This window comes from Nostoc sp. 'Peltigera membranacea cyanobiont' 232 (assembly GCF_002245985.1).
Taxonomy (GTDB): Bacteria; Cyanobacteriota; Cyanobacteriia; order Cyanobacteriales; family Nostocaceae; genus Nostoc.
Map to the genome: position 1 here is coordinate 1 of NZ_NOLK01000054.1, position 51111 is coordinate 51111.

General features: G+C 41.8%; 41 protein-coding genes and 2 pseudogenes. 30 read left to right on the plus strand and 13 right to left on the minus strand.

What is annotated here, in order from left to right; translation table 11 throughout:
* The first annotated feature begins 160 nt into the window (after window positions 1–160).
* Window positions 161–1381: a geranylgeranyl reductase gene (chlP, locus tag CDG79_RS18820; protein WP_094343488.1), complete on the plus strand. Its 1221-nt coding sequence runs from the start codon at window positions 161–163 to the stop codon at window positions 1379–1381.
* A 432-nt stretch (window positions 1382–1813) separates the two neighbouring features.
* Here chlP and CDG79_RS18825 read toward each other — a convergent pair whose 3' ends face one another.
* The 6 genes from CDG79_RS18825 to hemW all read right to left on the minus strand — a co-directional run bounded on the left by CDG79_RS18825 (window position 1814) and on the right by hemW (window position 7350).
* On the minus strand, window positions 1814–2422 hold the full coding sequence (locus CDG79_RS18825; protein WP_094343489.1) for a TetR/AcrR family transcriptional regulator: 609 nt from the start codon (window positions 2420–2422) through the stop codon (window positions 1814–1816).
* Between the two features lie 116 nt (window positions 2423–2538).
* Entirely contained in the window at window positions 2539–3063 is a 525-nt protein-coding gene (locus CDG79_RS18830; RefSeq protein WP_223278199.1) for a GNAT family N-acetyltransferase, read from the minus strand.
* A 346-nt stretch (window positions 3064–3409) separates the two neighbouring features.
* Window positions 3410–3676 carry a hypothetical protein gene (locus CDG79_RS18835; RefSeq protein WP_094343490.1) on the minus strand — a complete coding sequence of 89 codons (267 nt, stop codon included), beginning with the start codon at window positions 3674–3676 and terminating at the stop codon, window positions 3410–3412.
* A 317-nt stretch (window positions 3677–3993) separates the two neighbouring features.
* Window positions 3994–5205, minus strand: coding sequence for a THUMP domain-containing class I SAM-dependent RNA methyltransferase (locus tag CDG79_RS18840; RefSeq protein WP_223278200.1), 1212 nt, complete (start codon window positions 5203–5205; stop codon window positions 3994–3996).
* Window positions 5206–5234: 29 nt separating this feature from the next.
* Window positions 5235–6122, minus strand: coding sequence for a UTP--glucose-1-phosphate uridylyltransferase (locus tag CDG79_RS18845; RefSeq protein ID WP_094343491.1), 888 nt, complete (start codon window positions 6120–6122; stop codon window positions 5235–5237).
* 46 nt (window positions 6123–6168) lie between these two features.
* Window positions 6169–7350 (minus strand): radical SAM family heme chaperone HemW, encoded by a 1182-nt coding sequence (gene hemW / locus CDG79_RS18850; RefSeq protein ID WP_094343492.1) that lies wholly within the window; start codon window positions 7348–7350, stop codon window positions 6169–6171.
* A 251-nt stretch (window positions 7351–7601) separates the two neighbouring features.
* Between hemW and CDG79_RS18855 the strand changes: the two genes are divergently transcribed.
* Window positions 7602–8678 (plus strand): PIN/TRAM domain-containing protein, encoded by a 1077-nt coding sequence (locus tag CDG79_RS18855; protein ID WP_069072181.1) that lies wholly within the window; start codon window positions 7602–7604, stop codon window positions 8676–8678.
* A 141-nt stretch (window positions 8679–8819) separates the two neighbouring features.
* On the opposite strand, the gene CDG79_RS18860 is transcribed toward CDG79_RS18855, so the two are convergent.
* Window positions 8820–10121: a dihydrolipoamide acetyltransferase family protein gene (locus tag CDG79_RS18860; protein WP_094343493.1), complete on the minus strand. Its 1302-nt coding sequence runs from the start codon at window positions 10119–10121 to the stop codon at window positions 8820–8822.
* A gap of 413 nt (window positions 10122–10534) precedes the next feature.
* Here CDG79_RS18860 and CDG79_RS18865 point away from each other — a divergent pair, with 413 nt between their 5' ends.
* The gene (locus CDG79_RS18865) at window positions 10535–11056 is read left to right on the plus strand and encodes a hypothetical protein (RefSeq protein WP_094328906.1); all 522 of its coding nucleotides are present in this window, start codon (window positions 10535–10537) and stop codon (window positions 11054–11056) included.
* Window positions 11057–11111: 55 nt separating this feature from the next.
* Here the strand turns inward: CDG79_RS18865 and CDG79_RS18870 are convergent, their stop codons facing one another.
* Together CDG79_RS18870 and CDG79_RS18875 are read right to left on the minus strand one after the other, a co-directional pair.
* Window positions 11112–11561 carry a YlqD family protein gene (locus CDG79_RS18870; protein ID WP_012412623.1) on the minus strand — a complete coding sequence of 150 codons (450 nt, stop codon included), beginning with the start codon at window positions 11559–11561 and terminating at the stop codon, window positions 11112–11114.
* Between the two features lie 42 nt (window positions 11562–11603).
* Entirely contained in the window at window positions 11604–13553 is a 1950-nt protein-coding gene (locus tag CDG79_RS18875; protein WP_094343494.1) for an AMP-dependent synthetase/ligase, read from the minus strand.
* 260 nt (window positions 13554–13813) lie between these two features.
* Between CDG79_RS18875 and CDG79_RS18880 the strand changes: the two genes are divergently transcribed.
* From CDG79_RS18880 to CDG79_RS18915, 9 genes and pseudogenes are all read left to right on the plus strand, one after another.
* Window positions 13814–14059 carry a hypothetical protein gene (locus CDG79_RS18880; RefSeq protein WP_223278201.1) on the plus strand — a complete coding sequence of 82 codons (246 nt, stop codon included), beginning with the start codon at window positions 13814–13816 and terminating at the stop codon, window positions 14057–14059.
* Window positions 14060–15182: 1123 nt separating this feature from the next.
* Entirely contained in the window at window positions 15183–15524 is a 342-nt protein-coding gene (locus CDG79_RS18885) for a CU044_2847 family protein (RefSeq protein ID WP_094328908.1), read from the plus strand.
* A gap of 6 nt (window positions 15525–15530) precedes the next feature.
* A complete protein-coding gene (locus CDG79_RS18890) occupies window positions 15531–16463 on the plus strand; it encodes a trypsin-like peptidase domain-containing protein (RefSeq protein WP_094343495.1) in 933 nt (310 codons plus the stop codon).
* A 98-nt stretch (window positions 16464–16561) separates the two neighbouring features.
* Window positions 16562–16636, plus strand: a pseudogene (locus tag CDG79_RS45520) (hypothetical protein); the annotation flags it as partial.
* A 5-nt stretch (window positions 16637–16641) separates the two neighbouring features.
* Window positions 16642–18300 (plus strand): hypothetical protein, encoded by a 1659-nt coding sequence (locus CDG79_RS18895; protein ID WP_094343496.1) that lies wholly within the window; start codon window positions 16642–16644, stop codon window positions 18298–18300.
* A gap of 14 nt (window positions 18301–18314) precedes the next feature.
* Complete coding sequence (locus tag CDG79_RS18900) at window positions 18315–21107, plus strand: tetratricopeptide repeat protein (RefSeq protein ID WP_094343497.1); 2793 nt, start codon at window positions 18315–18317, stop codon at window positions 21105–21107.
* Window positions 21100–22593 carry a radical SAM/SPASM domain-containing protein gene (locus CDG79_RS18905; protein WP_094343498.1) on the plus strand — a complete coding sequence of 498 codons (1494 nt, stop codon included), beginning with the start codon at window positions 21100–21102 and terminating at the stop codon, window positions 22591–22593. Before CDG79_RS18900 ends, CDG79_RS18905 begins: the two co-directional genes overlap by 8 nt.
* A gap of 84 nt (window positions 22594–22677) precedes the next feature.
* Window positions 22678–24348: an alpha-amylase family glycosyl hydrolase gene (locus CDG79_RS18910; protein ID WP_094343519.1), complete on the plus strand. Its 1671-nt coding sequence runs from the start codon at window positions 22678–22680 to the stop codon at window positions 24346–24348.
* Window positions 24349–24734: 386 nt separating this feature from the next.
* The gene (locus tag CDG79_RS18915; protein WP_094343499.1) at window positions 24735–25016 is read left to right on the plus strand and encodes a hypothetical protein; all 282 of its coding nucleotides are present in this window, start codon (window positions 24735–24737) and stop codon (window positions 25014–25016) included.
* 169 nt (window positions 25017–25185) lie between these two features.
* Here the strand turns inward: CDG79_RS18915 and CDG79_RS42475 are convergent, their stop codons facing one another.
* Window positions 25186–25362 (minus strand): hypothetical protein, encoded by a 177-nt coding sequence (locus tag CDG79_RS42475; RefSeq protein WP_189525047.1) that lies wholly within the window; start codon window positions 25360–25362, stop codon window positions 25186–25188.
* Window positions 25363–25854: 492 nt separating this feature from the next.
* Between CDG79_RS42475 and CDG79_RS18920 the strand changes: the two genes are divergently transcribed.
* From CDG79_RS18920 to CDG79_RS18950, 7 genes are all read left to right on the plus strand, one after another.
* Window positions 25855–26178, plus strand: coding sequence for an RNA recognition motif domain-containing protein (locus CDG79_RS18920; protein WP_094343500.1), 324 nt, complete (start codon window positions 25855–25857; stop codon window positions 26176–26178).
* Window positions 26179–26298: 120 nt separating this feature from the next.
* On the plus strand, window positions 26299–26487 hold the full coding sequence (gene rpsU / locus CDG79_RS18925) for a 30S ribosomal protein S21 (RefSeq protein ID WP_012407716.1): 189 nt from the start codon (window positions 26299–26301) through the stop codon (window positions 26485–26487).
* 232 nt (window positions 26488–26719) lie between these two features.
* A complete protein-coding gene (locus CDG79_RS18930; protein WP_094343501.1) occupies window positions 26720–28480 on the plus strand; it encodes a serine/threonine protein kinase in 1761 nt (586 codons plus the stop codon).
* Between the two features lie 180 nt (window positions 28481–28660).
* Window positions 28661–29041: a hypothetical protein gene (locus CDG79_RS18935; RefSeq protein ID WP_094343502.1), complete on the plus strand. Its 381-nt coding sequence runs from the start codon at window positions 28661–28663 to the stop codon at window positions 29039–29041.
* A 19-nt stretch (window positions 29042–29060) separates the two neighbouring features.
* The gene (locus CDG79_RS18940) at window positions 29061–32723 is read left to right on the plus strand and encodes a WD40 repeat domain-containing protein (protein WP_094343503.1); all 3663 of its coding nucleotides are present in this window, start codon (window positions 29061–29063) and stop codon (window positions 32721–32723) included.
* A 473-nt stretch (window positions 32724–33196) separates the two neighbouring features.
* Window positions 33197–33760, plus strand: a complete 564-nt coding sequence (locus tag CDG79_RS18945) for a pentapeptide repeat-containing protein (RefSeq protein ID WP_094343504.1) — start codon at window positions 33197–33199, stop codon at window positions 33758–33760.
* A gap of 187 nt (window positions 33761–33947) precedes the next feature.
* Window positions 33948–35132, plus strand: a complete 1185-nt coding sequence (locus tag CDG79_RS18950) for a M20 family metallopeptidase (RefSeq protein WP_094343505.1) — start codon at window positions 33948–33950, stop codon at window positions 35130–35132.
* 175 nt (window positions 35133–35307) lie between these two features.
* Here the strand turns inward: CDG79_RS18950 and CDG79_RS18955 are convergent, their stop codons facing one another.
* Both CDG79_RS18955 and CDG79_RS18960 read right to left on the minus strand, forming a co-directional pair.
* On the minus strand, window positions 35308–36360 hold the full coding sequence (locus CDG79_RS18955) for a hemerythrin domain-containing protein (protein WP_094343506.1): 1053 nt from the start codon (window positions 36358–36360) through the stop codon (window positions 35308–35310).
* Between the two features lie 633 nt (window positions 36361–36993).
* On the minus strand, window positions 36994–37491 hold the full coding sequence (locus tag CDG79_RS18960; protein WP_094343507.1) for a pentapeptide repeat-containing protein: 498 nt from the start codon (window positions 37489–37491) through the stop codon (window positions 36994–36996).
* Between the two features lie 218 nt (window positions 37492–37709).
* On the opposite strand from CDG79_RS18960, the gene gcvT reads away from it, so the two are divergent.
* From gcvT to gcvP, 3 genes are all read left to right on the plus strand, one after another.
* Window positions 37710–38846 (plus strand): glycine cleavage system aminomethyltransferase GcvT, encoded by a 1137-nt coding sequence (gene gcvT, locus CDG79_RS18965; protein WP_094343520.1) that lies wholly within the window; start codon window positions 37710–37712, stop codon window positions 38844–38846.
* Between the two features lie 125 nt (window positions 38847–38971).
* Window positions 38972–39361: a glycine cleavage system protein GcvH gene (gene gcvH / locus CDG79_RS18970; RefSeq protein WP_069072677.1), complete on the plus strand. Its 390-nt coding sequence runs from the start codon at window positions 38972–38974 to the stop codon at window positions 39359–39361.
* Window positions 39362–39539: 178 nt separating this feature from the next.
* Window positions 39540–42476, plus strand: a complete 2937-nt coding sequence (gene gcvP, locus CDG79_RS18975; RefSeq protein WP_094343508.1) for an aminomethyl-transferring glycine dehydrogenase — start codon at window positions 39540–39542, stop codon at window positions 42474–42476.
* 164 nt (window positions 42477–42640) lie between these two features.
* On the opposite strand, the gene CDG79_RS18980 is transcribed toward gcvP, so the two are convergent.
* Window positions 42641–43129 (minus strand): helix-turn-helix transcriptional regulator, encoded by a 489-nt coding sequence (locus CDG79_RS18980; RefSeq protein WP_094343509.1) that lies wholly within the window; start codon window positions 43127–43129, stop codon window positions 42641–42643.
* Between the two features lie 135 nt (window positions 43130–43264).
* Between CDG79_RS18980 and CDG79_RS18985 the strand changes: the two genes are divergently transcribed.
* The 8 genes and pseudogenes from CDG79_RS18985 to CDG79_RS42480 all read left to right on the plus strand — a co-directional run bounded on the left by CDG79_RS18985 (window position 43265) and on the right by CDG79_RS42480 (window position 50965).
* Window positions 43265–44071 carry a peptidoglycan DD-metalloendopeptidase family protein gene (locus CDG79_RS18985; protein WP_094343510.1) on the plus strand — a complete coding sequence of 269 codons (807 nt, stop codon included), beginning with the start codon at window positions 43265–43267 and terminating at the stop codon, window positions 44069–44071.
* A gap of 223 nt (window positions 44072–44294) precedes the next feature.
* Window positions 44295–44447, plus strand: a complete 153-nt coding sequence (locus CDG79_RS18990) for a hypothetical protein (RefSeq protein WP_223278202.1) — start codon at window positions 44295–44297, stop codon at window positions 44445–44447.
* 390 nt (window positions 44448–44837) lie between these two features.
* A complete protein-coding gene (locus CDG79_RS18995) occupies window positions 44838–48824 on the plus strand; it encodes a magnesium chelatase subunit H (protein WP_094343512.1) in 3987 nt (1328 codons plus the stop codon).
* 63 nt (window positions 48825–48887) lie between these two features.
* On the plus strand, window positions 48888–49166 hold the full coding sequence (locus tag CDG79_RS19000; protein ID WP_094343513.1) for a type II toxin-antitoxin system RelE/ParE family toxin: 279 nt from the start codon (window positions 48888–48890) through the stop codon (window positions 49164–49166).
* 79 nt (window positions 49167–49245) lie between these two features.
* Window positions 49246–49557, plus strand: a complete 312-nt coding sequence (locus CDG79_RS19005; RefSeq protein WP_094343514.1) for a HigA family addiction module antitoxin — start codon at window positions 49246–49248, stop codon at window positions 49555–49557.
* Window positions 49558–49588: 31 nt separating this feature from the next.
* Window positions 49589–49654 (plus strand): annotated as a pseudogene (locus tag CDG79_RS43825) (Uma2 family endonuclease); the annotation flags it as partial.
* A 69-nt stretch (window positions 49655–49723) separates the two neighbouring features.
* A complete protein-coding gene (locus CDG79_RS19010; RefSeq protein WP_094343515.1) occupies window positions 49724–50728 on the plus strand; it encodes a HEPN domain-containing protein in 1005 nt (334 codons plus the stop codon).
* Window positions 50729–50821: 93 nt separating this feature from the next.
* Window positions 50822–50965, plus strand: coding sequence for a hypothetical protein (locus CDG79_RS42480; protein WP_189525048.1), 144 nt, complete (start codon window positions 50822–50824; stop codon window positions 50963–50965).
* Window positions 50966–51111 lie beyond the last annotated feature (146 nt).

Genomic DNA, 51111 nt, shown 5'->3' on the forward strand with positions numbered 1-51111 from the left:
AGGTAATATTCTTCATTTTTCCCAATTCCCAATGCCTCAATTCGTATCGAAACATTAAGGAATATTGCATTTAAGCAGAAACCTGAAGGTAAAGCGCCAAATCACTAGAAAGACCGTGGTAGTATGCTCTGGGTAAATGTGAAGATTGGGAGAAAGACCTTTGACACTACGGGTTGCTGTTATTGGGTCAGGCCCTGCTGGTTCATCTGCCGCAGAAACACTGGCAGCCTCTGGGATTGAAACCTACCTGTTTGAGCGGAAGCTAGACAATGCAAAGCCTTGTGGGGGTGCAATTCCCCTCTGTATGGTGAGTGAATTTGACTTACCACCAGAGATTATCGATCGCCGTGTCAGGAAGATGAAAATGATTTCGCCTTCTAATCGGGAGGTTGATATCAATCTGGTAAATGAAGATGAATATATAGGAATGTGCCGCCGGGAAGTGCTGGATGGCTTTTTGCGCGATCGGGCGGCAAAAGTAGGTGCAAATTTAATTAATGCTACTGTTCATAAACTTGATATACCAGGAAACAATACCGATCCCTATACCATCCATTACGTTGACCATACAGAAGGGATATCCCAGGGTATTGCCAAAACCCTGAAGGTGGATTTAATCATTGGGGCAGATGGGGCTAATTCCCGCGTTGCTAAAGAAATGGACGCTGGGGATTACAATTATGCGATCGCTTTCCAAGAGCGAATTCGCTTACCCGAAGACAAAATGGCCTACTACAACGACCTCGCCGAAATGTATGTCGGTGATGACGTTTCAACCGATTTCTACGCTTGGGTTTTCCCCAAATATGACCACGTAGCTGTCGGTACTGGCACGATGCACGTTAATAAAGCCAGCATCAAACAGTTACAAGCTGGTATCCGTGCCCGTGCTTCCGAAAAGCTAGCAGGCGGTAAAATCATCAAAGTCGAAGCGCACCCCATTCCCGAACATCCCCGTCCCCGTCGTGTTGTTGGTCGCATCGCTTTGGTGGGAGATGCTGCTGGTTATGTTACCAAATCTTCTGGAGAAGGTATTTATTTTGCCGCTAAATCTGGGCGGATGTGTGCCGAAACTATTGTAGAAGCATCTAATAGTGGTAGCCGTATTCCTACAGAAGGCGACCTCAAGGTTTACCTGAAGCGTTGGGATAAAAGATACGGACTCACTTACAAAGTGCTGGACATTCTGCAAAGCGTGTTCTATCGTTCCGACGCTACCCGCGAAGCGTTCGTGGAAATGTGCGATGACCTTGATGTACAACGGCTAACATTCGATAGCTATCTGTATAAAACGGTTGTCCCAGCTAATCCCATTACCCAATTGAAAATTACTGCCAAAACCATTGGTAGTCTAATTCGGGGTAATGCTCTTGCACCTTAATTGAGCGCAAAGCACTGGGAATTCCAACAAATAAATTACTCAATTTTGTGGGGTAGGCATCTTGCACGCTTATTAATCAGGGCGGGCGAGACGCTTACCCCAAAAAATACAGGTTTTGAGGTAAGAGGTAGAAACATCTTTATATCTGAATTTTGAGTCCGGCATTTTGTACCTAAGGGACTTCCAAAAAATAAAATATACAGTAGGGTGTGTTAGGCGAAAGCTGTAACGCACCGAGATATCTGGCGGTGCGTTACGCTGTCGCTAACGCACCCTACAAAATTGGATATTTTTTTAATTGGAAGTCCCTGACTTAGTTGCAAACTGGTGTATATCAATACTTATAATACTTTGCACAGAATTAAACGGCGATCGCACCGAGGAAAATAGTTATAGATAGTCGAGATGATTACAGCCGCATTGACAACTAACTCAGAGGGGAATTGCACTGATACCGCGCACAAAAATCTCTACACAGGTTTCTATATAGTCTTCACAGCTATAGCTGTCTTGATTGAATTTTGCACTACGGCATAGCATTCCAGCTAACAGCATTCCTGTAAACATATCGACTGCTGGAAATGGATCGAGGTCTGCTCTGACAATGCCTCGTTTCTGACCCGATTGCAGGTAAGCTACCAGCTTTTCTCTTAAAGGCTTGGCAGCTTCTTGAATAACTTGTTTGGCCGCCTCTGGATGACGTTTCGCTTCTCCAATAAAGGTACGAATTAAGTCTTCTTGTGCCTCTAGCATAGTATTGTAAAGATTGGCATACTGTCTTAAATCAATTTTTAAATCTTGCGTCCACGCTTCAGGGTGTGCAAGGGCTTCCGTCTGGAGTGCTAAGGCATTTTTGATGACTGCTCCCAAAAGTTGTTCTTTACTAGCAAAATGGCGAAACAAAGTGACCTCATTCACACCAGCAACACGTGCTATTTCACGGGTAGTTGCTCCTTGAACACCTAAACTAGCAAATACCTGCGAAGCGGCTTCTATCAAACGTGTACGGGTAAGAGTTGATGAACGGATAGTTTTATTCATTTATGCTGGCAAGTACTTACTTACATCATAAATTATGTAAAGAAAGCGATCGCAACTTGGGTAAAAATTAATCTTGATACCAGCATTTTTAAAGTTAGTGAAAATCTTGTATCGGCTTAAATTTCCTTTGGTACTTTAGCTAATGTTTTACTCATTTTAGTAACTGGGACAAATACCCCACTTCCTAAATAATGAGGTGCCCTTTGGATGGCAGTAAATCCCAGCCGTAAATAAAATCCTTCAGCATAAAGACTAGCAGTTGTAATTATCTTATCTATACCTTGCTCAATTGCTTCATCGCAAAAATGTTGAACTAAAGCACGTCCAACCCCTTTACCTTGATATTTAGGATGGACATACAGCCCGATAAGTTCATCAACTATAAAACTAGCAAAACCTATGACAGCATCTCCCTCAATAGCAACCCAGCAAGTCTCCACTTTGATACTTTTTAAGATATTTGAACCATCAGGTTTTTCGCGGTAATTACGCCAAACTAAAAGTTCTTTTTTGGTGTAGAAAGTTGCAGGTAGAGCTTTAATAGCAGCAATATGAATTGCACTCAGCACCCAGGCATCTGTTTCCTGAGCAGGTCGAAGAGATATTTCGTTAGCACTCATAAATTCAGAGCTAGCATTCATATTATAAATTCAGGGCTAACATTCAAATTACATACCTGATTGACTTTCTTATACAAGTAATATCAATTTTGATTATAATAAATTTGGCATTGCGTAGACATCGCAACACATTAAATAGCTGAATTCTCAACTTCTTTATTGATATTAGCTATTGGTAATTGAGTTATATCATGTACGGCAAATTACTTGTGATATGTCATTGCGAGTGCAACGAAATGGAAAGAAGCAGAACGCGAAATGTCAATTCTAATATCAAGCCCCAGCTAGATGCTTTCTAGTTAGGGCTTTTGTTTTTATGCTGGAGTCAATATGTAATCGCGTTTGATACGCGATCGCAGTGGGGAATTTATCCGATTGTCAAAGCTGGTTCTTCACAGAAGTTAAACAGGGATGACTCTGTTTCTGATTCATCTTCAAATACAGCAGAGATGTACCATTCACAGGGCGAATCATTCGTATATTCAGCCCAAGCAATGGTTACTGTTTCACCTGATGGAATCCCTGAATCACTCAAGGTAAATGAAGCCCAGTCTTCATCATCCACAGATACCCACAACTCTGTAATTGCCTGTTCAGTTTCATTGGTAACGGTAAAGGTGAATTGGTCTGACATAAATAGCCTTCTAGCGATAAATAAATTGCAGGTTGTCAGTCACCGATTATACTGTCACTTTTTTGAAGTGTTTGTCATCTTAGCTGCCAAAATCCATATCCAGAAATGGTTTCAACCTTTTTTCTGCTAAAGTTAAATTTCTTAAAGATGATTAAAAATATCACCAATTTATATGTGAGATAGTCAATGCCACGCAACAGGAGATTTAGATCGCGGCTCTCACAAACCCCGGCAATACAGCACATCCTCAGTGGTACTCAATTTTGAGTGAGTAAAAGTAGTTGAGAGCGATCGCTAAACCATACTACAAATCACCCTTAGTACAACTCATATTTCATTAACTGACAAGGTATAGTTCCGTTGTACACCGCCATCCGTTGGGATGATTTCAGTCCAATGGATTGAGATAGTTCCTTGTTACCACTTAGCACAAATGCAGTCCAGCCCTTGAAGCGTTGTTTCAACACATCGCCCAAAAGTTTGTAAAATGCCCCTAAATCACTATCTCGCCCCAGCCGTTCGCCATAAGGTGGATTGCATAATAGAATTCCACTATCTCCGGGGGCGACAACATCGGCTAACTCCATTTGAGAAAACCAGATATGGTTATCAACGCCGCAGTTTTGAGCATTGTTAATCGCTTGCTCAATTACATTTTCGTCGCGATCGCTTCCCCAAATAGGTGCGGTCAAGTTATCCAATTGACTGTCCTTAGCTTCTTGGAGCAGCTTTTCTAAAAGAGGCAGGTCAAAATCGAGCCAATTTTCAAATCCAAAGCAATCACGAAATAGCCCTGGCGCTATATTAAGTGCTTTTAAGCTAGCTTCCAAAGGTAAAGTACCAGAACCACAGAGAGGATCGTAGAACATCTGGTTTGGCTGCCAGCCCGAAAGTTGAATGAGGGCAGAAGCCAGAGATTCTTTGAGAGGGGCTGTTCCAACGGCAGGGCGATAGCCTCGGCGGTGCAGACTATTTCCAGAACTGTCGAGTTTGACGGTACAAAAATCGCGTTCAATATGAACATTAATCCGCACATCTGGTTCATGAAGCTCTACATTTGAACGCTCACCCAGCTTTTCTTGCTGCTGGTCAACGATCGCATTTTTGACTTGGAGCGATGTGAAGTGGCTGTGATTGAGGCGATCGTTTTTGCCTGTGACATTCACCGCCAGGGTCATGTCTGGCGTTACATAGTTTTGCCAATCGATGGTCTGGATGCCGCGATAGAGATCCTTAGCATCAAGGCATGGAAAATCATGGATATTTACCAAGATTCGGAACGGTAGCCTAGCCCAGAGGTTGACGCGATAAAGTAGGGTGCGATCGCCTTCAAAGGCTACACCACAAAACCCTGGTTCCACAGAATTGGCTCCCAATTGCTCTAACTCTTGAGCCGCGAGAGTTTCTAATCCACGAGCAACCGTTGCAAAATAATTCATCATTCGTAATTCGTAATTAATAGTTACTAGCGACTCAATTTCTCTTAGTCCACGGAGGTGAACTTTGCTTGTGTAGTTGCGATTTTTCATCGCCCAATACTTTTTGAAACAAGATTAATCTAGAAATTTCTAAAATCAATCATTGTCTGACGATAAGCATCTGGCAATCCTGTATCAAAACACTTACCTTTCACAACATATCCGGTCATTCCCTCTTCTTGACGCAATTTTTCTAGACAGGATGTTAGCTGAAATTCACCTCGCTCTCGAAAATTTTGGTTGATGTGTTCTGCTAGAAAGTCAAAAATTTTCGGCGTGAGTAAATACAAACCAAATAGGCCTAAAAACTCATTGTCTGCCATTCCCTCTACATGTAAATGCTTTTGTGCATACTCAACAGTCGGTTTTTCATATAGTTGCGTTACTGACAAAATCGAGTTTAACTCTTGCCAAACTCCTGTTACACACCCAGCTTTATGAATAATTTCTGCTGGCATTGTAGTCAAACCCACAACGCTTTGATTAACTTGTTCGTAAACATCTAAAACTTGACTAGCACAAGATTTTTCAATATCAGATGTATAAATGTGGTCGCCCAACATTAACAAAAATGGCTCATCTTGTACCCAATCTTTAGCACAAAATACTGCATGACCATAACCTAATTGTTCCTCTTGCAATAAAATTGTAATTCTGCTACCTAAATCTTCCAGATATCGGCTATATTCTTGATTTTGTGGTGAAAGTTTTTGTAAGAGTTCTTTTTTAGGTGGATTTTTCAATAAATCTGCAAATATTTCTCGATCGTCCGGCTGCACTACAATCCCCACTTCTGCAATTCCAGCACTAATTGCTTCTTCAATAATTGCAAGAATCACAGGTTTTGCCCTACCATCTCGATCGATAATCGGAAAAAGTTCTTTTTTCACAACTTTGGTAGCTGGAAACAACCGAGTCCCGAAACCAGCTACCGGAATCACAGCTTTTCTAACTTGATTTTTCTGCATAAATCTCCCCTCCTCTCTCTGCGGACTCTGCACCTGGTGTGGTTCGTCACCCCAACTTCTCAAACAACTCCGCCAACACCACATTAGAAAACAAAAACCCTTGGGGATCGATCAAACGCAGCCTTCCCTCTGCAATCTCCACCCAACCTTTATCAAAATACCCTTGCAAACACCTGCAAATCTCCTCCACCTTCTCTTCTCCAAACGCCTCCACCAAAGCCGCCAAACTCAAACCCTCCGCCAAACGCAACCCCAACATTAACGTTTCTAACAATACTTCTTTTGGGGGAGTCACATCACAATCAATCACAGCGCCAGCTTGTATCCACTGGTAATACTCCCTAGTCTTGCGCGGACGAGTGAAGCGTTTCCCCTCAACATAACTCGCCGCACCCATCCCAAAGCCATAGTAAGGGCGGTTTTCCCAATACACTCGATTATGTCGGCACTGATGACCGGGTTGGGCATAATTAGAAATCTCATAATGGTCGTAACCTGCACCAGTCAAAACCTGTTGCCCCATCTGGTACATTTTGACTGTGGCTTCATCCGTGGGTAAAGGAGTATCGCCAGGTTTGTAGTAACGACCAAAGGCTGTACCTGGCTCGATGGTGAGATCGTAGATAGAAATGTGAGTGGGTAAAAGCGCCACCGCTTTTGTTAGGGAATCCTGCCATTGATCCAAAGACTGATGCGGCAACCCAGAAATTAAGTCTAAGCTGAATTTGGGAATCTCAACTTGGTGGATTAGTTCCACAGCTGCAAAAATATCTTCAACCGAGTGCGATCGCCCCGCCTTCTGCAATAATTCTTCTTGAAAGGCTTGTACACCCAAACTTACCCGGTTCACGCCTGCACTGCGATAGCCTGCTATATGCGCTAAATCAAAGGTGGCTGGGTCAATTTCCATAGAAATCTCTGCACCAGCTGCAATACCAAAATGCTTCTCTAGCTCTGTTACTATTCGTTGTAGCTGTTCTGTTGATAGCAGCGAAGGAGTACCACCACCAAAGAAAATTGTCTTTAGAGGTTGACCAAAGGTTGGTGTAATGGCAATTTCTTGACATAGCACCTCAACATATTGGGAGATAGTACCAGATGTTTCGCCCCGCAAGCGATCGCCCACAACAGACACCGGAAAATCACAATAAAAGCACCGCCGTCTGCAAAAGGGAATATGCACATAAGCTGAACTCGCAATTCCAGAAACACTAAATTTTTGACTCATTTTGAGAAAAGTTTTAAGTTAATCCAACTGCGAATTAGAGACAATGAAAATGAGGAGTTTTTTTACAAATTTTTGTCGTTTTACAAAGAAACAATGAAAAATATTAAGAGAAAAGCCTTTAGTTATAATAATTGCAGATATTGCTAGCCTAAACCCTTAGTGTAAGTCAATATTGATGAGTTTATCTTACCGATGAAATAAAAAATACTGAACTTTCTCGGTGAACACAGTTGCAGGAAAACAACATAACCATGCTTGACGCAATTATCATTTTCTCATTTATCCTGGCAGCTTCGGGAATAGGGTTCTACAGCATTGAACTACTACCCAATGGGGCGCTAGACCAGGTAACAAATCTTGAGGCTTTACGCTTAGTTGTTGCCGTCTTTGCCGCGATTATTGGTGGTGCGATCGGACTGAGTTTCCAGACGACATATCGTCGCCTAGAATCACAAGTCAAAGAAATGCCTCTGGAAGTGATTTTAACTCGTGCGATCGGCTTAGTAATTGGTTTATTGCTAGCTAACCTGATGTTAGCCCCACTATTTTTACTACCTATACCGGCAGATTTTGGATTTATTAAGCCACTTGTGGCAGTTGTCGGTAGTATTATCCTTTCCGTCACTGGTATGAACTTGGCAGATACCCACGGGCGGGGCTTATTGCGGTTCATTAATCCCAACACTGTCGAATCAATGGTTGTGGAAGGAACGCTAAAACCAGCTAATACCAAAGTTTTAGATACCAGTTGCATTATTGATGGTCGCATAGAAGCGCTACTAGAAACAGGGTTTCTGGAAGGGCAAATTCTCGTACCGCAATTTGTCTTGCAAGAACTCCAGCAAGTAGCTGATGCTAGCAAAGACCAAAAACGGGTGCGGGGAAGACGAGGACTAGAAATTCTCAACCGCATTAAGGAAGATTATCCCGATCGCATCCTGATTAATGCAGTTGACTACGAAGATATTCCCACAGTAGATGCCAAGTTGGTACGTTTTGCCCAAGAAATCAGCGGTACATTGCTAACTAACGACTACAACTTGTCTAAAGTCGCCAGTGTTCAAAAAGTACCTGTTTTGAATGTGAATGATTTAGTAAATGCCGTCCGTCCTAGTTATTTACCTGGCGACAACCTTGATTTAAAAATTCTCAAGGAAGGCAAAGAACCCAGTCAAGGTATTGGCTACCTAGATGATGGCACAATGGTAGTAGTTGAAGAAGGCAGCAATTATGTGGGTGGTGAACTGCGAGTAGTAGTCACCAGCGCTTTGCAAACTACCGCAGGAAGAATGATTTTTGCCAAACCTCAAGCTTCAGCATTGGCGTGAGGGAAATGTCCGGTGGAATTAGAGTTAAATTGTGCAATCGGTGCAGTCAACCTGCACCGATTCTTTATATAGTTGTTAGCGCTACTCTCCGAAAAACTGCTGCTCATAGCGCTAACATTTAAACTTGGTATCTTTTCAAAATTACATTGTCAAAGATTGAGGATTCGTCTCAATCAATTTTGCTAAATCTTGCAAGAACGCCGCAGCATGGGCACCGTAAATAATCCGATGGTCAGAAGTAATATTGACTTGCATTTGTTGACGCACGCCAAATAAACCGTCGGGTGTTGCTACCACTTGTGGACGGGATGCCCCGATCGCTAAAATTGAACCTTGTCCAGGCGGCAAAATCGCATCAAATTTGTCTACGCCAAACATTCCCAAATTGGACAGGGTAAAAGTACCACTGTTGTATTCTTGGGGCTGTAGTTGTTTTGCCCTCGCCCGTTCTACCAAAGACTTCCAAGTCCGCGATAGAGAATAAATATCCACCGCGTCTGCATTTTGCAGCACAGGTGTAATTAATCCGCCATCATCCATCGCAACTGCTACAGAAATGTTGATATCAGAATGATAAACAATACCCTGGTCTGAGTAGCTAGCATTTAACAATGGGTGTTTTTGCAATGTCACCGCTACAGCTTTCGCCAGTAGCGCTGTCATTGTCACACCTTTGGATTTAATTTGTTTATAAAGTTTATCTAATCCATCGGTGGTAATTGTATAACCGACACGGAAGACGGGCACGGATATGGTAGCTACCATGTTCCGCACTACGGCATTTTGGAAGGTAGTTAGAGGCACGATTTGACCAGGAACAGCCGCTACCACTGGTGTGGATGCTGGTGTCCGAGGTGCTGGGGGTGCAACTGGGGCGCTGGTTGGTACAGGTGCTGGTGGGGCAACTGGGGCAGTGGCAGGTTGTTTGCCCTTATTGGACAATGCTTCTACATCTTCGGCGACAATGCGACCGTGGGGGCCACTACCTTGGAGTGTAGTTAAATCAACCTTGAGTTCTTTGGCTAACTTGCGGGCCCGGGGTGAAACGACAAGCCTTCCTTCTTTGTGGTTAGACCCGTTTTGAGACGCTAAGGCAGGTGTTGCAGCTGAGGTTGTGGCGGCGATTGGTTCAGGGGAAGAGGTAGTAGCAGCAGCCACGCCACCGGAATTGGCAAGAGATTTCGCCTGTTCAATTTCAGCTTCCGTTTCGGCGATGAAGGCGATCGCAGATCCTACCGGGGCAGTTTCACCAGCTTCAACTATGATATGGGCAAGAAAGCCTTCATAAAAGGTTTCTACATCCATATCTGCCTTATCTGACTCTACAACCACCACTGTTTCGCCTTTTTCCACTTTGTCCCCTGGCGATTTCACCCAGGAGACGATTTTGCCTTCGGTCATAGTGGAACTCAGCGCCGGCATAAATACTTCGTGAATGCTCATAGGGTGGTTTGGGAATCAATGGTTTATGGACTTTAACAGCTTTTATCAGATCGAATTGTATCTTGGCGGGAGAGTTTTGGACTGGAGATTTTATATTTTAGGTTGAGAATTAGGAATGAGGAATGGGAGAGTTCCTAACTCCTAACTCTTGACCCCAGGAACCTAAATATAACTTAAGAGGTCTATAATACAGAGTTATTCCCAATGGTTAGCCAGTATTTTGCTCTCGTTTTTAGTCGTTGACTTGCAAAAACCAGCACGAGTTTCTCACAGATTTAATGAGATTGGCATTTTTATTCCTCATAACCACTGATTAAGATACAGGAGCTACTCACAGGTAGAGGATATAAGATACAGTTCAATCTAGAATTCAAAATTGGTAATAAACCTATTTGAAATTCCTGTTTACTTTTATGTCGGCAAAGTTGAAATTATTTTTGATTGTGATACTCAGTATCTTTGCCACTGCTGGCGCTGGAGTTTATATTATCCAGCGCCAGCAATCTGTACCAATTGTTGAGAGTAGTGATGGGCAAACCCAGCAGGTGAAAGCAATACATCAATCTCAAGAGGTTGTGGCATATCCAAACCGTTCCGATTATAAAACTATACCTTTAGAAAAAATTAACTCATCTCTCCAAGGTAGCGATCCTGCTACCCTTGCTTTAAATGCCTTTGACGACATAACACCAGTGCAAGGAACGCGAAAGGTAGAGGTGGCTTATCCGCAACGAAATCAGGCCCTTGTGACGATTACGCAACTCAAGCGGGGGGATGATTCAGTTGGTATTAAATATCGAGTTGAGATGTCAGCCTTCGGGCGATCGCTATTTATTAGCTCTCCTCCAGTCTGGCAAATAGTTTGGGCTGGCTCCCAGGTAGAATGTTGGGCTGGGAGCCGCTCCCACACTAAGTTAAATCACATCTGTCACTAGTCATTGGTCATTGGTCACAAAACAAATGACAACGGACAAATGACAAATAACAAACTTAAATGTCGCCGCGAATTTCTTCTACAACGCCGTCGCGCAGAACGATTTCGACTTGCATTTTGCTAATCAGGTTATCACCGATTTCTACCCGGAAAAAGCCTTCCATTTGGAACTGATTGACTTCCTGATCTTGCTGGAGAAACTGGACTTGCTGGAGGTTTTGCAGCAACTGATTTTTCTGCTCTAGAAATTCACTTTTCTTTTGATTGACTTGGAGTTGAATATTGTCAATTTGTTGGAGGGTCTGGGGGCCGGGTGGTTGCAGACTCTGCTTTTGAATTGCCGCGATCGCTCTTTGTCCTTCTACGTCTAACTGTTGCAGTTGCTGATCGAGTTGATTGATCTGCGTTTGCAGCTGCTGTTGTACTTCCTCTTTCCAAAGAGGAGTCACAATAACTTTGACGTTAACGACGCGTTTCAGAAGCAAATTAGATTTGGAGACATCCATAAATATTTCACGTTCACTCTTTACAGTTGGGAGGTGGAATTATCAGGCAAACATGCCGTCAATAATATCGCGATAACGTTCCGTGACGATATGTCGGCGAACTTTTAGTGTTTGTGTCATCAAACCATTTTCAATGGAAAACGGTTCTAGAATGAGTTTGAATGTCCCGATGCGGTCATCCGGTCGATAGCCTGGACGATTTTGCACTTCTCGATTCAATTCTTGCCGAAATAAATCCTGGATCATTCTACTCTCACAGTCAATTTTTTGACTAGGTGGAGAAGTGTCCGGATTGTTCTGCACCCATTTTTCTAAGGCTTCGACATTGGGGACAATTAAGGCTCCCAGGCTGCGCCGATCTTGCCCAACGAGCATAATTTGATCGATGTATGGCGATCGCAAACAGGCATCTTCAATTGGCTGTGGCTCGATGTTTTCCCCATTAGTCAATACAATCGTATCCTTTGCTCTGCCAGTCAGCACCAAATCGTCTTGTGGTGTCAGCCAACCCAAATCGCCGCTATCAAACCAACCTTCAGCGTCAATGGCTTTCGCTGTCGCTTCGGGATTTTGGTAATAGCCTTGCATAATCTGCGGGCCCCTCAACAATACTAAGCCTCGCTTCTCTACTGGTAGAGGCGCTTTTGTCTCAGGATCTACGATTTTAGCTTCTGTAGCGGGGAGTGGTAGCCCTGATGCGCCAATCAAATTTCGCCAAGGACGACGCACATGGGTAACAGGAGAAGTTTCTGTCAAACCATAGCCTTGCAAAATCTGAACACCAATAATTTCAAAGAAGTTATCGATGTGTTTGGGAAGCGCACCGCCACCGCTAATCATCTGCTTGACTTCTTTGCCTGTGGCTTCTCGCACCTTAGCATAAACCAGTCGTTCTCCCAAGGCATGGAGGGGTAATAAAGCAGATGCTTGGATCTTAGCTGCTAATCGTTCGACGGCTGAGGCATGAAGATTATTTAAATCCAATCCCTGAGCAGTTCGCCTAGCTCTGATATATTTATCGCTAATGCCTAATAAAAAGTTAACTAGGCGTTGCTTATTTGCTGGTTGTTCGCGGAACTGCTTTTGCACTCCTTCATAAATCGATTCCCACAGACGGGGTACACCCACCATATAGTTAGGTTTAAATTTTTTCAAATCTCCTTTCACGGAGCGCAGGTTAGTATAAACTTGCGTGCAACCTTGAGATAGTAGGTAATACTCAACAGTTCGCTCGTAACTATGCCACGAAGGTAGGATACTGAGAACCATATCGCCGACATTTGGTTGCAGTACTGTGCCAAAGGTGATTACTTGGTGCATCAAGTTTTTATAAGACAGCATTACACCCTTGGGTTTGCCTGTGGTGCCAGAGGTGTAAATTAGGGTTGCCAAAGCCTCACGGTTTTGTTTAACTGGCACAAAATTATGATTTTTCCCAATTTCAATCAACTGGGCAAAATTCAGCACCTTTAGGGTTTCGTCTGTGGGTGGTGCTTCATCTGAAAGTAAGATCGCAAATTGAATTGGTAAATCTTTGATCCGGTCTTGCAGTTTTTGAAGTGTCTTTAAATCCTCTGCTACTATTGCCGTACTGCCGCTATTAGCGATGATAAATAGCAATTCTTCTTTGTCGGCTTGAGAGCTACGCACCGCATCAACTGCTCCAGCAGTCATTATGCCTTGATCGGCAATAAACCACCGGGGACTGTTGTCAGAAATTAAGGAAATGCGATCGCCTACCTTCACTCCCAACGCCTGTAAACCAGCTGCAAATAGTTGTATTTGCTCCGCTAACTGGGTATAAGTAATCACTATTTCTGGTTTGGTGTGAGGGCTGCGGAGGGCGACAACATCACCAAATTTGTGAGCTGCCAAAGGCCAAACTTCTGGTAGCGATTCCACATTTGTGTAATCTACCAACCGCTTTAATGCCTCGCGTTCTTGCTCGCTGATGTTAGATAAAAAAGAAGACGGGGTTTGGGTTTTTGACATAACACCTTACCTAAATATTGTAAATTAATCGTTTTTACAGCTTATTTTGTTATTCCGCTACAATAACCGTCCTTATTATCCACATTCCCTTCTGTGTATAATAATTTCAGGAATTCCACGTTTATATTTACAAAAATTTATGTTAAAGTTAGTTTACATAGAGTGCAAGCAATAGATGGACTGAACGTCAATCCTACACATAATATTATGCTTGCGCCTCAAAACAGCAATCGCCTATTTTTTACAGGAGATGATTACCTATGAATTTGATAGATGCTATAGTGCTAACGCTCATTAATGCTGCTGCTTGCATGGCGTTTCCTAAGCTTGTAGCTATTCTTCTAGATGATAAAACCAAAGCCAATCAAGTGTTGCGGAATGCTTCAAAATTACAATTAGCCAAAATTGAACTTACGAGTTTTCCTTATTGTACAGCTTACTCATTGACGGGAAGTCAATACTGCAAATTCAATCCTGATTTTTGTTCTAATTGTTCTCCAAATTGATGGACTATTTGCCAGAATAAATTACTCGGTACTCCGAGCAACTTTCTAGATATATTAGGCAATTGGAAAAATTTATTTTTTCCTATACCTATATTTTTGCGTCTACTTATTCTAGCGATGTCTACGACGAGCTACGCTAACGCTAGTTATCTTAATAATCGCTGAACCTCTTATGTTGTAAGTATTTATCATTCCTACGTAAGTCCATTAGACATTACGTACATACTTTCACAGTGCGATCGTGCGATCGTGTTGCTCGGTAGTGCATTCGCTTTGATTTGTAATAATTGCAACCCCCACAACCCCGATTTTTTTTAAGAAATCGGGGTTTTTGTTTATAATAGCCCAAAAAATCGCTTTTTTTGAGTTAACCGAACAGTATGCCTAGCCTACCAAAACTTGAAGTGCAAGGCTAAGAGCCACTTGAAACTCTTAGAGGATGTTTGAAAAGTAGCAAAACATTTCAGATTCCCCTAAATCCCCCTTAAAAAGGGGGACTTTAATTCCGGTTCCCCCCTTTTTAAGCTACGGTGTACACACATCTCTGTACGAAACCCAAAATCGTTGAAGATCCCCCTAAATCCCCCTTAAAAAGGGGGACTTTGAAAGACTTTTGCCCCCCTTTTTAAGGGGGGTTGGGGGGGATCAAAAGCTTATGAGGCCACTCTCAAAGACTTGTGTGTACACCGTAGCCTTTTTAACGCGGGCTAGGGGGGATCTCTAAGTGCCTACAATCATAGCCAAATACTTTTCAAACAACCTCTTAGGGTTCCATTACATCTTTGTTTCCTTGCCAAGGTCTAACTCAGTATAATTACTAATTGAAGTCAGGGTACATATATAACTAATATAACCATTAATATATTAATTGTTAAATCTATTACATGAGAATCCAACAGCTTTAACGCCCAAACAGCCGGAAGTTGGTCGAAACTTCACAAAGATTCGAGGGTTGACCCAGGACAAAGTTTGCAGCAAGCATTGTTCGTAGTGAGCGATTCATCGCTCATAGCAAGGTTTAATCAGGACATTTAGGACAAAAGAAGATTATGTACAAAAACTTCTGCAAACTATCTTGATTATTTAGACATTCAACTATTAGTTCAAAATAACAGGTTCTACCATGACTCGGAAACAAATCACAGAGTTTTCTCTAGAAGATGGTACAAAGTTTTTAGCTGAAGTTGATGAGCCAGAAAATAGCAATTCTCTTGTACGTGTTGCTAGACCAGATGCTGGACAAATAGTAGTTGAAGCTAAAAAGAAATTTGATGAAGTATTAGATCAAATACAACCTGTAGCTTCAGCAATTATCATCAAACTGAGTCAGCTTAATACACCTGCCGATGAGGTAGAGGTTAAGTTTGGTATTAAGTTAAATGCAGTTGCAGGTGCAATTTTTACTTCTGTAGGTGGTGAAGCTAACTACGAAATTACCTTGAAATGGAAGCAAAACAAGGCATAGTAAAGTATGGCATCCATTGCAGATAATTATATTCCAGCTTTTAGGTCAGCGATCGCTCGGATTTTCCATCCCAATGGTGCGGTAGTTGGTGTAGGTTTTTTAGTATCGGGGCGAACTCGAAATTATATTCTGACATGCGCTCATGTTGTTACCTCGGCTCTATCTTTACCAGAGGATATTGTTGAAGCTCCTAGTGATGATATTTACTTCGATTTCCCCTTAATTGCATCAGGGCAACAACTAAAAGCTAAAGTTGTTTTTTGGCAACCCGTTGTCAACAACCTATCAACCTCCGAACCTGAAGATATTGCTGGGTTGCAAATAGAAGGGCAGTTGCCTCATGAAGCGCAACCTATCAAGCTAATCTCAGCTAGTAACGTTTGGGAGCATCCTTTCCGCATATTCGGTTTTCCCCACGGACACAATGATGGCGTTTGGTCTACAGGGGTGTTGCGAGATGGGCAAGGAAAGGGATGGGTGCAACTGGAAGATAGTAAGGTAACTGGCTATAGGGTAGAACCGGGTTTTAGTGGTGCGCCTATATGGGATGAAACTCTTGCAGGAGTGGTTGGTATGGCTGTGGCGGCGGAGAAACAGCGAGAAAATATCAAGACTGCTTTCATGATTCCAACGGATGTATTGAGCAAAGCATGGGATGAAATAACCTTGCCGATTTCATCAAATGCATATACTCAAAAGAGTCCAAGCCGGGTACAAAAACTCAAAATCAATTCTTCAGATTTACGAAAGAACTATCTAGAGCAGTTAATAGCTCGTTTAAAAACTGAGATTGAAAGTCTTGGAAACCAAATAGGGTGGACGCTCAATGATGTAGATAAGAATAAATTGCAAAGGCAACTTGATGATAAATTCGACGAAATAGAAAAAGCTGAATCAAAGTTAAACCAGCTAAATCAACAATCTCGTCAGGGACAATAACTCAAAATCAAAACTTTACAACAACACTTGGATATTCTAAGTAGTGATTATGAGATATTCCAAAATAAATTTAATCATCCACTTACCAGAGCGATCGCAATATCATTCAACGGCAAATCAACACCATACTACAAGAACTTGAACGAGTAGAAAGCGAACTTAATGGCATCTAAATGCAATGAAAAATCCCTCAGAATCACGAAAGAACTATCTAGAGCAGTCAATAGCTAATTTAAAAAATGAGATTGAAAGTATCAGTAAACAAATAGGGTGGACGCTTAATGATGTAGATAAAAATAAATTACAAAGGCAAATTGATAATAAATTCGATGCAATAGAACAGGCTGAATCAGAGTTAAGCCAGTTAAATCAAAAATCCCTAGAGCCAGTTGATTTTGATAAAATCCCATTCACTAATCGGGATGCTGCAATTAGTGATATTACAGCAACTAATTCCCCTACCTATCGTCTGATAACGGCTCCCAAAGGTTACGGAAAAACAGAATTTCTCAAACAGATACAGAAGCGGTTTCAAGAATTACGATGGTGTTGTGCTTATGCCTCTATGTCAGGCGATCAAAATATTGAAGACTTAGAAAAGGAATTAGCTAGTTCTCTCAATCTTCAGATCCAAGAAGGGCATGAATTACCTTCGGGAGAGCGCTTAGGTTTATTATTACATAGGAATTGGGCTAAATGGCAATCGCAGGGTCAAAAAGGCATTGTACTGCTAATCGATCTAGATGGAAATGCTCCACACAAACAACGTTTAAACGAAATTTTCGATCAGCTTAAACAGCTAGGATGGAGAATTGAAAAATGTTTGAAAGAATTACAATTTTTTAAAGATAATTCCAAGAGTCTTCGAGTTGTAATAGCAGCTCGCTGTCTTACCGATCTCCCCTCTGATAGAGTTTTTCCTAAGCTAACCCTCTCTCCTTTTAATTGGGAAGTAATTCAGGATACAGCAACAAAATATCTCAAGCCAATCGAAATGACTTCTGAAAGTCTATCTCTATTGGCAGGACACTTATTATATTTAACTGGTGGGCATCCAGGGTGTATTGCTGAAGCCTTAAAAGTTTATCGAAGTGGCGGTTATACAGTTAATTGGTTTTTAAACAGTTATGGCAGCAAAATATGGGAAAGAACCCTGAGACAATGTAGAGATCAGATTAAAGAAAGTTTGATAAAAGAAAATAATCATCTTTATGAATCTATTGAAAAACTGAGTATATTTCCCATACTAAATGGTCATTGGATCTTAAAAGAAGCCGTTCGGAGATTTCAGTTACCTTTCAGTGACGATAGTTTTAAATTAAATGCTGAACTGACAAAAACATCCATTTTTACTCGTGACAAAACGATTATAAAAGATGGAATGACCCGTCGGTTGCTAGTTATTGGTCTTCTCCGAGAAAGTTCGCCTGATAGCTTTCAAAAGCTTTGTAGCGAAGCGGCTCAAATTTGCTGGGAATATGTTCATGAGCTTAAATCCAAGAATGATTCTGCTGTGGCGGGAACTTGGTCAATGCAGTATTTTTTTCAAAGTCTTCAGCAACATGCTGGATTTATCAATTGTGGTGCTGATAGTTTGGCTTATCGACAAGAGCTTCGCAGAACTTTCTTTGATGAAACCGTTGAAGAAACTATTGGAATATTCCGCAATACAGACCGAGAACAAACCCACGAATTTCTGTCTACCCTTAAATCTGAAGTAGAGCATGACTGGGAATTTCAGTTTCTTGTCAATTACTATCTGCACAATGACGAATATAATGATACACCCTATAGATATTTAATTCATAAGCTTGATGAAGCTATTCAAAATAACTAACTTAGGAGTCTATTATGTTTGAAATAGATAAATTAGAATTTGTTGGTCGTGAAGAACATCTAAATCGAATTATTTCCCTCGTTCAAAAAACTAACACACTGCATGTTGTTTTAGTAGAAGGTCGAGGTGGAATTGGCAAAACTTGGTTGCTTAATGAATTACAAAACCGCCTCAATCAAATTCAAATCGGGACAAGTGAAATTATTGATTGCGATACCCCTATTTTTAATGATGCAGAAGATTTATGCACTCAAATTGCCAAGCAATTGTATGATAATACATATCAAGAATGGCTGCTCAGGTTACGACAACTAAGAGAAGATGAAAACCACCTCAGTGAAATCGCATACCAAGAAGAACGCAGACAAATTGAAAAGTTTTTAGTAGATGAAATTAATCGAAAATCCAGACAACAGAGACTAGTATTTCTAATTGATACGGTTGAGAAGTTAGGACAATCAGAAATAAGAGCGGAAGTTTGGGAATATATCGCTAATTTATGCCAGCAACTAGATAACGCCGTATTTATTTTAGCAGGTCGTCCTAGCGTTGCTCGTCCAATTCTAGAAAAGTCATTTAAGGAAGAAGAATTAACTTATTTTGAGTTAAATGAATTTACTCATGAGGATGTGCAGACATACATTATTTCTAAAGAGGAGCAACTTCACTTTAATCTTGGGAAAGACTTAGTTGAAAAAATCATAGTTCTTTCTGGTGGCAGCCCCATTATGATTGAATTTGGAGTAGAGTATGCTTATCGAGAAGTTATTCCAGATTGGTTAGAGAGTGAAGATATAGAAACTATTCCAGCCAGGTTGGAAAAAACAGGCGGATTTGAAGCTGAAATGGTTCGTCATATTACACAGCTTCGGACATCAATGGACAGGCTAACCCTGTTACTTTCACGTATCTACCCATTAGATAGTTATGATATTGCTAATTTATTAGAACTATCGATGGAAGATGCTGAAAAATTATTTATTGATGCCCAAAGCTACTTTTTTATTAAACCAATAATGAGTGGTAATCAAATATCATTACATGATATTGTGCGAGACTTAGTTGATAAATATGTGTGGACAGATATTGACCCAGATTTTGAATGGAGAAAACGAGATAGTCGGATTGCTGCTAAATATTTTGAGCAAAAAGATTATCAGCTAGGTCCACAAAAAAGGATATTGGAGGTTCAACTTTCCTCTGATGATTCTCATAAAGTAGCCAATATTGAGTTTCTAATTGAAGAACTGAAACAATTACGAGAATTCAATACTACGCGATGGCTATGGAATGCTTTATATGCCGATCTGATAATAGGCTTTGAGACTTGGTATAAAGTTACCAATACAATCCGTACTCAAGCCAAGAAAATTAGCTTTGTCAAGCAATTATTAACACTTCTTAAACAGTTTGAAAAAGACCTAAACCCCGATCAAAAACTTAGAATGATTGTTTTTGAATCAAGGATTGTTCACGCCCTTAAAGACAAGAGTACAACAGAAAATGAGGTGAAAAAACTGGAGGGGATACTATCTGAACAATCTTCTAATTCTTCTCATAAGGCAGATATTTATAATGTCTTGGGAATACTGAATACCAAGTTACATCTTTATGACGAAGCTTTGAAATATCAGCAAGAGTGTTTATCCCTAGTTCAAGGAAACAGGCTATCATCTGCTATACCTCGCGTAGCTAACCAAGTTGGTTATCTTTATCGACAACTCAACAAGTTTAACGAAGCTGAAAAATATTACAAACTAGGTTGGGATGCTGCGATGGAAGTTGACATACCTGATAAAGGCTTAACTCAAGTTATGGCTAGCATTCAGAATAACTTAGGATTTTTGTACGGACAACAAAAAGATTACGTAAAGGCTGAACAGTGTTTTAAGGCAGCCATTGATATGTGGTCTAGTGTTGAAAGTGAGCGCGAAATAGCCGATGCCGAAATTGCCTCTGCTGCTATTTTGGTAGATAATGGTAATTATATTAAAGCTAAACAGCTACTTGAACGAGCATTAAGCCGTTGCGACAATGAAGAAAACGATAATCGAATATTGTGTAGGGCATACTTTCAATTAGGCTTAAATCAGTGGTTTAGTGCTGAGGTAGTAAATGAAGCCGTTTGGGATGTGACACAAGTACAGTGGGATCTCAATCTGCTAAGTCTTGCTCAAGATGCTTTAGAAAAAAGCCTGAAACTGGCAGATAAATACGGACTTGAAGAGGAATTACCTAAAATTTTGCACCAAACGGCCAGTGTCTATTGGCATCTTGGGTTTCAAAAGTGCGATCGCTCTCTGCAAGAACAAGCTCTCAAACTCAACGATCGCTCTTACCAGACTAGTCTAGAGTACAATGACATGCGGTATGCCATCGATAGCCTGGTAGGGAAAGCAGAGTTTGATTATTATGCAAAAGCATACAAAAATATTTCGGATTATGCACGAGAACTTAGCGATCGCTTCTTATCATATCAAAATACCTATCAATTGTACTTTGGTCGGATATTACGGATAGAAGGTGATGTTGCATTTCAACAAGCGAACTACGATCTTGCCTTTGCAAAATATGCTCAAGGCATACCTCAAATCTTCCAGGATGGAGGTTTTGGTCCGTATTCGATTCAACATGAGCTAAATCTGCTGCAAAAGAAAATCGAACGATTGCCTATAGAACTTGCTAAAATTCTAATCCAGCAACTCAAACATCAATGGCAAGACAATAAAGCTCTCAAGGAATGGTGCGATCAACAAATGTTTTTAACTAGAATCCGTGCAACAAAACAGCCATCTTCTCATGCTTAGTAAAAAAATTGATCGACCTAGAATTTTAGTTTCTCTTAATTCTACCTACGTAGCAACTGGGCAATGTGATTGTGATGGAGGGGACTGTGCCTGTGACTTATCCCCTTTAGCAGAATTAAGCTCAGATATCCAATTATCTTTGGGGATGTTGGAAACAGAGTTTGTGATATCTCCCAACTCGCAAATCATGAATCTAGATGATACTTACTCTATCTGTTATGGAACTCATCATAAAGTAGCAGTTATAAATCAATCCGCACTATATGTACTAAATATATTTAAAAAACCTCATAAATTACATAATATCACAACAGCGCATTCTCATATTAACGAAATAGACTTAAAGGCAGCTATTCAGGAACTATATCAAGCCCGTTTAATTATTCCTAAAAATAATAGCTCATTTAACCTAAATGAAATACCAGAAACTTTATCAGCATGGTTACATATCACCGATCGCTGTAACTTAAGATGTGACTACTGCTACCTTCCTCATTTAGCCAGGGATATGTCAATAGATATAGGTAGAGCAGCTATTGAATCTACATTTCGCTCTGCCACCTTAAATCATTACCGCCGCGTCAAACTAAAATATGCAGGTGGAGAAGCCTTACTATGCTCTCCTTTAATCAAGGATCTCCATTTATATGCTCAATCTCTTAGCGAAGAAAGAAACATTATATTAGATGGAGTTGTTCTCAGTAATGGAACATTGATTACCCCTGAGATTATTGAGATGCTTCAAACCTTGAATCTGCGTCTAATGATTTCACTAGATGGGTTATCAGATTTCCACAATATTCAACGAACTTATGCAGGCGGAAAAGGATCGTTTCAAGATGTTGAACGGGGTATTAAGATTGCTGTACAAAATGGGCTTATACCTGATATTTCTATCACCGTTAGCGGGCGGAATGCAGAAGGATTACCCGATCTGATTGAATGGATATTAGAGCATAATCTGCCCTTTAGTTTAAATTTCTATCGTGAAAATGAACTATCCGCTTCTTACGAAGACTTGCAACTAGAAGAATCTAAGCTGATTCAGGGAATGTTGGCAGCATTCAAAGTTATAGAATTGAAATTACCTAATCGAAGCTTATTAGGTTCATTAGTCGATCGTGCTAATTTAGCATCTCCTCATAAACGAACTTGTGGAGTTGGGCAAAGCTATCTCGTATTTGATTACCAAGGACAAATTGCCAAATGTCAGATGCAGCTACATAAAACTGTCTCCTCAATTGACGCTCAAGATCCTTTAAGTGTTGTGCGACAAGATAAAACAGGTATTCAGAATTTATCTGTTGAAGAAAAAGAAGGCTGTCGTACATGTGAGTGGAAATATTGGTGTACAGGTGGTTGCTCTTTGGCTACGTTTAAGGCTACAGGCCGTTATGATATTCAATCTCCAAATTGCAATATTTACAAAGCTTTATACCCTGAAGCTCTTCGGCTAGAGGGCTTGCGCCTTCTCAAATATAGTTAAGTATTAAGACGTATTGTCCTTAATGCTTTAAATCAAGAGCAATCTTTGAAACGTAGTAATCGCCAAAAATATAATCGAGCCGCAATGGAAAATATAACTGAATTTACATTATTTGCTCCTCGCAACAAAGGAGCAGCTTTAATTGGGTCTTTTTCTGATTGGAAAGAAATTCCAATGTCAAAAGGTGAAGATGGTTATTTTCGCACTCAAATAAAACTGGAGGATGGCGTTTATCAATACAAATTTCGGATTCAAACCAAAAGTCCAAATTTTACACCTGATGAATGGATAGATGTCATCGATCCCAAAGCAACAGATGTTAATGAAACAGAAAAATATAGCAGGGTACGCATTCAAGATGGGCGACCCATTGTTGATACTTACCTTTGGCAACACGATGAAATACCGTTGCCTGATAATCGGGAATTAGTTATATATGAAATGCACGTTGCAGATTTTACTGGTGATGAAGTTGGCTCTCACAAAGGAGGTAAATATTTAGGGATAATTGAAAAGTTAGATTATCTTTGCGAATTGGGAATTAATGCAATTGAATTAATGCCAGTTAATGAGTACCCTGGTGATTATAACTGGGGTTATAAAGTTCGTCACTTCTTTGCTACAGAATCTAGTTACGGTTCAACAGAAGATTTAAAGCGGTTGATTGACGAGTGTCATGGTAGAGGCATTCGCGTCTTTATGGATGGAATTTATAACCACACAGATGAAGAATGTCCTTTAATACTGATTGACCGAAATTACTGGTACTACGAATATAAGCATTATCCTGAAGACCCAGATAACTACTGGGGGCCAGAGTTTAACTATGATAATTATGACAAAAACTTAAATATTAAGCCTGCATGGGAATACATCAGTGATGTAGTAGAATTTTGGATTAAGGAGTATCACATTGATGGAATTCGCTTTGATGCAGTGCGCCAATTGGCTAACTTTGAATTTTTCAACTGGCTAACTAAGCAAGCAAAAAACCATGCTGCACCTAAGCAATTTTACAATATTGCCGAACACATTCCCGATACAAGCACTGTAGTCAAGCCAGATGGCCCATTAGATGCTTGTTGGCATGAAAGTTTTCGCTACTTTATAATTCCATATATTTGTGGTCAATCATTTGAATTAGAACAACTCAAGCAGGTTTTAGATCCCAAACAGCAGGGTTATGCGATCGCTACCAATGCGATTAATTATTTGGCAACCCACGATCGCGAACGTGTATTACGAGAATTAGGCAATTGCGGTATCTTTGACACCGCCGCATTTCAACGAGCGAAGTTAGCAGCGACTCTGTTAATCACAGCGATGGGTGTACCCATGCTGTGGATGGGAGAAGAGTTTGGCGAATACCAGCAGAAAAGCGAAGATGTGACTAAGCCGCAGAAGATTACTTGGTCTTTGTTGTCAGCCGCTCAGAATCATGATTTATTTGAGTATTATCGCAAGCTTATTGCTCTACGCCAGCAAACTCCAGCTTTGCAAAGCGATAATATTCAGTTTTTTTATGAAAATGCAGATGATAAAGTGCTGGCTTACACTCGTTGGGATGAGCAAAATTCTCATGTTGTCATAGTGGCAAATTTCTCTGACCAAAATCTAAATCAATATAAAATTTCCGACTTTCCAACTGCTGAGTATTTGCGAGATTGGGTCGGTAATCGGGAAGTAGAATCTGGAGAGGATGGTTTAGTTACTGACTTACCAAAATATACAGCTAAGATATTTGTTTTACAGTAGACAATATTGGATATCTTATGGAGCTTATCTTATGAAGCGATCGTGCAGCAAATGTCTACTAGCCAAGTGCAGCAACTAGTAGATGATTGACGCACTCGCAAAGGAAATGCCTTATTAGCTATGGTGAGTGGATGCAGTGAATTGCTATACTTATTCCTTGAGAATTTCTCCAAATCGCATTTAGGCTCCCAACAGCTATATTCGCGGATTTTGTGTGAGTATATCTTTTAATATACTCATATATGAATATGCTTTAACGTTGTCATCTCAGCAATTAGATGGTTGGAAAGAGATTAACCCAAGTGTTTTAATTTTATTAAAGAGTTTGCAATCAAATCTCAGCCTATTCTCAATAGTCAATCTAGTAATTTTCGTGGTGATTAAAAATGACATCTAATACATTAGTTGATAAAACCTTCCGTGATAGTGATGGCAACATTGTTATAGCCCAGATGCCAAACCTACCACTTATTGTTTGGATAGCAACTACTTTACTCGCTCTAATTTTTACAAATGGCAAAATCAATACAGTCTTAGAAGTACTAGCAAATGGCTCCTTGTTTACTTGGGCTTGGCTAGAATTATTTCAAGGCGTTAATTATTTTCGCAGAGCGCTAGGTCTTGCAGTATTTATTGGTATTATTGTATCAAAAATTCAGTATTCATAACTGACTCAGTAAGTAAGCGAAATTATTCCATGATTGTAGTGAAAATTTTTAGTAACTTACGGTATAAGTATTAACCGGGCTTCGCCGTTTGCAGTTAGTTCGTAATAACTAGGACTTCCGCAAAAATTGCCAAAAAGCTTCATTTATCGTAGACACATAGTAGCTTGCCCTAGGCTACCGCCAAGATGCCAAGAACGGCTTCTCTACGACAGGCTACGCCAACACACTGAAATTTCTTGGCTGAGATGGTAGTTTTTCGATCGCCAGCTTGCCCAAATTTCTCGCCCATGCTACTGACAAAATCTTTATCCCCTCGAACCTGCTTCTCTACGAGGTGTTGCTTCATGTTGTGAAATGGGCGCGATTGCCGACGACAGGCGGGTACGCGATCGCAATTGCTTTCATGGGTGGTTTTCCGAAGAAATAGAAACCGACATAGCCTTTATTTGTTGCTTCACTTTAGCTTTCGTATTAAAATCTTGATGTAATGCTTCATGGTTAATGCAGTCAAACGTTCAATTCGGATATTCAAAGATGTGCCCCTGTATGTCTGATTTCCTTTATCACCCTACAGAATTTATCTTCTTCCATTTCCAACCCTTTTGTGTGTTGGGCTGTACTTAGGGTAAGTGGGGGCAGGCGATCGCAATTTGCGCGATCGGATCGCTGGTTAACTATCTACTGGATGCAGAGAGCTGGCTCCTATGTCATCCTAGATTTAGGAGAGTTAATTCAGTGATGTCTTTGATTTTAGTATTGAAAGGCTTTTCCTTTTAGTATTTACAGACTTCTCAGAGAAATTAAAATCTCTACACAGTGATGATTTTGGAGCGAATCGATGTCAATTTACGTAGGTAACCTCTCTTATGACGTTACACAAGAAGATTTAAGTGGTATTTTTGCAGAATATGGTACTGTAAAGCGAGTTCAAGTGCCTACTGACCGTGAAACGGGTCGTCCGCGAGGCTTTGCTTTTGTGGAAATGGGAACTGAAGCTGAAGAAACAGCTGCCATTGAAGCTCTCGACGGTGCAGAGTGGATGGGTCGTGATCTTAAAGTAAATAAGGCTAAACCCAAGGAAGATAGAGGTGATAGAGGTTCCTTTGGTGGAGGCCGGGGAGGATACGGTGGTGGCGGCGGCGGACGCGGCGGACGCTACTAAATCTTGGAAACCAAGAAAACTTACCAAGAGTCTTAAGGTCAGACAAAACAAAAGTCTGTCTTTTTTTTGTAATGTTACCGCCTGCATATCATTGATTAAGTCAACTTAGTAGGAGAAATAATGACCCAAGTAATTGTCGGTGACAATGAACACATTGAATCAGCCTTACGACGATTTAAGCGAGAAGTTTCCAAGGCTGGAATTTTTCCAGACATGAGAAAGCATCGTCATTTTGAAACACCCTTAGAAAAACGCAAGCGCAAAGAAGTTGCCAAGCACAGACAGAGTAAGAGAAGTTTTCGTAATTAAGAGCTGACATAGCTATAAACCAATAGGCTTGGGTTAGTGATATTTCGTTTTGGAAGATCCCCCCAACCCTCCCTAAAAAGGGGGGTTCGGAAGGATCAAGCCTTAACCCAAGGATATTGAGATATAAACAAATGCCCTCATAGATTCTATGAGGGTTTTCCTTTTGCTTATTTAAAAATCACGAAACCTCAAGAAACGCTAAAATCAACTCAGCCTTTGTATTGTAGCGGTTGTGTCCCACATCACTCAGAGTGCGGTTCACTGCATAAATCCTGATTGTCAACGTCCTTATCCCCAGCCTTGGGGAAACAAATTTTGCAACAGCTGTGGCGCACCGCTAGAGTTGTTAGATCGCTATGTTCCACTTCAGCCATTAGGATCGGGAGGATTTGCTCAAATCTACACGGTTTGGGATGAAAAAACTCAAACAGAGAAAGTGCTGAAAGTGTTGGTAGAAGATTCACCAAAGGCACTGGAGTTATTTACCCAAGAGGCGGCGGTTTTATCTAGTTTGCAGCATCCAGGTGTCCCCACAGTCGATGCAGAAGGGTATTTTCAGGTACAACTGTTTAACCCCAAACCGCACCAACTACCTTGTTTGGTAATGGAAAAAATCAATGGGCGGACTTTAGAGGAGATATTAAAAAAGTTTCCCCAAGGTTGTCCAGAGAATTTAGTTGTAAACTGGTTTGCTCAAGCTGTAGAGATTTTACAAGAATTACACAAACGTCAGATTATTCACCGGGATATTAAACCCTCTAATTTAATGCTGGGCACATCTTCGCCCACTGTAACCCTACCTCAAGGGCAAACAGAAGGCGATCGCTTGGTACTAATTGATTTTGGTGGGGCAAAACAATTTAGCGCTTCTAAACTGCGTTCTCAGTCTAGTTCCACCCGCTTATTTTCTTCTGGCTACAGTCCCCCAGAACAAGTAAGTGGAAGTATTGTCGGGCCAAGTGCCGATTTTTATGCCCTTGGTCGAACAGTGATTGAAATGCTAACAGGCAAATACCCGCTAGAGTTGGAAGACCAACAAACTGGAAAATTGCGCTGGCGAAGTTCGGTAAATGTCAAACCAGAACTGGCAGATTTACTGGATGAGATGGTGCAGGATGATGTGCGATCGCGTCCAGCAAATGCAGCTATGATTCAAAAACGCTTGGCGAAGATTTCTCAACCATTACCGCCACCAGGATTATTTGCCCAACTGCGAGACAAGGCGAAGCTTGCCTCAACGCAAGTTTCCCAAAGATTTACACTAATAACTCAAGCTATTGAACAAGTTTTAGCTAACTTTAGCCAAGCTGTAACTAAAACCGTTATTTTTATTGCTCAGACAATAATCAAAATTTTCCAAGCTTGTTTGGCAACGATTTGGGCGATGATCCTGGCCTATGTTGGCGCTTGTTTTGGTGCGATCGCTGGTTTTATTTTGGCATATCACACCAGCTTGGGGCGTTGGGTTGTGGAATTTATTTCCAGTCAGCTAAACCAATTAGTGCCAAATACTCAACCCATCTTCGGGGCAGATATTTTGGTGTTCGTTGTCGCAGGCTGGGGAACCGCTTGGGGACTAACAGTATCTGGGTGTTTTGGTCAACGGCGGCGGTTTTTAGTAGCATCGCTGATGGGCATGATTAGCTATGGCTTTGGTTGGTTAATTTTGCAATTGATCGCACCAAAAGACAGTGGGGAGGGCTTAGTGGCAGTGATTTTAGTAGCAGCTTGCCTACTCACCTTGAGCTTAGGTCTTCGCAGCCATCATGTAGTGTACGCTGTGTTCGCTGCCTTTGGTAGTGCGATCGCTTATGCATTTTTGATTCTTTTAAGGTTAGCACCTCCGATCTTCCAATTTTCTAATCATCCAGCTTGGTCAGAGTTACAGTTACCTCTGATTTTTTTTGGTTCTATGGGCTTCTTCATCAGCTTCTGGTTAGGAGTGAGTTACTACCTAATTGTCCCTGGATTGCGCTTTTTAGGATGGCGGTGAAGGGGGAAGGAGGGATTCCTATATTTAGGACTTGCGTAAGTGTCATATTTTTTTGTAGAGGTTATCAAGAGTCAAAAAATCGAAATCTTGACCCTTGACTTCGATAACATGATGATATACGTGCCAGTTGCGTAAATCCTGCTATTTTAACTGTTAGATACAAATAATTGGGGATTAACTATGGAACCTATTTCTATGATTATTGCTGCTTTAGGTGCTGGTGCGATCGCAGCTACTAAGGATACCGCAGGAACAGCAGTCAAAGATGCCTATCAGGGGTTGAAAACCTTGATTAAGAAGAAGTTTGAAAGTGAACCAAAAGCACAAATGGTTCTTGAAGAACACGAAACAGACCCTGAAACCTATGAAGCACCACTTAAAAAGAAATTAGCTGAAGCTGGTGCTGAGAAAGATGCAGAAATTATTAAGTTAGCCCAGGAGTTGCTGAAACAGGTAAAACCTGAAGAGTCAGCAGCAGGTAAATACAACACAGTGTTTCAAGGAGAAGTGAAGGGCGCTCAGGTGGGCGATCGCAACAAACAAGAAAATAAATTTGCTTAACAGGCACTGGAGTATCTAGATGGCTGAAGAGAATTCCAATTACAATTCAAAGTTTGAAAATGAAGTAAAGAGTGCTGTAGTTGGTGAAAAAAACATTATCTACAACTACTTTTACTATAGGGAAGAAGCAAGAGTAGAACCTGTTGATCCGGCGATCGCTGCTGATGAATATCTCCCTTGTCCTTATCAGGGATTGTTTCATTTTGGCCCCAATGATGCGGATGTTTTTTTTGGGCGGGAAATATTTATTGAAGAACTTTATAGTGCAACTAAAACCAATAATTTTATTCCGGTGCTAGGTGCATCAGGAAGCGGTAAATCTTCGGTGGTATTAGCGGGATTAGTCCCTAAGTTACAAAAAGCAGGTCATTGGCAGTTTACTCACTTCCGTCCTGGTTCTGATCCTTTCCATGCTCTAGCTTTAGCTCTAGTTCCTCTTTATACACCCAAATTAGATCAAACAGACCAAATTGCCCAAGCCCGAAAGATGGCTGGTTACTTGCAAGATGGTTCTGTTATTCTCTTAGATGTTTTTGCTAAAATTCAACAAAATCACCCCAATCATCGGGTGCTACTGATTGCTGACCAATTTGAAGAAATTTACACCCTCTGTAACGATCAGGAAATTCGCCGTAAGTTTCTCGACTGCTTATTAGTTAGTCTAGAAACTCTTACTTCCCTGACTTCATCGGCTACGGTGTTGGTGACAACGATGCGGGCAGATTTTTTGGGAAATGCTCTCTCCTATCGTCCCTTTGCTGATGTCTTGCAAAATGGTGACGTGAAACTGGGGCCGATGAATCGGGAGGAACTAACACAAGTCATTGAAAAACCTGCCCAAAAATTCGGGGTGACATTTGCAGACGGACTGGTAAAACGCATTCTGGATGATGTGGAAAACCAACCGGGAAATTTACCTTTGCTAGAGTTTGCTTTGACAGAGTTGTGGAATAAGCGAACAGGTAAACAATTAACTCACAAAATCTATGAAGAAATTGGTCAAGTAGAAGGTGCGTTAGCTCGCCATGCTGATGAGAAATATGGCAACTTGACAGATGATGAGAAAGAAAAAGTGCGGCGGATTTTTATTCAATTAGTGCGTCCAGGTGAGGGAGCAGAAGATACAAGACGCATAGCGATGAAAGCGGAATTGGGCGAGCAAAGCTGGTCTTTGGTAAAAAAATTAGCTGATGCTCGGTTGGTGGTGACAAGTCGCAATCTTAGCAGTCAAGAAACAGTCGAAGTAGTCCATGAAGCTCTGATTCGTAATTGGGGAGAACTGCGAGAATGGATGAATACAAACCGCGTTTTTAGAGCTTGGCAAGAGCGACTGCGATCAGCAAAGGGACAATGGGAAGCAACGAATAAAGATTCGGGGTCATTGTTGCGGGGTGCAGCATTAGCAGTAGCAGAAGAAAAACTCAAGGAGCGCCCAGAAGACTTAATTGATGAGAAAGAATTTATCGAGCAGAGTATCCAAGAAGGAAATCGCCTCAAACAAGCCGAAGCAGCCCGCAGGAAACGCGAAATCAGAACCGCCTGGGGAATTGCGGCAGGTTCGTTGGTGGCGGTGGTAATTAGCGGTGGATTGGGTTTTACGGCATGGAATGAGACTAAGCAGGCGCAACTCAATCTGGCCGAATCTCTTGGTAGATATTCCTTGTCTCTATTTAATGAACATAAATCCTTAGAGGCTTTCGTCCCAGCAATCAGGGCGGGAAAAATCCTGCAAAGCCAACATAAAACTAACTCAGAGGTAATGAATGCCTTGCAGACAGTTCGTTTTCAAGGAAGAGAACGCAACAGCTTGGAAGGGCATAGTAACGCTGTCAATAGCGTGAGTTTTAGCCCCGACGGCAAGACTTTGGCTTCTGGCAGTGGTGACAAGACAATCAAACTCTGGAATCTAGAGACAGGAAAAGAAATCCACACCCTCACAGGGCATAGTAACGCTGTTGCTAGCGTGAGTTTTAGCCCCGACGGCAAGACGTTGGCTTCTGGCAGTCTTGACAAGACAATCAAACTCTGGAATCTAGAGACAGGAAAGGAAATTCGCACCCTCAACGGGCATAGTTCTTCTGTTACTGGCGTGAGTTTTAGCCCTGATGGTAAGACTTTGGCTTCTAGCAGTGGTGACAAGACAATCAAACTCTGGAATCTAGAGACAGGAAAGGAAATCCGCACTCTCACGGGGCATAGTTCCTCTGTTACTAGCGTGAGTTTTAGCCCCGACGGTAAAACTTTGGCTTCTGGCAGTGGTGACAAGACAATCAAACTCTGGAATCTAGAGACAGGAAAGGAAATCCGCACTCTCACGGGGCATAGTAACTATGTTGCTAGCGTGAGTTTTAGCCCCGACGGCAAGACTTTGGCTTCTGGCAGTTTGGACAACAGAATCAAACTCTGGAATCTAGAAACAGGAAAGGAAATCCGCACCCTCACGGGGCATAGTTTCTCTGTTACTAGCTTGAGTTTTAGCCCAGACGGCAAGACTTTGGCTTCTGGCAGTTTGGACAACAGAATCAAACTCTGGAATCTAGAAACAGGAAAGGAAATCCGCACCCTCACGGGGCATAGTAACATTGTCAATAGCGTGAGTTTTAGCCCCGACGGGAAGACTTTGGCTTCTGGCAGTGGTGACTATACAATCAAACTCTGGAATCTAGAGACAGGAAAGGAAATCCGCGCCCTCATGGGGCATAGTTTGATTGTCTTTAGCGTGAGTTTTAGCCCCGACGGGAAGACTTTGGCTTCTGGCAGTTGGGACAAGACAATCAAACTCTGGAATCTAGAGACAGGAAAGGAAATCCGCACTCTCACGGGGCATAGTTTGATTGTCAATAGCGTGAGTTTTAGCCCCGACGGCAAGACTTTGGCTTCTAGCAGTGCTGACAAGACAATCAAACTCTGGAATCTAGAGACAGGAAAGGAAATCCGCGCCCTCACGGGGCATAGTAACTATGTTGCTAGCGTGAGTTTTAGCCCCGACGGCAAGACTTTGGCTTCTGGCAGTGCCGACAAGACAATCAAACTCTGGAATCTAGAGACAGGAAAGGAAATCCGCGCCCTCACGGGGCATAGTAGCGTTGTCAATAGCGTGAGTTTTAGCCCCGACGGGAAGACTTTGGCTTCTGGCAGTGATGACAACACAATCAAATTCTGGAATCTAGAGACAGGAAAGGAAATCCGCACCCTCACGGGGCATAGTAACTATGTTGCTAGCGTGAGTTTTAGCCCCGACGGCAAGACTTTGGCTTCTGGCAGTGCTGACAAGACAATCAAACTCTGGAATCTAGAGACAGGAAAGGAAATCCACACTCTCACGGGGCATAGTAGCGTTGTCTTTAGCGTGAGTTTTAGCCCCGACGGGAAGACTTTGGCTTCTGGCAGTGGTGACTATACAATCAAACTCTGGAATCTAGAGACAGGAAAGGAAATCCACACTCTCACGGGGCATAGTAACGCTGTCTTTAGCGTGAGTTTTAGCCCCGACGGGAAGACTTTGGCTTCTGGCAGTGCTGACAACACAATCAAACTCTGGAATATTCCAGAATTAGAATCAAAATTAAAATTAGACTCTTTGATGCAGAACAATTGTGATTCAGTACGCGTTTATTTAGAGAATAATCCTAATGTCAGCGAAAGGGACAGTCACTTGTGCGACGCTATTGGCAGGAAGTAGGACTGCCTTGCGGAAGTCAAAAGTCAAAACAGGCCATATTCTTTTAGAGTCACTCCGTGAACGCATTTTGAGAAAACTTCATCGGCGATCGCGTTTTGAGGAACGAAACCCAACATTTTGATTGATTTTGTTGGGTTTTACTTCCCAACAGAACGCTATGCGAAGGTTCAACTCAACCATAGAGTTTATGATTTTAATCAAGTGCCTAAAAACAAGATCCCCCTAGTCGTATTTTTCATCGAGCTAGGGGGATCACATATATGGTAGTCTATAAGAGGTTCGGTATAGTTCCTTACGAATCGATTCTATAGCCTATATTTCCGTTTGAGTAGTCTTACCATTAGAATTTATAGTATTTTTACAGCTTCTTAATGAATGCTTCATCCCTGTTCTTCCTTAGAGAAGCGGTATATGTAAGTATGGCAGTACGCAGTGTGCGTAAATTGTCATTTTTGTAGATATCTGTAAAAAATATGAACTTTAAGATTGTTGCTGCGGTCGCTTTGTTGGCTTGTTTTGGGTTTGCAGAGCAAGCCCTGGCGTTAAATCAGCTAGATTTGGATCAGTTGAAGGCAACAAGTGCCTGTCCCCGGTGTAATTTGAGTGGTGCTGACCTAACTCAACTGAATCTAACTGGAGCAAATTTGCGAGGGGCCGACTTGAGTGGTGCAACATTATCTAAAGCTAATCTCACCAATGCCGATCTCACCGGTGCAAATTTAGAAGGTGCGATTCTTAATTTGGCGAATCTTAATAGTGCTTCCTTAACCGGAGCAAATTTGAAATCAGCATCCTTGGAAAATGCCGATCTGTCTTATGCCGGTTTCATCAGCGCCAATTTAGAAGCAGCAAACTTAAAAGGTGCGAAATTGGAATTTACCAATTTTCGGGGGGCTAATTTCCGACTAACAACTCTAGCTAATGGTGTCGTCACCTCAGATATGCCTTATAGCTGGTCGTCAGAGCGTCAAAAGACAAGAGAATGTAACCACTTCAAACCCGAAAATACTCCAGGCACAACCTGTTATTCAAAATAAACTGGGGATTGAGGACTGGGGATTGGGGACTGGGCAATAATCAATAGCTTTTCTTTCTCTACTTCCCCTACTTCCTCTGCTTCCCCTGCTTCCCCTGCTTCCCCTCAACTATCCTTGTATAGCAAAAGCATTTTGTTTGTTAACAGTTCTTTATCATGGGAAAAAAGCTTGTAGATTAACTAAATCGATGCTTACCCATATAAAAGACTTAGCAGCAAAACTAGCGCCTCGCTTGATTGAAATTCGCCGCCACATCCACTCTCACCCAGAACTCAGCGGTCAGGAGTACCAAACAGCAGCCTTCGTAGCTGGTGTTCTGTCTTCCAGTGGTCTGCATGTACAAGAAGGTGTTGGTAAAACGGGCGTTATTGGAGAACTGCAAGGCACTGGTCAAAATGACCGTTTATTGGCAATTCGCACCGATATGGATGCTTTGCCAATTCAAGAGGGCACAAATTTGGAATACGCCTCTCGCGCCGAAGGTATTATGCACGCTTGTGGTCACGATGTCCATACCACTGTGGGCTTAGGAACGGCGATGGTGCTGTCCCAAATGGCGGAGGAGTTGAGTGGAAAAGTGCGGTTTTTATTTCAGCCAGCCGAGGAAATTGCTCAAGGGGCAAGCTGGATGGTGAAAGATGGCGCGATGGAAAACGTCTCAGCTGTTTTAGGGGTTCATGTTTTTCCTTCTATACACGCAGGATCTATTGGCGTGCGTTACGGGGCATTGACAGCCGCCGCAGATGATTTAGAGATTCTAATTATGGGAGAATCTGGGCACGGGGCGCGTCCTCATGAGGCTATTGATGCGATTTGGATTGCTTGCCAAATTATTACTGCACTGCAACAAGCCATCAGCCGGACACAAAATCCTTTGCGTCCTGTTGTATTGAGCATAGGGAAGATTAATGGTGGCAGAGCGCCGAATATAATTGCGGATAAAGTACAGTTATTGGGAACCGTGCGATCGCTCCATCCCGAAACCCGCGCTCATCTCCCTAAGTGGATTGAAAATATTGTATCTAATGTTTGCCATACTTACGGAGCAAACTATCAAGTAAATTATCGTCAGGGTGTATCCAGCGTTCAAAATGATTACACTTTGACACAATTATTACAGTCAGCCGCAGAAGAAGCTTGGAGTACCGATCGCGTCCAAGTTTTACCCGAACCCTCCCTTGGTGCTGAAGATTTTTCTATGTATTTGGAACACGCCCCCGGTTCCATGTTTCGTTTAGGTGTAGGCTACAAAGAAAGAATCATTAACCACCCATTACACCATCCGCAGTTTGAAGTTGATGAATCTGCCATTATCACTGGGGTTATAACTATGGCTTATGCCGCTTATAAATACTATCAGCAAAATGTTTAAACAAAAACTCCCAGCTTTGGTGTGCTGGGAGTTTTTGTTTAGACATCTCCAGAAATTAAATATGCATTATCTAGAATCCTTGTAGAAAGCTAGCAGTGCTACCTCTCTACATTCTTTTTCACCAGATGTCTTTTAACTAACCTTTTTTAGTGGATATAGAAAGCTCAAAAGCATCCTACACCTTCGATTCGGTAACAACACCTAGCTTTTGTTGAATTCGGGTCTTAGCAGCTTTGAATTCAGTAGCCAGTTGCTCACTTTGCTCAGTGCTTAAGTTGTTGCGAATGGCAGCAAACATTGTGCTTTCTTCTTGACGAATATGATCGCTAATAGCTTCCCTCAGCTGTTTGACTTTCTCTTTGAATAGCGGTGAAGATGGGCTGAGAGCCTTAATTTCTTCTAACGCCTGCTTTGCATGAGCTTGTTCATTAAACAGTTCTTGGGTGTTGTTTTGACCATAGAAAGGACGTACTTTTGGGTATACGACTTCCTCTTCGGCTTCAGCGTGGACACTTAGATCCTTATAAATTTGACCGAAGTACTCTTGGATCTTCTCAGGATTGTCGCTTTGGATCAATTCGGCGAACAGGGTATTTAGCTTATTATGATCGAGGCGGATGGCATCTTGGATATTCATATCCTTTTTGTCACTGGCTTGGGTAACAGCGCTACCTACCACACCACTGACTGCGGCCAAAGCGTCTTGAACACGCGCCCAAATTCCTTGATCTGCATCTTGTCCAGTGAGTTCGCGGACACCCAGAATTTCTAAAATACCCTTGAGTTGTTCTTGGTGAGCGCGGTTTTCAAAGTTAATGGTATTGAGAGGTGCGATCGCTAGCAAAACGTCAGCACCAACTTTTTGAGCAGCTTTATGAACTATCAAACCAGTGGTTACTAGTTGATGTTTCAGCAATTCATGCTGAGATACTTTGTCATACAGACTTAGCTCAGAACTTTTGAACAATTCTTTCGATTTTTCAATGAATTCTCTAACAATCTTTCTTGGTTCAGCCTGGATGCCATACTGACCAATTACAGTTTCTAGAATGCCAAGATTTTTTTCGTCATCATTGAGAAAATTTCGGATGCGATCGGCGATTTCGGGATCGAGGCCTTCTTTCAAAAACAGTTGCTCTTTTTCGATAACCAACTGTTGCAGTGCTTTCAGGTCTGCCAATCTAATAGCAATAGCATTGCGTTTCGTATCATCTAAAGTAGCTACCATCTGTGTTCTCCTCGGCAAAGTGTTCGTAGTCCTTACTGATATAACCTTGACACAGAGGGTTAGAAGATTCCATCTTTCTTTTGAGCGATCGCTTTCACCACTATGGGTAGAAAAAATTATTTTTCTTAACAATTTATATGTTCTTATACTTTTAGATAGATATCTGAAATATCAACTCAAACTGTATCCTGAGATAGATACTTATTCGGTTTTATTTTATCAGGCAGAATCAAAGTATATCTATCAGAATGCGATTGGATTTTATGAACTATAATATTGTATTTGGTAATTCAAAATAAGCTCCCAATCACAGCGAGCATCCAAATTTGGCAAAAATATACGGAACTGACATGAAAATCCTTTTAAATCCTCTTCTCTTTGTGTCCTTTGCGGTTCGTTTTTTATTCTCCGGGATAAGCCAGAATCTCGGATGTAAATTAAACTTGCACATTTGGGATGCTCCCCAAATCACAAGGCTTTAGTTGATGCTTCAAAGGTTCGCTTGATTAAAATTCGGAATGATATTTTAATTCGTTTAATCCTTTCTCAACATTCTGCCAGATTACAAACCTTAAAAGGTAGACTTTGCTACTTTTAGGTAGTTCTGTCCACCTTTTAACGAGGGGCTAGATTCTACTTACATCCTAAAGACTCACGAGTATCTACACCAGTTTTAGAATTAACACCACTTGCTTTAACACAAAGCTTTTTCACTTGCGTCCCATCTAAAATTGCATTCGTAAAATCAGCACCTGTGACATTTACATCATCAAAAGTAGAACGTAGCATCATTGCATCGGTTAACACAGCATCACTCAAATCAGCCGCCTTAAACCTTGTGAGATAAGCTATGCCTTCACTAAAATTAGCACCATGCAGATTTACTCCCTCCAAAAGGGTACCGTTAAATACACCACCACGTAAGTCAGCATTGCTAAAATTAGCATTCTCTAATTTGAGATTGGTAAACTCAGTGCCAATTAAACTCTGACTAGAGTAATCCTTACCCTTGAGTTCATCATTACCCATAGAACGGGTAATACTAGAAGAACTTGCAGCTTCCGCCGATAGGGGAAACATAAAAAGAACCAAAGCTAAAACACAGCTAGCTATTAGTCGCCAATATTTCATAATGTCTTCTTAATAAATCTCAACACTTCCACCATTAACTATTAAACCTCACAGAAGAGGACAAAGGAGTGAAGAAGGGAAGCGGGTACAGCTTACAGAGTAGAAATTATTCCCTATCATCTACCCCCTGTCACCTCTTCCCTAATCTCTCGTAGGATGATAGATGTTGAGGTGCGATGCCTAATGGCAAGTTGCTCCGCATCTACGCAAAATTACCTGTGGCTAATCAAGAAGACAACGCTCAATCTCTGGCGCGAACCCCTTTATATCAACTGGGTGTAGAACTCAAAGCACGCCTTACCAGCTTTGGCGGCTGGGAAATGCCTGTGCAATTTAGTGGAATTAGCCGCGAACACGAGGCTGTAAGAAATACAGCCGGAATGTTCGATATTTCCCACATGGGCAAATTTACCCTCCAAGGTAAAAACCTGATTTCCCAACTCCAGCCACTAGTGCCTTCAGACTTGAGTCGATTGCAACCTGGTCAAGCACAATACACCGTATTGTTAAATCCCCAAGCGGGAATTATTGACGACATCATTGTTTATTACCAAGGTGAAGATACCACTGGTATACAGAAGGCATTTATCATCGTCAATGCAGCCACCTCTGGTAAAGATAAAGCATGGTTATTGCAACACCTTGACCTGGATAAGTTGCAATTCCAAGACCTTTCACCAGAAAAAGCCTTAATTGCCGTGCAAGGGCCAAAAGCGATTAAATATCTCCAGCCATTAGTGCAAGAAGACTTACAACCAATCAAAGCCTTTGGACATTTAGAAGCAACCCTACTAGGTAAACCTGCCTTCTTGGCCCGCACAGGTTACACCGGAGAAGATGGCTTTGAGGTGATGGTAGACCCAGATGTGGGGGTAGAATTGTGGCGAAATCTCCATAAAGCTGGTGTTATCCCCTGTGGACTTGGTGCGAGAGACACTCTGCGCCTAGAAGCAGCGATGGCACTTTACGGACAAGATATCGATGACACCACCACACCCTTAGAAGCAGGTTTGGGGTGGCTAGTTCACTTAGATACCAAAGGTGATTTTAGCGGACGAGAAGTTTTAGCACAGCAAAAAGCCACTGGAGTGCAGCGCCGATTGGTGGGTTTACAAACCCAAGGACGCAACATTGCCCGTCATGGCTATCAAGTGTTATCAGCAGGTAAAGTCGTGGGAGAAGTTACCAGTGGCACTCTGTCGCCCACACTTGGTTATCCCATTGCCTTAGCCTACGTTCCTACCCAGCTAGCAACCGTTGGTCAGCAGCTAGAAGTCGAAATTCGTGGCAAGGCTTATCCAGCAATTGTGGTTAAACGTCCCTTTTATCGGTCAAAAAATCGTGTTGCCAACTGATAAGCGCCGAGGTTTTTGAGGAATAATGTGTTGTGAGTTACTCAATCTACAGTAAGGTTCATTACTAGATATGGCTTGGATGACTGTTGGGGCAATAATTTTTTTGATAAGGGAGAGGAAGTGATATGTCTTTTGAATATCCTCAAGATTTTAGATACCTCGATTCTCATGAATACGTGCGAATAGATGGCGAAATTGCCACCATTGGCATTACTGAGTTTGCCGTCCATGAATTGGGTGATATCGTCTTTTTGGAACTGCCAGAAATTGGCGACGCTCTGACCAGGGGAGAAAACTTTGGCACAATTGAATCAGTAAAAGCCGTTGAAGAACTGAATTCACCAGTCACAGGCACGGTTATAGAACGCAATGAAGCCTTAATTAATTCTCCCGAAGAAGTGTCAGAAGACCCCTACGGAGAAGGGTGGTTTTTGAAAGTGCGTGTCAATGACCCTGGTGAAGTTGAGGATGCCTTGACAGCAGATGAGTATCGCGCCCAGGTGGAAGGGGAGTAAGGAAGAGGGAGATGGTGAAGCAGAGAATGAAGATTTCCCTGCGTCACTGTCTCCCCATATCTTCTCTACCACTCCACTCGAAAATAAGTCATGAAATTTAGATAAAATTCAAAGTTACACCTACTTCTCATCAGTATTTATTGCAAAATATGAAATAGTACCATCTGGAGAGTAATTTGTGGTATTGAACGCCCCTATTCTCAAGTCTAATGAGCAGCAAGTGCTGGACGGAAAAAGTCAAAAGTTAAGTAGTTTTGTGCCAAGACACATTGGCCCTAACTCCGACGATATCCAGCTTATGCTTAAGGTTTTGGGGTTTCCCAGCCTGGATGCCCTAATCGATAAAACAGTTCCCCAGACAATTCGGCTGAAGCAACCGCTAAAGTTACCAGAAGCTGAAAGTGAGTATGCAGCACTGGTATCGTTAAAAAAAGTTGCTAACAAAAATCAGGTTTTCCGCTCATACATCGGTATGGGATATTACGACACTATTACCCCACCTGTGATTGGGCGTAACATCTTAGAAAACCCAGGTTGGTATACTGCTTACACTCCTTATCAGCCAGAAATTGCCCAAGGAAGACTAGAAGCGCTGCTAAATTTTCAAACCCTGATTATCGACCTCACAGGTTTGGAAATCGCCAATGCTTCGTTACTTGATGAAGCCACAGCTGCAGCTGAAGCAATGAGTTTAAGCTACGGTGTCTCCAAAAATCAGGCAAATGCCTATTTTGTCTCTCATGATTGCCATCCCCAAACTATTGACGTGTTACAAACACGGGCTAAACCATTAGGGATTAATATTATTGTCGGCGATCATCAAACATTTGATTTTGATCGAGCAATTTTTGGGGCTGTTCTACAATACCCCGCAAGTGATGGCACTATTTACGACTACCGTGCTTTTATAGAAAAAGCCCATGCTAAGGGTGCATTGGTGACGGTAGCAGCAGATCCTTTAAGTTTAACTTTGCTCACCCCTCCTGGGGAATTTGGTGCTGATATTGCTGTCGGTAGTACCCAGCGCTTCGGTATTCCCTTGGGGTTTGGGGGGCCTCATGCGGCATACTTTGCTACGAAGGAAGAGTATAAGCGGCTGGTTCCGGGGCGAATTGTGGGTGTATCAAAAGATGCTCAAGGTAAGCCTGCATTGCGTCTGGCTTTGCAAACCCGCGAACAGCATATCCGCCGCGAAAAAGCTACTAGTAATATTTGTACTGCACAGGTGTTGCTGGCAGTAATGGCGAGTATGTACGCGGTCTATCATGGGCCTGCTGGACTTAAGCAAATTGCGGAGAATATCCACAAGCTAACTTTAATGTTGGCAGCAGGATTAAAGCATTTGGGTTACAAAATTAATTCTGAACATTTCTTTGATACATTGCGCGTGGACTTGGGAACACGTAGCCTGGAAGTAATTCTCGAAGCTTGTCAAGCACGGAATATTAACCTGCGGATTGTTGATGATACTACCGTTGGTGTTTCTGTAGATGAAACAACTACAGTAGATGATTTGGTAGAGCTTTTGGAGATTTTTGCTGCGCCTGATAGTCTATTTTTCGGTTTTAAAGAAATTGGAGACTTAATTGCAGCACAGCGCAAATCACATCTAGATAATTCAACCCTCTCCCGTACAAGTACATATCTCACCCACCCAGTCTTTAACCGCTATCACTCAGAAACGGAGTTGTTGCGTTATATTCACAAGCTGGAAAGCAAGGACTTATCGCTAACTACATCGATGATTCCTTTGGGTTCTTGCACAATGAAATTGAATGCGACAGCTGAGATGATTCCGGTAAGTTGGGAGGAATTTGGTAAGATTCACCCATTTGCCCCCGCGTCGCAAACTCAGGGTTATCAAATCTTATTTAAGCAACTTGAGGCATGGTTAGCTGAAATTACTGGTTTTGCAGGAATTTCTCTGCAACCAAATGCTGGTTCTCAGGGTGAATATGCTGGGCTTTTAGTAATTCGCCAATATCACGAAAATCGGGGTGAAGGACACCGCAACGTCTGTTTGATTCCCACTTCTGCACATGGGACAAACCCAGCAAGTGCGGTGATGTGCGGGATGAAGGTGGTGGCTGTTGCCTGTGACTCACAAGGTAATATTGACGTTGATGACCTGAAGGCTAAGGCAGAAAAACACAGCAATGAATTAGCCGCCTTAATGGTGACATATCCCTCAACTCACGGTGTCTTTGAGGAGCCAATTCAGGAAATCTGCGCTGTTGTCCATAGTCACGGTGGACAAGTTTACATGGATGGGGCAAATATGAACGCCCAAGTGGGAATTTGCCGTCCTGGAGATATTGGCGCGGATGTCTGTCATTTAAATTTGCATAAAACTTTTTGTATTCCTCATGGTGGCGGTGGCCCTGGTATGGGGCCCATTGGCGTTGCATCTCATCTTGTGCCGTTTTTGCCGGGACATCCTGTTGTCACTATCGACAACTCAACTCAGCACTCTAATATTGGTGCTGTGGCGGCTGCGCCTTGGGGTAGTGCCAGTATTCTGGTGATTTCTTGGATGTACATCGCCATGATGGGTGCAGATGGTTTAACCCAAGCAACTAAGGTGGCGATTCTCAACGCTAACTACATCGCCAAGAAACTGGAATCGTACTATCCGGTTTTGTATCAGGGGAAAAATGGTCTAGTTGCCCATGAATGTATTTTAGATTTGCGATCGCTCAAAAAATCAGCTGCGATCGAAATCGATGATGTAGCCAAGCGTCTGATAGATTACGGTTTCCATGCGCCAACTGTCTCCTGGCCTGTAGGAGGTACAATCATGGTGGAACCTACTGAAAGTGAATCTAAACAAGAGTTAGATCGTTTCTGTGATGCGTTGATTTCTATTCGCCAAGAAATCGCCGAAATAGAATCAGGCAAGGTGGATACCCAAGATAATGTTTTAAAAAACGCACCTCACACTGCCGAAAGTCTTATTACAGGAGAATGGCACCATTCCTATTCTCGCGAACAAGCTGCCTATCCTGCGTCTTGGACTCGTGAATATAAATTCTGGCCTGCTGTTGGTCGCATTGATGCAGCCTTTGGCGACAGGAATTTTGTTTGTTCTTGTCTGCCAATGGATGCTTATTCCTGATAGCACCATACAGTTTAGTTAAAACTTGCTCTCCTCAACTCTCATTTTCCGAAAGTTGAGGGGATTTTTTAATAATTTTTTTAGCTCCCCAGTGGAAATATTATTGGGAATGTTGGTTTGGATGGTATGGGAAGGTTAGATATGATTTAGGCAGAAGATAAATACTAATTGCTTCTATAATTATCTAAGTTATTTAATTCATCTTCCAAAGAATCTGAATCTTGATAAGTTGGAATTTTCATGCTAATCAAAAATACTATTTGATCGCTTTCAATATTTATATTAGTTACATTAACTACTGCTTTCTCAGGCGATAAATCTAAGCCTGGAACCTTTATCGACTGATTTTTATACCCTGCATCATCAAGCCATTCAGAAATATTTCGCCAATTTTCTAACTTTTCATCAGACTTATCCAACAGACTTTTGACATACCTGTATATAGTTGCACAAAGGTCAGTTTCTACACCCTTGCCGTTTTTGCCAAGTTTCTCAGCTATTTCAGCCGGACTACAGCCACAAAGCAAACCTCGCAAGTGTCGCTTTTCCACTGGTGTCAAACGCTTACCTTTCACTGATGCCAAATCTGAGTAAAGGGTTTCCAAGTCCCAGCTATTCGCTGCTTGCGTGAATGGTTCGTTGCTGGATGGCATGACTATATTTCCGATAGTGATAATTTTTACTGATGGAATACTAGGATAACTCCTGATGTTTGCTAGAAGCTAGTGGGTTTTAATTAATACATACTTATATAAGTAGTATAAAATCTACAAAACATACGGACAACAATGATGATTAAATATCAATTAAACATTCGAGCAAAATTAAAATTGCTCATTTTACCTGGTGTCATCCTGATGTCTTCTGCTGTTGCTGCACCAGCTATGGCAGCAGATTGGGGCTTACCTTGGCAAGCGGGTAAAAGCGCTACGATTAGCAGAGGAGTTGGTTCTCACTATGATGGCTGGAATAAACAATCGAATGCTGTTGATTTCGCTCTCAGTCCCGGTACTCCAGTATTGGCACCTGTTGACTCAACAATCATAAGTGTTTGTCAAGCTAGAGGAGCAGATAATCATAATGCTATTTGGTTTAGCTCTCCAGATGGGAATTACACACTAATGCACATTAAAGCATTTGGTTTGTCCAAAGGTCAATCTTTCAAAAAAGGACAACAAATTGGTGTAATAGCTGCTGATACTCCAAACGATCCTACCTGTGCGGTATCTTATGGTCCCCATGTTCATATAAACTTCCCAAGTCTTAACCTAGTTGTGGATGGTTATAAAGTTGGAAATATGACCAGTGGGACATACACTTCCAAAAATGGGACGATTGTTGGAAATTTTGTAAATTTCAGTGCAATTACTGCTCCTGCTGGAGTTAATGTGCGTTCTTCTCCTTCCACATCTGCTTCAATTGTTGGAAGATTGGGGGGTAATGTAAGAGTTGATTTTGTTGAATGGAAATATGGCGATTCCGTGCCAGATACTTGGACAGGTAAGCCCGATCGCCGTTGGTATCGCATTGCTGGTACTAATAATTGGATAGCAAGTGCTGTTGTGAATGGCAATGCTCCTGGTTCTCAACCTTAATCTTCCTATAGCAATCCTCAATTATTTGTGAACAACAAGATCCCCGACTTAATTAAAGAAGTCGGGGAGCTGAGCCTCTCGATTTTCAAAAATCAAATAGGACTGCTATATCTAGTCTTTTTTACTTAATATTTCCCCGCTTTCCGATAGCGGGGTTTTTATCAAAATTTTAGAAGCCGTGAGTTTTTCTAATATGAAATACTTCATCTTCAGTAGTGTATTTTTGACAAACAGAATTTATCTAAAGCTCAAAGCGATCGCATTATCCAAAAAGGCGAAGTATGTATATCAAGCAAGCTTGCAGATGCGGTTGAAAGCTGCTATGACTCTCGTGCTAATCTCCTTGCTCTTTCTGCTGCCAAGAGTTTGGGTATGACTCCTGAGCAGTTATTATCTTATGCCTACAAAAAACCCCGGATATGCGACCCCCCTATTGGTACTGTCAATTGATGATTTCGTTGACAGACATTCAAAATCTCTGCGATCGCAAAATCATAGATAACAGCATTTATAGCTAAATAGTTAAATAAGAATGTAAAGAAAAATTTACAAATAAGTGAGCAAACACTTTTATATAAAGTCAACAATTACGAAGAAATATTTCGTTTTTTATATCGATTTGTGTCATATAGGCGATAAAATGCCTACTGGGCAAGCATTTTCTGATAAAAAACAGATATTGCCTAAAAGATCGCAAGTTACCTGTGGCTGATGATGCCGCTTGGAACTTCCTTCAGAGAACACGCATCAAAGGAGCCGAAGAAGCATGTTCACACACGTCAAGTCCACCATTAGACACATTGCGCCTGATAACTTACGCGGACGTAGTTTAATCAAGGTGGTCTATGTCGTGCTTGAGTCCCAGTACCAGAGTGCTTTGTCGCAAGCGGTTCGCACAATTAACGCGAACAATCCGAACTTGGCGATTGAAATCAGCGGGTACTTGATTGAGGAACTCCGCGACCCAGAAAATTACGAGGAGTTCAAACGAGAAATTGAGAATGCGAATATCTTCATCGCTTCCCTCATTTTCATCGAAGACTTAGCACAGAAAGTAGTAGCAGCAGTAGAACCACACCGCGATCATCTTGATGTTTCTGTTGTCTTTCCCTCAATGCCAGAGGTAATGCGCCTGAGTAAAATGGGCAGCTTTTCTCTAGCACAGTTGGGTCAGTCAAAAAGTGCGATCGCGCAATTCATGCGGAAACGCAAAGAAAAATCCGGTGCGGGATTCCAAGATGGGATGCTAAAGCTTTTGCGAACCCTCCCGCAAGTGCTGAAGTTTTTACCGATGGACAAGGCACAGGATGCCCGAAATTTCATGCTCAGTTTTCAGTATTGGCTAGGTGGTTCTCCAGAAAACCTGGAAAACTTCTTGCTAATGCTAGCTGATAAATATGTATTTAAAGGTTTAGATAAACAAGATTTTGCACCTTCCACATATCAGCAGCCGGTGGTTTATCCCGATTTAGGGATTTGGCATCCTTTGGCTCCCAGTATGTTTGAGGATGTCAGAGAATACCTCAATTGGTATACAGCTCGTAAGGATATTTCTAGCGATCTAAAAGATCCCTTAGCTCCTTGTGTCGGGTTAGTATTGCAACGCACCCACCTAGTTACAGGGGATGATGCCCATTATGTAGCAATGGTGCAGGAGTTGGAAGCACTAGGCGCACGGGTATTACCTGTATTTGCGGGTGGTTTGGATTTCTCCAAGCCTGTTGATGCCTACTTCTATGAACCAAATACCAACACACAGTTGGTAGATGCAGTGATATCGCTGACTGGTTTTGCTTTAGTTGGCGGCCCAGCCAGACAAGACCATCCCAAAGCAATTGAATCACTCAAACGCTTAAACCGTCCTTATATGGTGGCGTTACCCTTAGTATTCCAAACCACAGAAGAGTGGATGGATAGCGATTTAGGGTTACATCCAATTCAAGTAGCTTTGCAAATTGCAATTCCTGAATTGGATGGGGCAATTGAGCCGATTATATTATCGGGTAGAGATGGAACTACAGGGAAAGCGATCGCACTGCGCGATCGGGTGGAAGCTGTTGCCGAACGCGCCTTAAAATGGGCGAACCTCCGCCGCAAGCCGAAGCTGGATAAAAAAGTCGCCATCACAGTTTTCAGTTTCCCGCCAGATAAAGGCAACGTGGGAACCGCCGCGTACTTGGATGTATTCGGTTCCATCTACGAGGTAATGAAAGCCCTCAAAAATAACGGCTACGACTTACCAGAATTGCCAGAATCAGCCGAAGCGTTGATGCAAGAAGTCATTCATGACGCACAGGCGCAGTACAACAGCCCAGAACTGAACGTTGCTTACAAAATGTCGGTTCCTGAGTATGAGGCGTTAACCCCCTACTCTCACCGCCTAGAGGAAAACTGGGGCCCACCTCCCGGACATCTCAACAGCGACGGACAAAACCTGCTGATTTATGGTAAGCAATTTGGTAACGTTTTCATCGGGGTACAACCCACATTTGGTTACGAAGGCGATCCGATGCGGTTGTTGTTCTCCCGTTCAGCTAGTCCTCACCACGGTTTTGCTGCCTACTACACTTACCTAGAGCAAGTTTGGCAAGCTGATGCTGTACTGCACTTTGGTACACACGGTTCCTTGGAATTCATGCCAGGTAAACAGATGGGAATGTCTGGCGATTGTTATCCAGATAACTTGATTGGCTCAATTCCCAACCTGTATTACTACGCAGCTAATAATCCGAGTGAAGCGACAATTGCCAAACGCCGGAGTTATGCCGAAACAATTTCTTACTTGACACCGCCGGCAGAAAATGCTGGTTTGTATAAAGGTTTGAAGGAACTCAGTGAGTTAATTGCTTCCTACCAAACCTTAAAAGATAGTGGACGCGGTGTTTCCATTGTCAACAGCATCATGGATAAATGCCGGATTGTGAATCTGGATAAGGATATTAACCTGCCAGAAACCGATGCCAGAGACATGAGTACCGATGAGCGGGATAATATTGTTGGCAACGTCTACCGCAAGTTAATGGAAATCGAGTCGCGGTTGTTGCCTTGTGGTTTGCACGTCATTGGTAAACCTCCAAGTGCCGAAGAAGCGATCGCAACTCTGGTTAACATTGCTAGTCTAGATCGTCAGGAAGAAGGACTTCAAGGCTTACCGGGAATTATCGCCAATAGCATTGGGCGTAACATTGATGATATTTACCAAAATAATGACAGAGGCATTTTAGAAGATGTCCAGTTATTGCAAGATATCACTTTGGCAACCCGTGCAGCAGTTAGCGCCCTTGTCCAAGAGCAAATCGACGCGGAAGGACGAGTTTCTCTGGTTTCCCGGTTGAATTTCTTCAACATGGGCAAAAAGGAACCTTGGGTAGAAGCATTGCATAAAGCAGGTTATCCCAAAGTTGACACCGCCGCCCTAAAACCCCTACTTGAGTATTTGGAATTCTGCCTGCAACAAGTTTGTGCCGACAACGAACTCGGAGCATTACTCAGAGGCTTGGAAGGTGAGTACATTCTACCTGGCCCTGGTGGCGATCCCATCCGCAACCCGGATGTATTACCCACAGGTAAGAATATCCATGCTTTAGATCCGCAATCCATCCCAACAACAGCAGCAGTACAATCAGCCAAAATAGTCGTAGACAGGCTTTTGGCACGCAATAAGGCTGAAAACGAAGGAAAATGGCCAGAAACCATCGCCTGCGTCCTTTGGGGAACCGATAACATCAAAACTTACGGCGAATCCCTAGCGCAAATTATGTGGATGGTGGGCGTGCGTCCAGTTCCCGATGCCTTGGGACGGGTGAACAAGTTGGAATTGATATCTCTAGAAGAGTTGGGACGCCCCAGAATAGATGTGGTAATCAACTGTTCTGGTGTATTCCGCGACTTGTTCATCAACCAAATGAACCTGCTAGACCAAGGGGTGAAGATGGCAGCTGAGGCGGATGAACCCTTAGAAATGAACTTTGTTCGCAAACACGCTTTGCAACAAGCTGAGGAGATGGGGATTAATCTGCGTCAAGCAGCGACGCGCGTTTTCTCCAACGCTTCTGGTTCCTACTCGTCAAATATCAACTTGGCGGTAGAAAACAGCACTTGGGATAGCGAAGCCGAGTTGCAGGAAATGTATCTCAATCGGAAATCCTTTTCCTTCAATTCCGATAACCCCGGAATCATGGACGAATCCCGGCAGATTTTTGAAAGTACATTGAAAACTGCTGATGCAACTTTCCAAAATCTGGATTCTTCCGAGATTAGCTTAACGGACGTTTCTCATTACTTCGATTCAGATCCTACTAAGCTGGTGGCAAGTCTGCGCGGTGATGGTAAAAAACCAGCATCTTATATTGCAGATACAACCACAGCTAACGCCCAAGTGCGGACATTATCAGAAACCGTGCGTTTGGATGCGCGTACCAAATTGTTAAATCCCAAGTGGTACGAGGGGATGCTGTCTCACGGTTACGAAGGTGTGCGCGAACTCTCCAAGCGGTTGGTAAATACAACAGGTTGGAGTGCGACAGCCGGCGCTGTGGATAACTGGATTTATGAGGATACTAACGAAACCTTCATCAAAGATGAAGAAATGCAGAAACGGTTGCTGAACCTTAATCCCCATTCTTTCCGCAAGATTGTATCAACTTTGTTGGAAGTGAATGGACGCGGTTATTGGGAGACTAGCGAGGATAATTTAGATCGTCTGCGCGAGTTGTACCAAGAGGTTGAAGACCGGATTGAAGGGATAGACTAGGATTACATAGGCAGGCTTTATGCCTGCCTTAACAATGAGATAAGGTTAAAAAATGAAATATAAATGATTCAAACATTTCAAAATAAAGCATTAGAAAATTTATTTAGAGAAAATTTTAATAAAGGAGTTCCTGCAAACTTAGAAAAGAAAATTAGAATCAGACTTGAAGTTATAGACTCAGCGTTAATTGTAGAAGATATTAGATTACCAGGTTATGATTTACATGAATTAAAAGGAGATAGGAAAGGAACTTGGTCAATAAAGGTATCAGGAAACTGGCGTATCACTTTTAAATTTGAAGATGGTGATGCTTATGATGTCAATCTTGAAGATTATCATTAGCTCCTGTGTTAATATGATATTAATTGCCTAGACAATGCTAAATAAGGTTGACCAAATTATTAAGTAAGAAGTATTAATTATGGATAATTGGCAAGATATTACTGATGATAGATTAGTAAGACCAATACATCCTGGTGAAGTAATTGCAGATATTTTAGATGATTTAGATATTAATACCGCAAATTTTGCAGAAATTTTAGGAGTATCTAATCAAACAATTCAAGAAGTTATTAATGGTCAAAGCTCAATTACAGTAGATATAGCAATACGTCTTGGTAAAGCTTTAGGAAATGGGCCAAGACTTTGGCTTAATCTTCAGCAAAAAGTTGATCTTTGGGATGCTTTGCAAAGCCATAAAGAAGAATATGAGCAAGTTATGACATTGGTTTAGAAGAATTTGTGAATAATTAATTATTTTTTGGCAAGTGGAAATTTATCGGCAAGGACAAGAGGTTGAGGTGTTGGAATCGCCAGTTACTTTGTCATAAGAAGATGTTTTCCAGGGGTTTATTTTAAATATTGAAGCGATTTTGTAACTGAATAACAAAACAAAAGTTATGACAAATTTAGACCCACTAGCACTAGAAATTATAGATGAATTGCTTGCCAATACTGGTTCTGATGTAGCTTCAGACTTAATGGATGATGAGAAAATAACAGGTTTAATATCTATTAGTGGTTCAACAGGTTGGGGATTTGAGACCTACCAAATTGCTGATTCCTGGTTTATAGAACCTAAAGAAATCAGTTTTTCTGCTGATATTTATTTAGATGCAACACCAGATGAGGAAACATCAATTCTAGGAACCTCAATTTTAGCAGAGATCCACGGCAAAGCTGTTAAAGAAGACGAAAATTGGGAGATATCTGAGTATGAAATAGTACAAGCTGACTTCTACCCACCTAATGATTATGATGAATACTATTCTTCAATAATATCAAATACTGATTTTCATAGAACTTTCCAAAAAGATTTAGAAACAATTGAGGCTTTACTTCACGCTGAAGTAACTGCTAACAAACGACGACCTTTACATCAGCTTATAATACTCGATAAGGATGAAGTAGAGCAATATTTGTTTAGATTGCTTCATATCAATGTAATTACTGCTTTAGAGACTTTTTTATCAGATGCTTTTATTAATACGGTTACAAATGATCGTAAATTTATTAGAAAATTTGTGGAGTCGAATCCAGAGTTTGCAAAACATAAATTCTCTTTAAATGAGTTATTTGTTAAGGTTGATAAGATTGATGACTATGTTAAGGAATATCTCTTATCACAAATGTGGCATAACCTGGAAAAGGTTAAACCAATGTACAAAGACACTTTTGATATAGAATTTCCAGAAGATTTGAAGAAGCTTTTTAAAGCAATTAAGAATAGACACCATCTTGTGCATCGTAATGGAAAGTCAAAGGATGGAGAAAAAATAACACTTACTCAGAAAGATATAGAAGAATTAGTGGCAGAGGCTCGAAAGCTCGTAGACTTTATTTATGAGCAATTTGGAAACAACAATATAATTGGAAATAACAATATAAATGGTTTTGATTTCTAAAACACAGAATAGCCTGTCTAACAATTCGGTTGTAGTGAACGGTTGAAAGCCGGTGGTAAGTTACGCTAACCTTCCAGTCTTCGACAACAGGCGATGTCTAACGACAAGCTGCTACGCTTATACACTTTATTTTTGAGGGTTTCTGCAAGGCGATCGCACTTCTCTTCCACACCAAGCGATCGCTTTGTTTTTGAGGTTTTGGGGTGTGAGTATCAATGGAACAGAAAACCGGGATAAGAAAATTGAGTTCAAAGACGAATGGCACTAAGAAAAGCCGAAACACTTGTGGTTAAGCAGTTTGCAACTGCTTTCGTAATTCGTGCCGAGGTTTCGTCATTAAGGGGTATGCTTTCGGGCGACGTTTACGAACTCGTGGTTCACTA

Coding starts and splice junctions, on each gene's coding strand:
- CDG79_RS18825 (WP_094343489.1), bottom strand. CDS start 2,422: ATGAATAAAACTATCCGTTCATCAACTCTTACCCGTACACGTTTGATA.
- CDG79_RS18895 (WP_094343496.1), top strand. CDS start 16,642: ATGAAAAATCCCTCAGAATCACGAAAGAACTATCTAGAGCAGTCAATA.
- hemW (WP_094343492.1), bottom strand. CDS start 7,350: ATGAGTCAAAAATTTAGTGTTTCTGGAATTGCGAGTTCAGCTTATGTG.
- CDG79_RS18910 (WP_094343519.1), top strand. CDS start 22,678: ATGGAAAATATAACTGAATTTACATTATTTGCTCCTCGCAACAAAGGA.
- rpsU (WP_012407716.1), top strand. CDS start 26,299: ATGACCCAAGTAATTGTCGGTGACAATGAACACATTGAATCAGCCTTA.
- CDG79_RS18890 (WP_094343495.1), top strand. CDS start 15,531: ATGGCATCCATTGCAGATAATTATATTCCAGCTTTTAGGTCAGCGATC.
- CDG79_RS19000 (WP_094343513.1), top strand. CDS start 48,888: ATGATTCAAACATTTCAAAATAAAGCATTAGAAAATTTATTTAGAGAA.
- CDG79_RS18980 (WP_094343509.1), bottom strand. CDS start 43,129: ATGCCATCCAGCAACGAACCATTCACGCAAGCAGCGAATAGCTGGGAC.
- CDG79_RS18855 (WP_069072181.1), top strand. CDS start 7,602: ATGCTTGACGCAATTATCATTTTCTCATTTATCCTGGCAGCTTCGGGA.
- CDG79_RS18945 (WP_094343504.1), top strand. CDS start 33,197: ATGAACTTTAAGATTGTTGCTGCGGTCGCTTTGTTGGCTTGTTTTGGG.
- CDG79_RS18955 (WP_094343506.1), bottom strand. CDS start 36,360: ATGGTAGCTACTTTAGATGATACGAAACGCAATGCTATTGCTATTAGA.
- CDG79_RS18905 (WP_094343498.1), top strand. CDS start 21,100: ATGCTTAGTAAAAAAATTGATCGACCTAGAATTTTAGTTTCTCTTAAT.
- gcvH (WP_069072677.1), top strand. CDS start 38,972: ATGTCTTTTGAATATCCTCAAGATTTTAGATACCTCGATTCTCATGAA.
- CDG79_RS18950 (WP_094343505.1), top strand. CDS start 33,948: ATGCTTACCCATATAAAAGACTTAGCAGCAAAACTAGCGCCTCGCTTG.
- CDG79_RS18940 (WP_094343503.1), top strand. CDS start 29,061: ATGGCTGAAGAGAATTCCAATTACAATTCAAAGTTTGAAAATGAAGTA.
- CDG79_RS18915 (WP_094343499.1), top strand. CDS start 24,735: ATGACATCTAATACATTAGTTGATAAAACCTTCCGTGATAGTGATGGC.
- CDG79_RS19010 (WP_094343515.1), top strand. CDS start 49,724: ATGACAAATTTAGACCCACTAGCACTAGAAATTATAGATGAATTGCTT.
- CDG79_RS18840 (WP_223278200.1), bottom strand. CDS start 5,205: ATGAAAAATCGCAACTACACAAGCAAAGTTCACCTCCGTGGACTAAGA.
- CDG79_RS18960 (WP_094343507.1), bottom strand. CDS start 37,491: ATGAAATATTGGCGACTAATAGCTAGCTGTGTTTTAGCTTTGGTTCTT.
- CDG79_RS18870 (WP_012412623.1), bottom strand. CDS start 11,561: ATGGATGTCTCCAAATCTAATTTGCTTCTGAAACGCGTCGTTAACGTC.
- CDG79_RS18900 (WP_094343497.1), top strand. CDS start 18,315: ATGTTTGAAATAGATAAATTAGAATTTGTTGGTCGTGAAGAACATCTA.
- CDG79_RS18875 (WP_094343494.1), bottom strand. CDS start 13,553: ATGTCAAAAACCCAAACCCCGTCTTCTTTTTTATCTAACATCAGCGAG.
- CDG79_RS18845 (WP_094343491.1), bottom strand. CDS start 6,122: ATGCAGAAAAATCAAGTTAGAAAAGCTGTGATTCCGGTAGCTGGTTTC.
- CDG79_RS19005 (WP_094343514.1), top strand. CDS start 49,246: ATGGATAATTGGCAAGATATTACTGATGATAGATTAGTAAGACCAATA.
- CDG79_RS18920 (WP_094343500.1), top strand. CDS start 25,855: ATGTCAATTTACGTAGGTAACCTCTCTTATGACGTTACACAAGAAGAT.
- CDG79_RS18935 (WP_094343502.1), top strand. CDS start 28,661: ATGGAACCTATTTCTATGATTATTGCTGCTTTAGGTGCTGGTGCGATC.
- CDG79_RS18860 (WP_094343493.1), bottom strand. CDS start 10,121: ATGAGCATTCACGAAGTATTTATGCCGGCGCTGAGTTCCACTATGACC.
- CDG79_RS18995 (WP_094343512.1), top strand. CDS start 44,838: ATGTTCACACACGTCAAGTCCACCATTAGACACATTGCGCCTGATAAC.
- CDG79_RS18885 (WP_094328908.1), top strand. CDS start 15,183: ATGACTCGGAAACAAATCACAGAGTTTTCTCTAGAAGATGGTACAAAG.
- CDG79_RS18880 (WP_223278201.1), top strand. CDS start 13,814: ATGAATTTGATAGATGCTATAGTGCTAACGCTCATTAATGCTGCTGCT.
- CDG79_RS18830 (WP_223278199.1), bottom strand. CDS start 3,063: ATGAATGCTAGCTCTGAATTTATGAGTGCTAACGAAATATCTCTTCGA.
- CDG79_RS42480 (WP_189525048.1), top strand. CDS start 50,822: ATGTCTAACGACAAGCTGCTACGCTTATACACTTTATTTTTGAGGGTT.
- CDG79_RS18835 (WP_094343490.1), bottom strand. CDS start 3,676: ATGTCAGACCAATTCACCTTTACCGTTACCAATGAAACTGAACAGGCA.
- CDG79_RS18865 (WP_094328906.1), top strand. CDS start 10,535: ATGTCGGCAAAGTTGAAATTATTTTTGATTGTGATACTCAGTATCTTT.
- CDG79_RS18985 (WP_094343510.1), top strand. CDS start 43,265: ATGATGATTAAATATCAATTAAACATTCGAGCAAAATTAAAATTGCTC.
- CDG79_RS42475 (WP_189525047.1), bottom strand. CDS start 25,362: ATGAAGCAACACCTCGTAGAGAAGCAGGTTCGAGGGGATAAAGATTTT.